Consider the following 55,489-nt stretch of genomic DNA (forward strand, 5'->3'; position numbering starts at 1 on the left):
CCCCTGCAACCCGCCCCTGCTAAAGGCCGCCGCATGACCACCCCGCTCGACCACATCCGCAATTTCTCCATCGTCGCCCATATCGACCATGGCAAATCCACGCTTGCCGACCGGCTGATCCAGTCCACCGGCGGGCTGGAGCTGCGCGACATGAAGGAGCAGGTGCTGGACTCGATGGACATCGAGCGCGAGCGCGGCATCACCATCAAGGCGCAGACGGTGCGGCTGAAATACCGCGCCAACAATGGCGAGGACTATATCCTCAACCTGATCGACACGCCCGGCCATGTCGACTTCGCCTATGAAGTGTCGCGGTCGCTGGCCGCCTGCGAGGGCTCGCTGCTGGTCGTCGACGCCAGCCAGGGCGTCGAGGCGCAGACGCTGGCCAATGTCTACCAGGCCATCGACAACAACCACGAGATCGTCGTGGTGCTGAACAAGGTCGACCTGCCGGCCGCCGAGCCCGAGCGCATCCGCGAGCAGGTCGAGGAAGTGATCGGCATCGACGCCTCCAACGCCGTGCTGATCTCGGCCAAGACGGGCTTGGGCATTCCCGATGTGCTGGAAGCGATCGTCCACCAATTGCCGCCGCCGCGCGAGGGCGATGTCGCCGCCCCCTTGAAGGCGATGCTGGTCGACAGCTGGTACGACGCCTATCTCGGCGTCATCGTGCTGGTGCGCATCATCGACGGCGTGCTGAAGAAGGGCCAGACCATCCGCATGATGGGCACCGGCGCCAAATATCTGGTCGAGCGCACCGGCGTCTTCACCCCTGCCCGCATCAATGTCGACGAGCTCGGCCCCGGCGAGTTCGGCTTCTTCACCGGCTCGATCAAGGAAGTGGCCGACACCCGCGTCGGCGACACCATCACCGAGGACAGGCGCGCCACCGCGCAGGCCCTGCCCGGCTTCAAGCCGGCGCAGCCGGTGGTGTTCTGCGGCCTGTTCCCGGTCGACGCCGCCGATTTCGAGGATCTGCGCGCCGCGGTCGGCAAGCTGCGCCTCAACGACGCCTCCTTCTCCTATGAAATGGAAACCAGTGCCGCGCTCGGCTTCGGCTATCGCTGCGGCTTCCTTGGCCTGCTGCATCTCGAAATCATCCAGGAGCGGCTGGAGCGCGAGTTCAACCTCGACCTCATCGCCACCGCGCCCAGCGTCGTCTACCGCCTGGCTCTCAATGACGGCACGGTCAAGGAACTGCACAATCCGGCCGACATGCCCGATGTGGTGAAAATCTCGGCCATCGAGGAGCCGTGGATACGCGCCACCATTTTGACGCCCGACGACTATCTCGGCGGCATTCTAAAGCTCTGCCAGGACAGGCGCGGCATCCAGGCCGACCTGTCCTATGTCGGCAAGCGCGCCATGCTGACCTATGATCTGCCGCTCAACGAAGTGGTCTTCGATTTTTATGATCGCCTAAAATCGATCTCCAAGGGCTACGCCTCCTTCGACTATCATCTGACCGACTACAAGGAAGGCGACCTGGTGAAGATGTCGATCCTGGTCAACGAGGAGCCGGTCGACGCGCTGTCGATGCTGGTCCACCGCACGGCGGCGGAAAAGCGCGGCCGCCAGATGTGCGAGAAGCTGAAGGAGCTGATCCCGCACCATCTGTTCAAGATCCCGATCCAGGCCGCGATCGGCGGCAAGGTCATCGCCCGCGAGACCATCTCGGCGCTGCGCAAGGATGTCACCGCCAAGTGCTACGGCGGCGACGTCTCGCGCAAGCGCAAGCTGCTCGACAAGCAGAAAGAGGGCAAGAAGCGGATGCGCCAGTTCGGCAAGGTGGATATCCCGCAGGAGGCTTTTATCCAGGCCTTGAAGATGGGGGATTGAGAGCGGTGCACCTATTTAAAGTGCTTCTCATAAAGCTTCAGAGCGAGCTGTTTGTATTGACTCGAATGGTATTGTTTAAATGGGAACTTACCAAGGTCAGTCAGGCGGGCTTTATAGTAGTCAAAATCACCTGTCTTTCCGTTTTCAATAAGAAGTCGTAGACAAATCAGAAGGCTATTTATTGTAGTCGTGTTTAGCATTCGGCCGTCTATCGACTTATCTGTCGTCCACCTGTCCTTTTGGACAGAGGCTTTCGCCGCAGCAAGAAATATATCTATTTGCGAAGTGCAGAAAGTTACATATGCGTTAAGCGTCTCATAGTCATTGTCGGCAACCATATTACCTTTTTTTGGTTGCTTCCACAAAGAGAAAATCGAATCCGTGCCACCGGTCTTGACGAGTGATTTGAGTGCATAGCTTACGATCGAAGTTGTTTTTAGTTTGTCCTTGTCAAAGAAGTACCGCTCAATTTGCGAAGAAAGCGGTCCCCCACTTTGATCAAGGGACTCCAACACCCTAGTTGCAATAGACTCTGCCGAAAAGGGTTCCAGGATAGCCGCAATAGCCTGTCTAAGGCTGGACTTAGCGCTTGTTTGCGTCGAGTTAATCTCAAGAAAGAGCTTGGCCTCGAATTTTTCTCTTTCATCAGCATCAGCGGTTTCCGGATAGATAATTCCAGTCACCAGAAGGTTTGCTTGTTCCGTAGCTTGGCAATTTCTGGATCATCCGCAACCGCTTCATGGTAGGCGTATGTCCGGTGTTGACCGTCTATAATTCCGACTGAGTTAATTCGATCGGGGATCTGGATAATCACAGGTTCGGTTTTGTTTATGATAGTGTGATCAGCAGTCTTACCCTTGGCATCAGTAATATGGCAGTCAGGAGGAAGAGTGACGATTACGTTATTAACAAAAACCCTTTTGTGAGTCTTTAAATACCTTCTTGTCGAGTCAATCTTGGACTTAGAAATCATCCTCTGGTAGAGATTGTACGAACCGCGCCAGCCACCGTTCCTGAGCACTTATGCGCAACGTAGCAATACACGAGGGGCAGCGTAAAATGAGACGACTTTATAACCTTTGCTGAAGTTAGAGCTAGACTCAGGCAAAAGGGAACCAGGGTAACTCTCTGTCTTTTTCCCTCCGCCGACCTTTCCGTCCTGTCCTATGTCCTCCTCGTTCAATCCAAGAAAGTCAAGAAGTTCAGGGGCCGCCGATTTCCTAATGCAATCAGACAGGTTCTTAAAATACCTCAGGTCAGGGTAGTCAAGGTAGATGGGATTGGGGACATTTTGCTTCAGTTGAGGGTCGGGCTCATTGAGCGAGCAGTACACGATTACAACTTTAACCTCAGAGGCATCGTAGTCAGAAAGCAGTTTATCACTCAGATCGGCACTCAAGTCGGAGTAGAAGGCAGCAAATTTTTCATGAGAAGCGTCGATTTTGTCGTAAACGATCTTCTTCGGCTTGAGATGTGCGGAGATGTTCGTCGCAGTCGTGTACTCTAGGCAGACGAGTATGTTCTCCAAAACGTACACGTCGTCGAAGTCAGTTTTTTGGCCTTCATATATAAACTCCTTGTCGGAGAGGTCCGGCACCCGGGCGAAACTGCTTTTGCTAAAGACACTGCGGACCAGCTTCCGATGGTCCGACTTGGTCTTGTTCGCTTTCAGTTCTTCAGGTGTTAGCTTTGGTTTTGCCTTTGGCTTTGCCTTCTTCATCTGCCCCTCCCGGAGAAGTCGTGCGACCCAACCATTCTTTGGGGGGTGTCGCTACCTTCTCGCCCCTTTTTGGCTGTCTCACGGCTTTGCCTGCCGGTCGCAACTCGAGACTGCCGGACTCGTATTTCACGATACGATCTTGAGCGATCTGAACGTATTGTTCGCTCTGCTCAATACCGACCCCCACACGGCCGTGCTTGATCGCGGCGATTACGCTCGTTCCAGCGCCAACGAACGGATCCAGTACCTTATCTCCATGATCCGTCAGTGCCAGCACGCAGCGTTCCGCGAGTTCGCTTGGGAATTGGCAAGGATGAACGGTTTTTTCAGGGTGCTTTGCCTTGACGTTCGGGATATTCCAAACCGGATTTTGCAGGAACGCTTCTTGGGGCGAAAATTCCCAAAAATCTGAGGGATTTTTGCCAAGCGGATTGCCGCTCGGTTGATCAGCCTTGTCTGGGCGCTTGCTCCCGTGCCGTTTACCTGGGTACAGCTGAGGAACTCTGACCGGGTCAAGGTGAAATTTGTATTGATCGGATTTGGAGAACCATAGGAGCGTCTCATAACGCCCGGAGAAACGTTGCGTCGCATGAAGACCAAAATTGAAATGCCAGATTATGCGATTTCGTAATTTAAAACCCTGATCAACGAACATCTTGTAGAAAAAAGATCTAGCGGATAAACTTGTGAGTTGTTTACATAATTGCCAACTTGCCAACAAATACTACCGTCATCCCTGATTTTTTTGCAAAGTTTATTAACAATTGGCTTAAGCCACTCAAGGTATTCTTCAAGGCTTCGGCGCTTATCCCTCTCATACTCTTTACCTATATTGTATGGTGGAGAAGTAACCACTAACTGAAACGAATTGTCGTCCAGGTTATCCAATTCCGCCAGCGCGTCGCCATGAACTACCGATGACAGCCGTTGCGCGTCGCTAAAAGCAAAAATTCTTTGGTTCATTTGTCCTTCCAGCGACGAATCAGTGTCGGCAAATTGACACAAAGCATATCATGTGGCCACTTCCGCTGTTGCGATCAATCTTGTTTATTAACTGGGCCAATGAACGTCGGCTATCGTTTGCTTGCTGTCGGCCCAAAAGGCTCAGATATACGAGCGTAGTCCCGAGCGGACACTCGCCTTTGATTGGGTCCCCACCTTGGCGTATCCTTTCCCCGGCTTGGAGAGACGTCACATGCGCACCATTCTGGACACCGTCGCCGCGATTGGCCTCGCCATCGGCGGCGCTTTCGGCCTGGCCGGCACCTTCGTTTCGAGCGACGCACTCCGCGAAACGCTCTGGACCATCGACGGCGTGGCACTCGTGGTGGCGACCGCGCTGCTGACGATGAAGTACCAGCGGCTGGGCAATGATTGCGTTGCGGCCGGGTTCCTCGCCTTCGTCGCCGGCGAGAGCCTGCTGCTGTCAGGCAATGCGGCGGGGCTCGAGGCCAGCGTTCCCTCCTATGTCGGCGGCATCTCGCTCTGGGCGGCAGCCCTTATCCTGATCAGCGCGCCAAACACCTTTGCCCTGTGGATGCGGCTCACCGGCCTCATTGCCGCCATTCTGTTTGTCGTGTCGGCAAGCATGATCCTCTGGGGCGCGCCGCTGCTGCCCACCTCCGCGCCTTTGCCCGCCGCCGGCTATCCGTTCCTGGTGCTGACCTTCATCGGCTGGATCTGGACGCTGATGAAGCCCGAACGGTGAGCGGGAAAAAATGTCCACGCCGCTCGAACTCCGCAACAGCGTCACCGGCAAAATCTTTCCGGCGATCGGGCCGTTCATCATCGGCGCGATGTTCGGCGTCGGCGCGCTGCAGGGACTGGCGTCGGGCGCCGATGGCGGGCACGTGCTGGTCATCGCGCTGATGGCGGCGGCTTGCCTGGCGCTCGGCGCATCAATCGCGCGCGGCGCCTTCGACACTTCGGTCAAGGTCGTGCTGGACAGTCAAGGTTTCCGCGACCGCCGCGCCGGCGACGTGCTGGTGCCGTGGCACAAGGTGCGCAGCGTGCGCCTCACCTCCGGCAAGGGCTCGGCGATGCTTAATTTCGAGCTCACCGAGGAGCCGCCCGACGCAATCAAATACGCGCCGGCCAATGCGCTGAGCCGGATCCTGCCTTTCGGCAAGACCATCGTGCACATGGAGGTCTCCTCGCTCGATGTCCGTGGCGAGGACATGATCGACGCGATCCGGCGGTTCGCGCCGCATGTGGCGGTGACGCGGTAGGGTGGTGCGCTCTCCCTTCTCCCCTTGTGGGAGAAGGTGGCCGAGCGAAGCTCGGTCGGATGAGGCGTGTTCCGGCTTGGCGTAAATCTTTGTGCAGCCGATGCACGATGACAGCCCGCCAACGCCTCATTTCTTCCAACACCCCTCATCCGTCTCGGCGCTGCGCGCCGATCCACCTTCCCCCACAAGGGGGGAAGGGAAGAACCGTCCCGCCTGTGGCGATTACCCGCCGATCGTGCGAGCTTGCGTCTCCCTCCCCGGAACCCACCATCATGATTCGCCTCACCCTTCTTGCCCTGCTCCTCGCCACCCCGGCGCATGCCGCCGAGATGGCCTTCTTCGTCAAGAACCTGCGTAGCCAAGCGGTGGCGGTCGAGCTGTTCAGCCGCGACCGCGAGACGGTCTGGCCGGGCGGCGACAGCGTGTTCCTGATCCAGCCGGGCTCGCAGAAATCGGTGCCGATCTCCTGCAATTCGGGCGAAAACATCTGCTACGGCGCCTGGGTCAACGGCCAGGACAACATCTCCGCCGGCGTCGGCCCCGACAACGACCAGCTCTGCGACAATTGCTGCTTCATCTGCGTGGAGAAGACGACGGAGACGATTGACCTGGTGCCGTAGCGTAAGCTGCCAATCTCCCCCCTTGTGGGGGAGATGCCCGGCAGGGCAGAGGGGGGCGCTGTCCCGCCAACCTGTCAATCAATACGGCTGCGTCCTGCGGCGATTTTCGGCTGGTTGAACTCAGACGTGGCGATCCTTCGCGCCCCCCTCTGTCCTGCCGGACATCTCCCCCACAAGGGGGGAGATTGGCCGTCATCGCGGCCTTCGCCAAACTCGATCGTCGCAGTAGCCAAATCAGGATTGGATTACCCCAATCCTCGCTTCCTCGCCCCCACATCGCATGCGATGATTCACCCCTCGGCCGTGGGGGCCGATTCTCATTCCAGGGGGTTTTATGTGTTTCGCCTTTCCGCGCCGCATCGTCGTCGCGCTCTCGCTCGCGGCCCTGTTCGCGCCCGCCGCCCATGCCGGCGACGTCACCTTCGAGATCAAGAACAGCCATCCCAACGCCATGCGCCTCGAGCTCTACAGCCAGGACCGCGACTATGTCTGGCCGGGCGATGGCAAGGATTTCTATCTCGACGACGGCGAGACCAAGCAACTGCCGATCTCCTGCGAGGAGGGCGAATCGATCTGCTACGGCGCCTGGGTCGACGGCGACGAGGCGACCTATTGGGGCGTCGGCCCCAACAACAAGGAAAAGTGCGAAGACTGCTGCTACACCTGCAGCGGCGGCGAGACCGAGGAAATCGACCTGGTGGAGTAGGGCGCCAATCTCCGCCTTGAGGGGAGATGGCCGGGCAGGCCAATAATTCGCATAAGAGGGTGGAGTTTGTGGAGTAGACAGCGCTGCGGCCGAGACTGCCGATCTCCCCCCTCGTGGGGGAGATGTCCGGCAGGACAGAGGGGGGCGCCGTAGAGTGCCAACCTCAACAGCCACCGAGCATTGACAATGCCTCACACGCCATTGTCTCCAAGACACCGCGCAAACGCCAGGTCGATGCGCAAGGTCATGACATCAGCCGAATTGAAGCTCTGGAATGAGCTTCGCGCGCATCGGCTGATGGGGCTTGGCTTCCGGAGGCAAGTTCCGATCGCCGGGTACATTGTCGACTTCGCTTGCCCGGAGAAGAAACTCGTCGTCGAAGTTGACGGCTCCCAGCATACGGAGGCCGATGCCGTCGCCAGCGACGAAGTGAGGACAATGCGCTTGGGACAGGATGGCTGGACCGTCCTGCGCTTCTGGAACGACGATGTCATCCGCGACATCGACAATGTCTGTCAGCATATTGTGATTGCGGCTGGGCTCGGTGGAGGGTCTTGAGTGAATCGGCTGGCTGGGCTGCAGTCACCGCAAGGTCGGCGGGACAGCGCCCCCCTCTGGCCTGCCGGCCATCTCCCCCACGAGGGGGGAGATTACGCTTGCTTGGCCCAGCGCTCGCCGCTTTATCGGCCGGGCCGTATCGGCTAAGGGCTTCGCAGCAAGAACCCTCGCTGCCCGGACCGCCACCAGAAATGACCGCCAAGCCAAAACCCCTCCCTCTGTTCCTCGGCATCGATACCGGCGGCACCTACACCGATGCCGTGCTGTGGTCGGAAAGCGGCAGCCCGCGCGGCAAGGTGCTGGCCAAGGCCAAGGCGCTGACGACGCGGCATGACCTCGCGGTTGGCATTTCCGGCGCGGTCGACGCGGTACTGCAGAAGGCCGGCACCAATCCTGCGGCGATAAAACTGGTGTCGATGTCGACGACATTGGCCACCAATGCGCTGGTCGAGGGGCAGGGCGGCCGCGTGGCGCTGGTCATGATCGGCTTCTCCGAGACCGATCTTGCCCGCGACGGGCTGAAGACGGCTTTGGGCACCGACCCCGTGGTGTTCTGCCCCGGCGGCCACGATGTCCATGGCAATGCCGCCAAGCTCGATTTGTCCGGGTTGGAAGCGGCCCTCCCCGAGCTCGGCGGCTCGGTGTCGGGCTTTGCCGTCTGCGCCTACTTTGCCACCCGCAACCCGGCGCATGAGATCGCGGCCCGCGAGCTGATCCGCGAGAAGACCGGCCTGCCGGTCACCGCCAGCCACGAGCTGTCGGCAAAACTCGGCGGCCCGCGCCGGGCGCTGACGACGCTGCTCAACGCAAGGCTGATCTCGATGATCGACCGGCTGGTGGCGGCGACCGAAGGCTTTTTGGAGGCGCGCAAGATCGCGGCACCTTTGATGGTGGTGCGCGGCGATGGCGCGCTGGTCTCGGCGGCGTTCGCCCGCCAGCGGCCGATCGAGACCATTCTGTCCGGCCCGGCCGCCAGCCTTGTCGGCGCCCGCCACATGACCGGGCTCGACGACGCGGTCGTCTCCGACATTGGCGGCACCACCACCGACGTCGCCGTGCTCGATGGCGGCCGCCCCAGGCTCGATCCGGAAGGCGCCACCGTCGGCGGCTTCCGCACCATGGTCGAGGCGGTGGCGATGCGCACCTTCGGCCTCGGCGGCGATTCCGAAGTGGCGCTGGAGGACGGCGCGCTCAACCCAAAGATCCTGCTCGGGCCGCGCCGCCTGGTGCCATTGGCGCTGGCCGGCATGGTGCATGGCGAGGCGGTGACCGTCGAACTGGAACGCCAGCTGCGCGCGTCCAACCCCGGCCGCATGGATGGCCGCTTCGCGGTGCGCACCGGTGTGCCCGAGCGGCTGGCGGCGGGACTGACCGGCGCCGAGGCCAAGCTCTACGAACTGATTGGCGCCACCCCGCTGCCGCTCGACAGACTGCTCACCTCGAACGCCCAGAACGCCACGCTGAACCGGCTGGTGTCACGTGGGCTGGTGCATATTTCGGGCTTCACCCCGTCGGATGCCGCCCATGTGCTGGGCAAACAGGCCAATTGGAACGCCGCCCCGGCCCGTCTCGGTGCCGAGCTGTTCGCCCGCAAGCGCGACGGCAGGGGACAGGCAATCGCCGCCACGCCGGAGGCGATTTCCGAGCGCGTGCTGGTGACGCTGACCCGCTGGTCGGCCGAATACATTCTTGAAACCGCCTTTGCCGAGGATGGGCTGGATGGCGCCGCCACCGTGGCGCATGCGCTGGTGCAGCGCGCCGTCGATTCCCATCCCGGCATCGCCCGCCTCAGCGTCGCGCTCGACCGGCCGGTCATCGGCCTCGGCGCCTCGGCGCCGCTGCATTATGCCGGCCTGCCGCCGCTGGTTGGCAATGGCTGCGTGGTGCCCGACGATACCGACGTCGCCAACGCGCTCGGCGCCGTCGTCGGCCAGGTCCGCGTCTCGGCCGAGGCGCGCGTCAGCCAGCCGGTGGAAGGCCTGTTCCGCCTCGCATCGGGTGAAACCGTGCGCGACTTCACCGACGAGGCTTCCGCCGTGGCGGCGGCCGAGGCCGATGTGCGGTCCATCGCCGCCAAACGGGCGAAAGACGCCGGCACCGACAGCGCCGAAATCGAAGTCGCCACCGAATTCAGCGTCTCCACCGTCGAAAGCCAGCGCATGTTCATCGAAGCGCATGTTGTGGCGGTGGCGTCGGGACGGCCAAGGATTGCGGTGTAGCCCTTCTCCCCGTTCACGGGGAGAAGGTGCCCGAAGGGCGGATGAGGGGCAGCGCTAGCCGACGCAGTTTCACTGTATCGCCAGTCCACGTAACGCCGCGCCGCCCCTCATCTGGCTGCCGCCATCTTCTCCCCGTAAACGGGGAGAAGGACGCTCTCACCGCCGGCTTCGCCAACTTGCCTAAATGTTCCCCTTCATCTTAAGCCGAATTGACCCTTGACCCCCGACATGCCAAAGCCCCCAAGCTGGCCGACAGCCGGCCTAGCCTTTCATCTGGAGACGCCCTGATGACCGATCGCGTTGAGATCGCCGGATTGCGGATTGCCCGCGAGCTGCATGACTTCGTCGTCGACGAAGCGCTGCCCGGCACCGGCGTCGCCGCCGATGCGTTCTGGAACGGCTTTTCCGCCATCGTCCATGATCTCGCACCGAAGAACCGGGCGCTGCTGGCAAAGCGCGACGCCATGCAGGAGCAACTCGATGGCTGGTGCCGCGACAATGGCGCGCCGCTCGATATGGAAGCCTATAAGACTTTCCTGAAGGAGATCGGCTATCTCGTCCCTGAGGGACCCGCCTTCAGCGTCTCCACCGACAATGTCGATCCGGAGATCGCGGTGGTCGCCGGGCCGCAGCTGGTCGTGCCGGTGATGAATGCGCGCTATGCGCTCAACGCCGCCAATGCGCGCTGGGGGTCGCTCTATGATGCGCTCTACGGCACCGATGCCGTCCCCGAAACGGGCGGCGCGGAAAAAGGCAAGGGGTTCAACCCCGTGCGCGGCGCCAAGGTGGTTGCCTGGGCCAAGGACTTCCTCGACCAGTCGGTGCCACTCACCTCCGGCAAATGGGCCGGGGTCAACGGCCTGTCGGTGGCGAATGGCGCGCTGAAGCTCAGCGCCGGCGCCGGCGGCACCACGCTGGCCGATCCGAAACAGTTTGCCGGCTATCGCGGCGATGCCGCCACCCCCGAGGCCGTGCTGCTGGTCAAGAATGGCCTGCACATCGAGATCGCCATCGACCGCGCCAACCAGATCGGCCGCACCGACCCGGCGGGGATCGCCGACATCATCCTGGAATCGGCGCTGACCACCATCCAGGATTGCGAGGATTCGGTCGCGGCGGTGGATGCGGAGGACAAGGTCGTCGTCTACCGCAACTGGCTCGGCCTGATGAAGGGCGACCTCGCCGAAGAGATCAGCAAGGGCGGCAAGAGTTTTGTCCGCAAGCTCAATCCGGATCGCGGCTACACATCGCCGAATGGTGGCCAGCTTGCGCTGCCCGGCCGTTCGCTGATGCTGGTGCGCAATGTCGGCCACCTGATGACCAATCCGGCAATTCTCGACCGCGACGGCAACGAGGCGCCGGAGGGCATCATGGACGCGGCGCTGACGGCGCTGATTGCGCTGCACGATGTCGGGCCGAACGGACGGCGGATGAATTCCCGCGCCGGCTCGATGTATGTCGTGAAGCCCAAGATGCACGGGCCGGAGGAGGTCGCCTTCGCCGTCGAGATTTTCGATCGCGTCGAAGCGTTGCTCGGCATGGCCAGGAACACCATCAAGATGGGCATCATGGACGAGGAGCGGCGCACCACCGTCAACCTCAAGGAGGCGATCCGCACGGCAAAAGAGCGCGTGGTGTTCATCAACACCGGCTTCCTCGACCGCACCGGCGACGAGATCCACACTTCGATGGAAGCCGGCCCGATGATCCGCAAGGGCGACATGAAACAGGCCGCCTGGATCTCCGCCTATGAGGCCTGGAACGTCGACACCGGGCTGGAATGCGGCCTGGCCGGCCACGCCCAGATCGGCAAGGGCATGTGGGCGATGCCGGACCTGATGGCGGCGATGCTGGTCGAGAAGATCGCCCACCCGAAGGCCGGCGCCAACACCGCCTGGGTGCCGTCGCCGGCGGCGGCGACGCTGCACGCCACCCACTACCACAAGGTCGACGTGCACGCCGTCCAGGCGGAGCTGAAGAGCCGACCCAAGGCGAAGCTCGACGACATATTATCGGTGCCGGTGGCGGTGCGTCCGAACTGGACGCCGGACGAGATCCAGCGCGAGCTCGACAACAACGCGCAGGGCATTCTGGGTTATGTCGTGCGCTGGGTCGACCAGGGCGTCGGCTGCTCGAAAGTGCCAGATATCAACGACGTCGGACTGATGGAGGATCGCGCCACGCTGCGCATCTCCTCGCAGCACATGGCCAACTGGCTGCGCCACGATGTCTGCTCGAAGATCCAGGTCATGGATGCCCTGCAGCGCATGGCGGCCATCGTCGACCGGCAGAATGTCGGCGATCCGCTCTACCAGCCGATGGCGCCCGACTTCGACAACTCCATCGCCTTCCAGGCCGCCTGCGACCTGGTCTTCAAGGGCAGTGTCCAGCCCAACGGCTACACCGAGCCGGTGCTGCACGCGCGGCGGCTGGAGCTGAAGGCGCGGGGCTGAGAGCAAAACAAAGGCGGCGGGCCGATCGATCCGCCGTCCGCTGTTCAGGCAGCAGCTGTTCGATCAGTTCAGGCCGCCGCGCAGTTTCGCTGAGCCGCCTTACGCCGCTTGCGCCATCCGCTCCGACATCATGCGGTAGGAAATCGCCTCGGCCAGATGGATGCGGCCGACCGTCTCGCTGGCGTCGAGGTCGGCCAGTGTCCGCGCCACTTTCAGCACGCGGTGGTAGGCGCGCGCGGAAAAGCCGAGTTTTTCGCTGGCGTCCTTGAGTAGCGTCAGGCCGGCAGCATCCGGCACGGCGATCTCCTCGATGATCGATGGCGAGCAATGCGCGTTCGTGGTGGCGCTGGTGACGCGTAGCCGCTCGAAGCGCTCGCGCTGGATGGTGCGGGCGCGCGCCACGCGCAGTGCCACAGCCGCACTCTTCTCCGCCTTGTCGGGCCGGATCAAATCGCCGGCCGAAACCGCCGGCACCTCGATGCGGAGATCGATGCGGTCGAGCAGCGGGCCTGATATCCGCGCCTGGTAGTCGGTGCGGCAGCGCTCGCCGCGCAGGCAGCGATAGCCGGGCTCGCCGGCCATGCCGCAGCGGCACGGGTTCATCGCCGCGACCAGCTGGATGCGCGCCGGATAGGTAACGCGGTGGTTGGCGCGCGCGATCATGCAGTCGCCGGTCTCCAGCGGCTGGCGCAGCGCGTCGAGAGTCTGCGGCGTGAATTCGGGAAACTCGTCGAGGAACAGCACGCCGTGATGGGCAAGCGACACCTCACCGGGCCGCGCCCTCAGGCCGCCGCCCACCATCGCCGCCATCGAGGCCGAATGGTGCGGGGCGCGGAACGGCCGCCGGTCGGTCAGCTTGCCTTCGCCGAGCTCGCCGGCCACCGAGGCGATCATCGAGACTTCGAGCAATTCCTTGGGCGCCAGCGGCGGCAGGATCGACGGCAGCCTTTGCGCCAGCATCGATTTGCCCGAACCTGGCGGTCCGACCATCAAGAGATTGTGCCCGCCGGCCGCCGCCACCTCCAGCGCCCGCTTGGCGCTCTCCTGGCCCTTGATGTCGGCGAGGTCGGGCAGGTCGCGCGCCGAGGCGTGGATGCCGGCTTCCGGCCGCGACAGCACTTGCGTGCCGCGAAGATGATTGGCGATCGCAATCAGGCTGCGCGGTGCCAATATGTCGAAATCCTTGCCGGCCCAGGCCGCTTCCGGCCCGCAGGCGAACGGGCAGATCAGGCCCTTGCCTTCGGCATTGGCGCCGATCGCCGCCGGCAGCGCGCCGGCCACAGCGGCGATGGTGCCGTCGAGCGACAATTCGCCGAGCACCACATAGCCGGCCAGCATGTCGCCCGGAATGGCGCCAAGTGCGGCCATCAGGCCGAGTGCGATGGGGAGGTCGTAATGGCTGCCTTCCTTGGGCAGGTCGGCCGGCGCCAGATTGACCGTCACCTTCTTCGACGGCATTGACAGGCCGGAGGCATGGAGTGCCGCCTGCACCCGTTCGCGGCTTTCAGCCACCGCCTTATCGGCCAGGCCAACAATATGCATGTTGACCTTGCCCGGCGCGATCATCACCTGGACATCGACCGGCACGGCCTCGATGCCCTGGAAAGCAACCGTGCGAACCCGCGCCACCATCTTTTTCAACGCCCCCGGACCTGGCTCGCTCGAAGCCGGTGCAATCAGGCCGTGAGCGAGACCAGGCAAGACAAGCACAGATTTCTGGGTTAAGGCGATTATATATTTGACAGACCCAACGCGATATGCGATAACGAATCCAAGGAGTTATCGCTATGTCCGTTCTGTCCCGCCCCTACTTCCACGACGAAGCCGCCGCATTTGAGCATGTCGAGGGCATGTTGTGGCCGCAGGGTCCGGTTTGCCGTCATTGCGGTTCCATGGAAAATCACTACGCCTTGAAGGGCGGTCGCACGAAGGCTTCCAAGAAGAACCCGAACGGCGTCGAAATCATCGGCCTCTACAAGTGCTCTGACTGCCGCAAGAAGTTCACGGTCCGCATGGGCACGATCTTTGAGGAAAGCCATCTGCCGCTGCACAAGTGGTTGCAGGCTATCCACCTCATGTGCTCGTCAAAGAAGGGTATCAGTGCCCACCAGATGCACCGCGTCTTGGAAGTCACCTACAAGACCGCTTGGTTCCTGTGCCATCGCATTCGCGAAGCCATGCGTTCGGATGACTTCACGCCCGTGGGCGGCGCTGGCAAGTTCGTGGAAGTGGACGAAACTTACATTGGCCGTCTGGCTGGCGTTCCGGTCACTCAGGGTGCGCAGCACAAGAACATGGTCCTTACGCTTGTCGAGCGCGGCGGCATTGCCCGCTCGTTCCATATCGACACCGCCACGGTTGCCCGCGTCCTGCCCATCGTGAACGCCAACATTCACAAGGAAAGCGTCTTCCTGTCGGACGAGGCCCGCGTTTATCAGAACATTGGCCCCGAGTTCGCGGCGCACGGCACCGTCAATCATGGTGACGGCGAATATGGTCGCGGCGTCGTCCACACCAACACGGTTGAAGGCTTCTATTCGATTTTCAAGCGCGGCATGAAGGGCGTCTATCAGCATTGCGCGGAACACCATCTGCACCGCTATCTGGCCGAGTTCGATTTCCGCTATTCGAACCGTTCGGCCATGGGCATTGAGGATAACGTTCGCTCGCTGATCGCCTTGAAGGGTTCCAAAGGCAAGCGCCTCACCTATCGGGGGCCTAGTTTCAGCGAAGTATGAACATTATCGGAAGCCAGTGCAGTTAAAGCTACCGCTATGGAAGTACGAAAAACGAAAAAGGCGGCGGTAAAAGGATCATTTCGGCGCCGGAATGAACAATCAAGTGACACCACCTTGATTCGGTTGACGAACTGAATCATATTGGACATGCGGTTGGCACCCAATGACAAGCGCCCCGGGGCGCTCCTCTAAACAAGGTAGTTGGGAGTGCGGCCGCAATTTTCTTGCTCAATAGTAGTGCGTCTTACCGTGCTTCCATAGGTCGAATTCGTAGGTGATTTTGTCACTAATGAGTTCGTAGGACCGAGTGTCCTTGCCGTCCGATTCCCATTTCCGTTGAATGGCCCAAGTGCAGTAATCGGCTATCTGCAAACATGGATCTGTGTTGGCAGGCCAGAATGCAACACGCCAGCTATCGCTCCGGATTTTCTGCTTCACTACGTCTCTTACAGAGTCCTCGAACGCGATGCGCTTTTTCTTGGTTCCGATAGAGGCAACGGTGATCATGATTTCGTTAGCCGCCTTAAGATAGGCATCGGACGAATTCTGAAAATGGAAATGCCAACCGATCTTGTAAAATCGATCTTCTGTAACCCTCACCTTGGGCATGGCTTTGGACTTTTCCATGATGGTGGCTTGGATGGTGAACTTCTCCTTCGCCAGGACATCAAAGACGGCGTTGCGCACCTCCTGCCGATCGGTCGTGGCGTGAAAGTAGTCGCCTAGCGGCGCACCTTGCCAAGCTAGATCACGCCTCAACTCCTGAAGTTTGATGCCTATGTTGCAATCAGGTAGGATGGCCGTGCAGACGATATAATAGCGGCTGATATTTTGCCCCTTCGAGAAATTGAAACAGCCAGCTTCATCAGCGAACAGAAAGATTCGACTCATGCCAAACAAAGAAGCAGCACAGATCGAAAAGTTCAAGCAAGCCGCGCGCGAACTGAAAACAGACCAGTCCGAAGAGCACTTCGACGCGATGTTGAAAAAGATCGCGCATGCCAAGCATGCACCACATGACGAAGCGGTTGAGCGCGCCGGCAAAGGCGCTGTGGTAAGACCGAAGAAACGCTAGCGCCCGCAAGGCTGGGTGGCGGAAATCTAGGGTCTAGCCATCCTCCACACTGCTGAAGTTCAATTGGAGCGGCGGCGTCTTCGGGCCGAGAGCAGCACGGCGCAACTCGTAGGCCACGCCGCCAGCTTCCAATGCGGCTATTACGGACAGTTCGTCGGTAGATGGTTGTGAATCGACCGTTCTGGAAAATAGAACCAAGCCACTTGCCGGCGGGTTGGTAACCCCCCAAGCCGTTCCAGTATCTACCGTCCAGCGCTGCTGTTTGAAGAATTTGGTCAATTGGGCTTGGACCTTGGCGGTTTCGATGCTGTCCATATCTCTGGAGATTTGTATCTTGCCGGGCGTGCGATTTCTGAGGGCCGTTTCCATTCTGGTAAGCTGATCCAGACTGAACAATCTCGGATCGTGAGTGAGTTCATCGACCCGTCGTTCAAGCTTGGCAATCCTTTGGTGGGCCTCATCTGGCGTTGCACCGTCGAGTTTGCGCTCATATTCGGCAATGCGATCGTCGCGAAGTGCCAAACGGCTTTCAAGGTTTGTGACCACACCGTTTTGCCAGAAGCGACCAAAAAGCAGGCCGCCACCGCCAAATAGGACAATCAGACCCACAAACACCCATGGTGTCTGCGAAATCACAGCCCAGTTATCCTTGATGAACTGAAGCGTATCCCCCATGCGCGATTCATATCAGCGCTCCCCAGATTCGCCAATGGGTCTGTCAAATATACAATCCCCCTGGGTTAATCAAGAACATTACAGGAACATACAGTCGTTGTCGTCTTCCGACGAAATGTCACCGCAGCGCGCAGAACGCCATCGGACTGCCTCCGCCCGAGACAGAATTAACCAACATGGAAAGGCGGTTGGGTTTGTCACCGATCCGACTCGCATACGATGTTATGGTTGGAAGTCGGGGGACATCCGCAGCGCGCCAGGCGCAAAAGCGAGGACGACAGGATGCCGACCTTAAGCAATGGCAGTGAGCTCACCGTATGGGAAGAACCCGAAAATCCCAATCCGAGCCCTGACGCGGTGCTTTTCAGCATCACGGAAACCGACGGCGACGTGATCGGACCGATAGGGGCGAAGGCGGATTTCCCATTTGGTGGGATCGACCTGGCTTCAATCGATGTCTTCGACGGTTTCTTCACCATCACCAGCTTCACCCACGAGGGCAGGACCGAGATCTGGACGACGGTGGAAACGCAGGTCTTCGACAACGAAGGCAATTTCATCCGCACCCTGTCCGACCAGGCGGCCTACCTGTCGGCCCGGATCGTCTCGATCAACGCCGACGGCCCCGACACCATCACGGTGACATGGATCGGTGCGAACGAATATTTCGGCGGCGAAAACACACAGTACGGCCAGCATCAGATCATCCTGGAAGGCGGCGCGATTCAGCCCGACACCTTCGTCAATCATGCGCCCACGGTGGCCAATCTGAATGTGTCGGTTTCGCAGGGGCAATTTCTCGACGACATCAAGTTCAGCGCGGCGGATGCCGACTACGATCTCCTGAACTTTGCCGTCCTGGACGGGCCCGACCACGGCACCCTTGAGTCGAGCACGAGTTTCGACGGCAATTACTATCCGTTTCACCAAGGTCACGTCGGCACCAGCCTGCATTATCATGCGGGCTTTCTGAGCGACAATCTGTTCGAATACACGCCCGAGGCCGGCTTCGTCGGCACCGACAGCTTTACGGTTTACGCCACCGATGGCCAGGGCAACAGCAATGTGGCGACGATTACGATCACGGTCACACCCCCGGCCGAATCCATCACACTGACCGACGCCACGAACATCGGGAGCTATGCAAGCCACGATCATGCCGTGCTCGTCGCTGCACTGGGCGGTGGCGACCGCGTCAGCGGCACTCCGTTCAATGATGCGCTCGACGGCGGCGCCGGCCACGACCAGCTGTTCGGCGGCGAAGGCACCGACACGATCATCGGCGGTGCGGGCAGCGATTGGCTGAAGGGGGGTGCCGGCAATGACGAGATGAGCGGCGGTGCCGGTGCGGACGGCATCCGCGGCGACACGGGCGACGATGCCCTCGACGGCGGTGCCGGCACCGACGACCTGCGAGGCGGCGCTGGCGACGACATCCTCAATGGCGGTGCCGGCCGCGACCGGCTGGCCGGCGACGCGGGCAGGGATGTCTTCGTGTTCGACGCGCTTGGGCCGGCGAACCACGACAGTATCGACGACTTCAATGCGCTCGACGATATGTTCCAGCTGGACAGTTCCGTATTCGACGGGCTGTCTGCCGGCCCGCTTTTCGCCGCGGTCTTCGCGCTCGGCAACAAAGCCACCGATGACAGCGACCACATCCTTTACGACGACGCGACAGGCGCTCTGCTGTTCGATGTGGACGGGGTGGGCGGAGCGGCGGCCGTCCAGTTCGCCACCGTGCGCCCAGGCATCTCGCTCACCCCGGACGACTTCTTCGTGGTCTAGAGCAACGGATTTCCGTCAGGAATTGCGTAAAAGCAAGGAGTTAGAGGATCGCTGGGGCGCAGTTGCGTGGAACTATCGCCTCTTGTCCTCGACGCAATCCCAGAACAGGCCAGCAATATCCGCGCCACCGAAGCGCTGCACCTCGCGCACGCCGGTCGGCGAGGTCACGTTGATCTCGGTCATGTAGTCGCCGATGACGTCGATGCCGACGAGGATGAAGCCGCGTTCCTTCAGCGACGGGCCGATGCGAGCGCAGATCTCGCGCTCGCGCTCGGTTAGCTCGGTCTTCTCGGCGCGGCCGCCGACATGCATGTTGGAACGCGAATCGTGCTCGGCCGGCACCCGGTTGATGGCGCCCACCGGTTCGCCGTCGATCAGGATGATGCGCTTGTCGCCCTTGCGCACGTCCTTCAGATAGCGCTGCACGATATAGGGCTCGCGGAACATCTGGCCGAACATTTCGAGCAGCGAGGCGAGGTTACGGTCGGCCTCGTGCAGATGGAAGATGCCGGCGCCGCCATTGCCGTAGAGCGGCTTGACGATGATGTCGCCGAACTCCTTGCGGAAGGCGGCGACCTCCAGAGGATCCTTGGTGATCAGCGTTTCCGGCATCAGGTCCGGGAATTCGGTGACGAAGATCTTTTCCGGGCTGTTGCGCACCCAGGCCGGGTCGTTGACGACCAACGTCCCGGGGTGGACGCGCTCGAGAATGTGCGTGGTTGTGATGTAGTTCATGTCGAAGGGCGGATCCTGGCGGAGCAGGATGACGTCCATCTCCGACAGGTCGGTGCGCACCTTCTCGCCCAGTGAATAGTGGTTGCCCTTCTCGTCGCGGACCTGCATTTTCTCGATGCGGGCAAACACCTTGCCGTCGCGCATCGACAGCCGGTCGGGCGTGTAGTGGAACAGCTGGTGGCCGCGCCGCTGCGCCTCCAGCGATAGCGCAAACGACGTGTCGCCGGCGATCGACACCGTCGAAACATGGTCCATCTGGACGGCGATTTTCAAGGGCATCTTGGGTCTCCGGCGCGATCCTGTCGCCGATATAAGGAACTCAGCGGCTTCTGCCAATCAGCCAGAGCCTATCGGTCGAAGACCAGGCGGGAATAGCCGAGGAAGGAAAGCGCCATGGCGACCAGCGAGGCGATCGCGAGCGCCGCAAGCGGCGGCATCGCCGGCAGGGCAAACAGGATCACGCAATAAACGACATAGTTGATGATGCTGGTGGCGATGCCGACGCCGCCATAGCGAGCGCCCTCCGTTGCGATGCCACGGCTCGACGGCGAGAAGGTCAGATGGCGGTTGAACTGCCAGGTGACGGTCAGCGCAAAGCCGATCGAAAGAACGCGGGCGACAAGCGGGCCAAGCGGCGTAACGGCCAGCAGCAGCCACAATGCCGCCGCGTCGGCGACGAAACCGACGCCGCCGGCAAGAATGAAGCGGTAGAGACGGCTCACGGTTCTACGCCGCCCGGGGAGTCTTGCCCGGTGAGGGTTTCAGGGCAGTCTGCCCAGCGGCCCGTTCACGCCGTTCGACGCGGCCGGACGGCATCGACAGATAGAAGATGCGCTTTTGTTCGGCGCGGCCGCGCGATACCGAATCGAGGATCAGCCCGGTCACAACCGAAAGCATCGACAGAAGCAGCAGTCCGACGGACAGCACCCAGGTCGGCATGCGCGGCACGAGGCCGGTTTGCGCGAATTCGATCAGCACCGGCGTCATCAGAAACAGGCTCGACCCCAGGAAGAACATGGCAAAGGCGCCGAAGAAGCGCAGTGGCTGCGTCTCCTTCATCAGCATGGCGAACATCCACAGGATCCTGGCGCCGTCGCGATACGTCGACAGTTTCGACGACGAGCCCTCCGGCCGGCGGCCATAATCAAGCGCGATCTCGCTGACCGGCAGCTTGAGCTGCGAGGCATGCACCGACATTTCGGTCTCGATCTCGAAGCCGCCGGAAACAGCGGGGAAGCTCTTGACGAAACGCCGGGTGAAGACGCGGTAGCCGGAGAAGATGTCGGTGAAATCCGAACCGAACAACCGCTTGTACAGGCTGTTGAAGATGCGGTTGCCGAAGGCATGGCCGGAGCGGCCGGCATCGTCGGTGACGCCGCGCCTGGTGCCCACCACCATGTCGCAGCGCTCGGTCAAAAGCGTGTTGATCAGCTGCGGCGCGTCCTCCGGCGCGTAGGTGCCGTCGCCGTCGGCCATCAGATAGATGTCGGCCTCGATGTCGGCGAACATGCGCCGCACGACATTGCCCTTGCCCTGGCGCGGCTCGCGGATGACGGTGGCGCCGGCCGCGCGGGCTCGCAGCGCCGTCAGATCGCGCGAATTGTTGTCGTAGACATAGATCGCGGCCGAAGGCAGCGCCTCGCGAAACCGCCGCACCACCTCGGCGATCGTCGGCTCCTCATTGTAGCAAGGCAGGAGCACGGCAATATCGGGCTCGTGGCGGACTTCATGCGGCATTTTCGTCTCCGGATGCCATCTGAGGCCCTGGCCGCGCGCAAAACGCCGGCCTCGCTCAGGCGGCTTTACTATTTATTGAAGCCGTTAAGGCTAGGTTTAAGCCGCATTCCTTCCGACAAAGGTCATAACGATGAGCTCAGGCAAGGCCGGCGCTTCCTCCTGGAAGTCCGATTTGATGCTGGCGCTGCTTGCCATGCTGGTGGCGCTGGCCGTCAATGTCGGCACCGGCTTTCGCGAATTGACCGATGCCGGCGGCGACAATGACAATCTGCTGCGTCTGGTCGAGGTCCGCGACCTGCTGAGCGGCCAGGGCTGGTTCGACCTGCACCAGTACCGGATGGGACTGGAAGGCGGCTTCGTCATGCATTGGTCGCGGCTGGTCGACACGCCGATCGCCGCCATAATCCTTGTCGTGCAGGCTTTGACCGGCAGCACCGCTCTTGCCGAAGATGTCGCGCAGATTGCCTGGCCGTCGCTGCTGTTCTTTCTGACCGTGTTCTTCACCACTCGCGCGGCACGCAATGTCGCCGGCGAGAGTGCTGTTTTGCCGTCCGTCGTCGTCGGCGCCGCGGCGTATCATTTCATCGGCATCTATTCGACGGGGGCGCTCGATCATCACAACGTCCAGCTGATGCTGACCATGGCAAGCCTCTGCCTGCTGCTGGAGGCGCCGGTGCGGCGGACCGCAGCGCTTTTCTCCGGACTTTGCGCCGCGCTGACGCTCGCCGTCGGCATGGAAACTGTCCCCTATGTCGCCACCATCGGTGTCTCGGTCGCTTTGCTGTTTGCCGTCGACAGGTCGGGCGAGAGCCGGATCGCCCGGGATTTCGGCCTCGGTTTTGCCGGTGTCTCGGCCTTGGTCTTCATTGCCACCATCCCTTTCTCGGCATGGGGCCAGGCGCAATGCGATGCCTTCTCGACCGTGCAGTTTGTCGTGGCGGCACTTGCCGGAACCGGCCTGGCAGTCATCGCCTCGATCGATGCCGCCGGTCGTAGCTGGCAGCGGCGTCTCGTGTCGCTTGCCCTGCTTGCTGCAGTCATAGCCGCGGTCGTGGTGTCGCTGTTCCCGCAATGCCTGGCAGCTCCCTATGCCAATCTCGATCCGCGCCTCAAGGAATTGTGGCTCGATCACATCGACGAGGCCCAGTCGCTGTTCACGCTTCTCGCCCACGCGCCGGCCCGCGTCGCGGCCCGCTACGCCACGCCGCTGGTGGCCATCGTGCTGATGGCGATCAGCTTTAGCCGCGGCAACTGGCGGCGGCAGGAAAGCCTCGTGGCCGCGCTGCTCGTCGTTGCTTTCGTCGTCAGCGCCTGGCAGGTGCGTGGCTCGACATTCTCGATCGGCTTCGCCGTCATCCCGCTCTCGGCCTGGATCGCCAAATGGCGCCAGCGTGCCGAGGTCAGCCCTTCACGCGGCGTTGTGCTGCGCATGGCCGCAGCCTGGCTGGTGTCGGTGAACGCCGTCTGGACCGGTGCCGCGGCGGCAACCTCGGTGGCGCTCGAATCCAAGAACACTGTGGCCGCCGACAGCGAGACCGACAAGCTGTGCTACCGCATGGCGACCTTTGCGCCGCTCGGTCACATGCCTGATACCACTGTGCTGGCGATCTCCAATCTCGGCGCGCCGATCCTGGCCTATTCGGGACATCGCGTGTTCGCCGGGCCCTATCATCGCAACATCGCCGGCAACCTCTTGGCGCTCGATGCCTTCCTGGGGTCTGCCGACGAAGCGCGCAAGATCGTGGCGGATCATCGCGTCGGCCTGGTCGCGCTTTGCCGCGGCAGCGCGGAAAGCGAGCTCCTGACTGAGAAGGCGCCGCAAGGCTTTCTCGCCGGGCTGATGCACGGCAGCGTGCCGGATTGGCTCGAGCTTGTGGCGGAGACCAAGGGAGCCCCGATCGAACTCTATCGTGTCCGGCAAGGCGCCTGAAGGCATCCGCCCCTGAAAAGTCGGACAATTCATACGATCGGCGGCCTTTTTTCAGCCGGCGAAAAAATCGATTTCGCGATACGTTTCCTAAACGGTTTGCTGCCAGTCTGCGCATAAATTCAGAGGTGCAAACAGGAACACCGATGCAAACGACGTTTGGCACCGGGCAGGCAGCCAAGGAAAACACGGATCTGGCCTTCACGGATGCGCTGACCGGGCTTGGCAACCATCGCCGTTTCTTCGACAAGGTCGACCGCCTGATCAGCGATCGATCAGAGGACCCGGCGCCCTTCACCGTCGGCATCCTCGACCTCGACGGCTTCAAGCCGATCAACGATTTGTTCGGCCACAAGGCCGGCGACGACATCCTGATCCAGGTGGCGATGCGGCTGCGCGCGTCGATGGACAGCTACTCCACGGTTTGCCGCATCGGTGCCGACGAGTTCGCCTATCTCTATCCGATGGTGTTCAGCGAAGAGGCGGCGGCGGAGAAGTCGCGCATGCTGATCGAGATCCTTTCGGCGCCCTATGATGTCGGCGAACGCACCGCCAGGCTTTCGGCCTCGGTTGGCTGCTCGCTGTTCTACTCCGGCGACGAGACCACTGAGATCCTCGTCAACAAGGCCGAAACCGCGCTCTACCATGCCAAGCGCTCGGGCCGTGGCCGGGTCGTCGTCTACACCCGCGAGATGGAGGAAGCCGCCAAGCGCGTCACCCGTATCGAGCAGGCGCTGCGCCGTGCCGTTTCGGCCGGCGAGGTGGAGCCGCATTTCCAGCCCATCGTCGATCTCACCACTCGCCGCACCATCGGCTTCGAGACACTGGCGCGCTGGACCGATCGCGACCTCGGCATGGTGCCGCCGAGCGTCTTTATCCCGATCGCCGAGGAACGCGGCATCATCGGCCCGCTGTCGCAGCTGGTGCTGCGCAAGGCCACCGAGGCCGCCCGCAACTGGCCGAGCGATCTGTTCCTGTCCTTCAACCTGTCGCCGTCGCAGCTTGTCGACCAGAACACCGGCCTGCACATATTGGCAATCCTCGACCGCACCGGGTTCGATCCGCGCCGGCTGGAGATCGAGATCACCGAAACCGGCCTGATGAACGATCCGGCCTCGGCCGAGAAGATCGTCGAGGATCTGCGCCGCGTCGGCATCCGCGTTTCGCTCGACGATTTCGGCACCGGCCAGTCCTCGCTCGGACGCCTGCGCGAGTTCCATTTCGACAAGCTCAAGATCGACCGCGCCTTCGTCTCCTCCATCCTCGACGACCGGCCGTCGGAACACATCATCCGCGCCATTCTCGCCATGTGCGAGGGGCTCGGCATGGACGTGGTCGCCGAGGGCATCGAGGAAGAGGCGCAGGCCGACCGCCTCGTCCAGTTCGGCTGCGCCGGCGGGCAGGGCTATCTGTTCGGCAGGCCGGTCGATGCCGACGCCACGCTCGGCTATCTGCGCGATTCCTATCGCGGTGCCTTGCGCGCCAAGGCGATCTGACGGCGTTTGCCGCCAACGCTTTGCCTATCCGGCGGCCCCGGTGAGGGCGCTCCCTCCATTTTGTCAGACATAAGCGCCAAAATCTGTTTTTCGCCCTTGCTCGCCGGAGATCGCTGGCTAGGATGCGCGCCGTCCATAACGGAGAGAAAAAACATGATGCCATCGGCGCGCTTTGCCGACCTTGAAGGCGCCTCGGTGCTGATCACCGGCGGCGGCTCCGGCATCGGTGCCGCGCTGACCGAAGGCTTCTCCCGGCAGGGCGCGAAGGTCGCCTTCATCGATATCGCCGATGGCCCGAGCACGGCACTTGCCGATCGCATCGAAAACGAGCTTGGCCGGCGGCCGCTCTATCTCAAGACCGATCTGCGTGACGTCGAGGCGCTGCGGGCTTCAGTCGCCAAAGCGGCCGCGGCGCATGGCGATGTCACCGTGCTGATCAACAACGCCGCGCTCGACGACCGCCATGCCGTCGAGGACGTCACCGTCGAGTTCTGGGACAACAACCACGCGGTCAATCTGCGCCCGCATTTCTTTACCGCGCAGGCGGTAGCGCCGGGCATGAAGCGGGCCGGCGGCGGCTCGATCATCAACTTCACCTCGACGTCCTATCTGATCAACCACCCGGACATGCCGGCCTATACGGCCGCCAAGGCCGGCATCCTTGGCCTCACCAAGGGGCTCGCCGGCAAGCTCGGCGCCGACCGCATCCGCGTCAACGCGCTGGCGCCCGGCTGGGTGATCACCGAACGGCAGAAGGAACTCTGGGTCACCGAGCAAGGGCTCGCCGCCCATGTCGCCAAGCAGTGCATCAAGGAGGTCATGCAGCCGGACGACATCGTCGGCACGGTGCTGTTCCTGGCATCCGACGCCTCGCGCATGCTGACCGCGCAGATGCTGATCGTCGATGGAGGCTTCCTGTGAGCGCGCTACCGGCGGTCGCGGCCGTCGACTGGGGCACGACCCGCATGCGGGTCTGGCTGATCGATGAAACAGGCAAGGTTCTTGCTGAGCGTCGCGGCGACGACGGGCTGATCACCGCGCAGCAGAAAGGGTTTTCCCCCATCCTCGAAGGGCATCTGGCGGCTCTCGGTGCGCCGGAAGCACTGCCGGTCATCGTCTGCGGCATGGCCGGCTCCCGCCAGGGCTGGCTCGAGGCGCCCTATGTCACCGTGCCGGCGCCGATCGGCGCCATCCTTGCAGGCGCCGCCCAAATTCCCGGCCAGCGGCGGGATATCCGCATCGTGCCCGGCCTCGCGCAGCGCCTCACCGATGCGCCCGATGTCATGCGCGGCGAGGAAACCCAGCTTGCCGGCTCCGGTTTGCCGGCAAAGGGCCGCCATCTCGTCTGCATGCCGGGCACGCATTCGAAATGGGTCCTGGTCGAGGACGGCGCGGTTGCCGGCTTCGGCACCTGGCCGACCGGCGAATTGTTCTCGGTGCTGGCGGCGCATTCGATTCTGCGCCATTCGCTGGGCGAGCAGCCGAAGCCCGTCGCGCCGGACAACTCGTTCTTCCAGGACTGGTGCCGCACGGCGCTGGCCGAAGGCGGCGATGTCACCTCGAAACTGTTTTCGATCCGCGCCGCCGGCCTGCTGCAAGACCTGAAGCCCGACGATGCCGCCGCCTGCCTGTCCGGCCTGCTGATCGGCGGCGAGATCGCCTCGGCAAAGCGCCGCTACGGCGCCGGTACAGCGCCCGTCGTGCTGGTCGCTTCCGGCGCGCTTGCCATGCTCTATGGAGCAGCGCTCGGCCTTGCCGGACTCGCAGTAAGAGCTGTCGACGCCGACGAGGCGGTGCGGGCCGGCCTGGTCGAGGCCGCGCGCGAAAACGGCATGATCGCCAGAAGTGGAGTTGCAGCGTGACCCGGACCGCACCGTTCCCGAAGGTCAAGCGCGGCCTGGTCGCCATTCTGCGCGGGTTGAAGCCCGAAGAGGCGGTGGCCATCGGCACGGCGGTCTTCGAGGCCGGCATCGAGGCGATCGAGGTACCGCTCAATTCGCCGGACCCGTTTTCGTCGATCGCCGGCATCGCCGAGGCGCTTCCGCCTACCGCGCTGGTCGGCGCCGGCACGGTGCTGACACCGGCCGATGTCGACGGCTTGCACAAGGCCGGCGGCAGGCTGCTGGTCAGCCCCAACGTCGACGCCGATGTGATGCGCCGCGCCATGGACCACGGCATGGTGACAATGCCTGGCGTCTTCACGCCGACCGAAGCCTTCCAGGCCATCCGGCTCGGCGCCTCGGCGCTAAAATTCTTCCCGGCCAGCGTGCTCGGTGCGAGCGGCATCTCGGCCGTCCGCGCGGTGCTGCCGGCGGACACGCTGATCGGTGCCGTCGGCGGCGTCTCGGAAAAAGATTTTGCCGGCTATAAAGCTGTTGGCGTCACTGTCTTTGGCCTCGGCTCCAGCCTGTTCAAGCCGGGCATGCGCGTCGACGAGGTGGCGACCCGCGCCCGTGCCGCGGTGGTGGCCTGGGACATGGCTTTCGGGGGCGCATGATGGACACTGTTTCGGTCTTTTGCGACCACATCTGTCAGCTCGGCGAGGGACCGAGCTATGATCCCGGCACCGATGCTCTGTTCTGGTTCGATATCGTCAATGGCCTGCTGTTGGAGAAGGGCGTTACCTCCGGCGCGCTGAAGATCCATGCGCTAGGCCTGATGGCCAGCGCCATCGCCATCATCGACGACCAGCGCCAGCTGATCGCCACCGAAACCGGCCTGCATGTCCGCGATGTCGCGACCGGCAGCCTGACGCTGCACACGCCGATCGAGGCCGACAATCCGCTCGCCCGTTCCAACGATTCCCGCGTCCATCCCTGCGGCGCCTTCTGGGTCGGCACGATGGGCAAGGGTGAAGAGAAAGGCGCAGGCTCGATCTATTGGTTCTTCAAGGGCGAGTTGCGCAAGCTGTATTCCGACATCACCGTATCGAACTCGATCTGCTTTTCCGAGGACGGAACGGTCGCCTATTACACCGACACCGGCACCGGGCTGCTGATGCGCGTCGCCTGTAACCCGGCGACCGGCCTGCCCGTCGGCGAGCCGAAGGTCTTCGTCGACCATCGCTCGTCCAAGGGCTATGTCGACGGCTCCGTCGTCGACCGCGACGGCGTGCTGTGGAACGCCGTCTGGGGCGGCAAGGCGGTCAAGGCCTATGCGCCCGACGGCACGCTGCTGCGCGAGGTATCGATGCCGGTGACGCAGCCCTCTTGCCCTGCTTTTGTCGGCGCGAAGGCCGACAGGCTGGCGGTGACCTCGGCGTGGAAGGGCAAGGACGACAAGCAGCGCAAGCTCGACCCGCAGGCCGGCATGACCTTCCTGATCGATATTCCCGTCAACGGCCGCTTCGAGCCGCGCGTGCTGATCGCCTGAATCTCCTGATCGGCGGACGCTGTCACGCAACCGTCCGGAGCAGTCGGTTTCGCGAAAGCCGTTGGCAGGCGCCATGCGAAGGTGGGCGCATTGCCCGGGAGCGCGTTGATCAATGTCGAGCCGCCAACCAAAACTGATCCTTGTCCACGAGCCGGAAAAGGCCTGTTTCCATCGGCTCGTCGCCGATGGTCATGCGCCGGAACGCGCCGCCGAGATTTCGTCCTATCTGGCGCAGTCGACCGATCTCGTTCGCGAATTCGATGCGCTTGCCGCCGCCTGCCACAAACGCGGCCTCGCCTTCGTGCCGGTGGCGCTCGACGATGCGACAGGTGTGCTCGCGGGAGCCGATCCCGACACCACGCTGGTATGGACGCTGACCGACGGCATTGCCTATTTCCGCGGCGGCGCGGCCCCTGCGCTGGCGCGGCTGAACGGCCTGGGGACGATCGGCGCCGACGACGCGCTGTTCGCGCTCTGCCAGGACAAGTTCCGCTCCGGCGCCGTGCTCGCCGCGCTCGGCCTGCCGGTGCCGCAGGCCGGCCTGGCGCGCGACGGAAGCTGGCTGGTCGAGCCGCCGGCTTCGGCGGACGGCTGGTTCGTCAAGCCGAACCGTCTCGGTGCCAAGATTGGCATCTGGCCGGATTCCCGCTGCCATGATCTCGGCCACGCGCTGGAGCTTAGCGGGCGTGTTTTTACCGCCTATCGCGATGATGTCGTCGTCCAGCCCTATGTCTCCGGCCGCAATGCTCGCGCCAGTTTCCTTGGGCTGAAGCCGGAGACCGGCGTCGAGGCGCTCGGCATCGCCTTTGTCGATTCAGGTGGCGATTTCCAGACCATGGAAGACAGTCTGGCGCTCTATGGCGAGACCGGCGAGGCGGCGAAGGCGACAGGACGCTATGCCGAACCGGTGCTTGTCCCGGTTGGAGCCAGCCAGCCGGGAGCCGACGCAAAAATCCGCCGTATCGCCGAGAGGCTGATCGTTGGACTTGGCCTGCGCGATGTGTTTTCCATCGATTTCAGGATCGAGGCCGACGACCGCGTCCATCTCATCGAGTTCGAGGTCTGTCCCGGCTTGCCCTGCTTCGATTTTCGCGACTATTGCCGCCAGCAATGGGGCTTGAGCCTGGCCGATGCCATGGCCGAGACGGCGGCGCGCCGGTTGCCTGGCCAGACCGTTTAAACGGCACGGACCTACAAACCCGCCGGGCTTGGTAGCGTGCGGCCGGCTGCGCGCCTTGACGCTTTCTGCCTTGTCTCTAGTGTCGGTCGACGAGGCCCAACGAAGAGCGCGCGATGAATACCAAGCCCGTCAGTTCCGAGACGCTCCATCATCATGTCAGGCGCATGGCTGGACGCCATCCGCATGAGGAGCATCGCGTCGCAACCCCGCTCGAACTTCTGTTCGACCTTACTTTCGTAACAGCTTTCGGCCTTGCCTCATCCCAGCTCGCGCATGCGCTGGCTGAGGGCCACTATGCGGCGGCCCTGCTGGGCTTCGGCTTCGCAAGCTTCGCCATCTGCTGGGCCTGGGTCAATTTCTCATGGTTCTCCTCGGCCTACGACACCGACGACTGGATTTTCCGCCTTGTCACCATGGTGCAAATGATCGGCGTGCTGGTGCTGGCAATCGGCCTGCCGCGCATGTTTGCCTCGATCGAGCATGGCGAACATCTCGACAATTCGGTCATGGTGCTTGGCTACGTCATCATGCGCGTCGCCATGGTGTTCCAGTGGCTACGCGCGGCCAGGCAGGACCCTGATCGGCGCCGGGCCTGCCTGACCTACGCCACAGCGATCTCGGTGGCCCAGGTCGGTTGGGTGGTGCAGATCCTCGCCGATTTCTCGGTCGGCGTCAGCCTTATACTCGCCTGCGTCCTCGCATTGGTCGAATTGGCGGGGCCGGTGATCGCCGAACGCAGGGATGGCGGCACGCCCTGGCATGCCCATCACATCGCCGAGCGTCACAGCCTGTTCGCCATCATCGCGCTGGGCGAGGGTGTCGTCGGCACGCTCGCGTCGCTGTCGGCCGTGGTCGAGGAGCAGGGCTGGACCATGGATGCGGCTCTGGTTTGCATCGCCGGCACCGGGCTGACCTTCGGCATGTGGTGGATCTATTACATACTGCCTTCGGCGCGGATCCTTCATGCCCACCGCGATCGCGCATTCGTGTGGGGTTATGGGCAGATGCTGGTCGTGACCGCCATCGTTGCGACCGGCGCCGGGCTCCACGTCGCGGCCTATTTTATCGAGCACAAGGCTCACATCGGCCCGCTTGCGACGCTGCTTACCGCCGCTATTCCCGTGGGTATCTTCCTGGGGCTGATCTATGCGCTCTACTATTACCTTGTTCCGCGCTTCGATCCGTTTCACATCTGGCTGCTGCTCGCGACCGCGGCGGTCGTCGCGCTCGCCGTTTTCGCCGCGCTTGCCGGCGTCGACATGGCGGTCTGCCTCATCATTCTAATGCTCGCACCGGCCGTGACTGTCGTCGGCTACGAAGCGCTCGGACACCGCCACCAGACGGAAGCGCTCGCAAGCGACGAGCACTGAGGCAATTCGGACCTGGACGTCGATTGCTGGATGGGTCGCGCGCCGGCCAGATATTGGTTGTTGTCAAACGGCTCCGGCCGGTTGTCGGCTAAAAAAGTTCGGGATCATGGTCTGGCGCACGATTCCAGCACGATCGTGTCGCCAGCCGCCTTGCCAAGTTCGCGGCAGCCCTGATCCGTGCACAGCGTCCAGCCTTCGCCGGTCGCGCCGGATGCGGCGAGCACGAGGCGCGGCTGTGGCCCGATCCCGGGCGTGTAGGTCCACCAGCCGTCCCGCAAAACCGCGCCCTCGGGCGGCTCCATGCCTGCGCCGGACCCTTTGACGCGTGCTTCGACGACCTGCAGCCCGGATGGCAGCACGGTCCAGTCTTCCTGCCAGCGCGTCCTTTCCACCGAGTGCGTCCAGGACAGGGTGAAGGCGGCGACAGCGAGCTTGACCGTCTTGCCGGCGGCGAGGATGCAGAGGCTCATGCGGCGCTGGATGCCTGGCGCGCGCGCCAGACATGCCAGCCGATCCACAGCAGAGAGAGCGCCCAGCCGGCCTCGTCGGTGAGCGGAAGTGTCGCGACCAGCAGCACGCCGGCGGCAAAGGCGACCAGGCGTTCCCACCAGACCATGCGCCGGACGACGAAGCCGACGGCGGCCGCACCCCAGAGCACAATGCCCATGCAGGCCTTGACGACGACATAGGCGACTTCGACCGGATAGCCGAACTGCGCGGCGAGCGGGCCGGCATCCTGCAGCATCAGCGCCGGAGTGTAGACCGCCATGAACGGCACGACGAAGCCGGCGATGGCTAGCTTGGTCGCCTGGACGCCGATCTTGAGGCCGCTTTCCTTGGCCATGGGTGCGGCGGCAAAGGCGGCCAGCGCCACCGGCGGGGTAAGGTCGGCCATGATGCCGAAGTAGAAGACGAACATGTGACTGACCAGCAGCGGCACGCCGAGCTCCAACAGTGCCGGTCCGGCCAGCGACGAGGTGATGATGTAATTGGGGATGGTCGGGATGCCCATGCCGAGCACCAGGCAGGTGAGCATGGTCAGCACCAGCGACAGGAACAGATTGTTCTCGCCGATCGAGATGATCCAGCCGATGAAAGTCGAGGCAATGCCGGTCAGCGTCAGCGTGCCGATGACGATGCCGACGATGGCGCAGGCGATGCCGACCGGCAGTGCGTTCTTGGCGCCTTCGGCAAGCGAGTCGACGCATATGGCAAGCGTCTCACGACCGCCCTTGAAGGTGACGCAGGCGACGATGAGCGCGGCGATGACGAGGCTGAGGATATTGACGCCGAACTTCATGAAGGACGCTGCAGCAAGCCCCAGCGCCAGCCAGAAAACGATGCGGAAGGCCAGTGGATCGATCAAGGCAGCCAAAGGCGTGCCGAGGATGAGCACGATGGTCAGCGCCAAGCCCATTGTGCCGGCGAAGATTGGCGTGTAGCCGGCAAACAGAAGATAGACCAGCGCGGCGAGCGGCAGCACCAGCGGCCAATGCTGTCTCACCGCGTCCCAGGGATTGGGCAACTCCGCCTTGGCCATGCCGTGCAGATTCGCCTTGCCGGCCTCCAGATGCACCTGCCAGAAGCAGGCGCCGAAGTAGAGCAGGGCCGGGATGATCGCCGCCTTGACCACCTCGGCATAGGGGATGTTCAGCGTCTCGGCCATGATGAAGGCGACCGCGCCCATCACCGGTGGCATGATCTGGCCGCCCATGGAGGAGGTCGCCTCGACGGCGCCGGCGAAGGCCGAGCGGAAGCCGAAGCGCTTCATCAGCGGGATGGTGAACTGGCCGCTGGCCACCACATTGGCGACGCCGGAGCCGGAGATGGTGCCCATCAGCGCCGAGGACAGCACGCAGACCTGCGCCGGTCCGCCGCGCCACGAGCCGACCAGGCCCAGCGCGAAATCGTTGAACAGGGCGATCATGCCGGCGCGTTCGAGAAAGGCCGCGAAGACGACGAAGATGAAGATATAGGCGGCCGAAACATAGACCGGCGTGCCGTAGATGCCTTCGGTGCCGAAGGCGAAGGTGTCGATCAGCTGGGCGAAATCATAGCCGCGATGGATGAAGGGCGGCGGCAAATGATTGCCGACGAAGCAATAGGCGAGGAAGACGAAAGCGATGACGGCAAGCGGCAGCCCCATCAGCCGCCTAGCGGTCTCGAAAACCAGCACCACCAGCAGCGAACCGACGATCAAGTCGGGCGTGGTGAGGAAGCCGGAACGGCGAATCAAGTCGGCATAGAAAACCCAGTTGTAGAGGCCGGTGCCGAAGCCGAGCAGGCCGAGAACCCAGAAAACGGCTTTCGCCGGCAGGCTGCTGGCGCGCAGATTGGCGATCAGGGCGAAGCCGAGCAACAGCAGGAAGCCGACATGCATGGCACGCACCACCTGGCTGGGCAGGCTGCCATAGGCGGCGACATAGATCTGGAAGACGGAAAAGGCGACGGCGATGAGGAAGGCCGCCTTGCCGGCGAGGCCTTCGCCGAAGCCCGCCGGCAGGACTTCGATGGGCTCTTCGACGGCAGGGGAAAGAACGGTCGGGGTTTCGGTCATTGGCGGGTTCCTGGTGGCATCCCTCCCCCTTGAGGGGAGGGTGCGGAGCGAAGCGAGGCGGGTGGGTCGGTCCGGGCAGCGCGCGGCATGAACCCGACCCCACCCGTCATCCGCCTTCGGCGGCTGTCCACCCTCCCCTCGAGGGGGAGGGAAGGCGCTTACTTCACCAACCCCTTTTCCTTGTAGTAGCGCTCCGCACCCGGATGCAGCGGCACCGGCATGCCGTCGAGCGCCTTGGCCGGGTCGATCGCCTTGGCGGCGGCGTGGGCGGCGGCAAGCTGGTCGAGATGCTCGAACATCAGCTTGGTCATCTGATAGGCGGTCTCGTCCGAGACGTCGGCGCGGGTGACGAGGAAATTGCCGACGGCGGCGGTAGCGACATCCTCGGTCTGACCTTCATAGGTGCCCTTGGGGATAACCACCGAAAGATAGGGCGAGCCGATCTTGGCGACGGCATCCGCCGGCACGGCCACGACGTTGATCGGGACAGAGGTGGCGAGGTCGCGGATCGAGGCGACGCCGAGGCCGGCCGATTGCAGCGTGGCGTCGAGCTGGCGGTTCTTGATCAGCTCGACCGATTCGGCAAAGGGCAAATATTCGACGCGGCCGAGGTCTTCATATTTCAGGCCGGCGGCCGCGAAGATGGCGCGGGCGTTGAGCTCGGTGCCGGAGGCCGGCGCGCCGACCGACAGGCTCTTGCCCTTCAAATCGGCGAGCGTCTTGATGCCGGACTCCTTGCTGGCGACGATCTGGATGTAGTTGGGGTAGATGGCGGCGATTCCGCGCAGCTTATCGAGCTTGCCCGGGAAACCGGCTTCGGTGTTGCCCTCGGCGGCGAGCTTGACGGAGTCGCCGAGCGCGAAGGCGATCTCGCCCTTGCCCTGCTGCAGCAGGTTGAGGTTCTCGACCGAGGCTTTCGTCGCCTGCACCTGGGTGCGGGCGCCCTCGATGCCCTTGCCGTAGATCTCCGACAGCGCGACGCCGAGCGGATAATAGACGCCCGAGGTGCCGCCGGTCAGCACGTTGATGAATTCCTGCGCCCCGGCCGGCACCGCGCCAAGGCCAAGCGACAGCGCCATTGCGCCGACAGCAACAAATTTCGTCCTAAAACTGAACATCACATCCTCCCTGAAATAGTGGTCGTCGTACCGTCTCCCGGCACGAACCGGGGCGAGTTTAGACGGCAGGCGACAAATGCCAACCTGCAATTGCATGCCTTCTATTTGACCATGATCCTTTCCAAAAACCGGCTTCCACTTTTTGGGATCATGGTCTGGGACGAACGGTTGAGTGATGCCACGGTGGGCGCCGGCTTGCGCAGGATGCGACGAAGGCCGAAAGATTTTTCCGGAACCTGTCGAAATCGGCCGAGACCGCACGACATAGGGTCGGCCCGCAACGGAGCGGGCCGTTCGAAAAAGCGGGAGAAGACCATGCGATACATGCTTTTGATCTACAATGACGAAGCCGCGACGGCGAATGCGCCGCGCGAGAGGACCGAGCAGATCCTCGCGGCCTATGGCGCCTATACCGAAGCGTTGAAGACATCAGGCGCATGGCTGGCCGGCGACCGGCTGCGCCCGACCCAGGCGGGCGCCTCGGTGCGGATGGCGGACGGCAAGACCAACGTGCTCGATGGCCCCTATGCCGACACCAAGGAGCAACTTGCCGGCTTCTACATGATCGAAGCGACGGACTTCGACACGGCCAAGAAATGGGCTGAACGGTGTCCGGCAGCCAGCACCGGCACGGTCGAGGTGCGCCCGATCTGGGAAATGACCGAGTACCTGTCTGAGAAATGATCGAAACGCCATGACGAAGCCGAAAGGATTTTCGCGGCGCCTATCGAAATCGGCCGATGTCACGCGACATAGGGTCGGCCAGCAACGAAGCGGCCTTCGAGAAAACGGGAGAAGACCATGCGATACATGCTTTTGATCTACGTCAACGAAGCCGCGATGGCGGCCGCGCCGACCGAGAAGACCTACGAGATCAGCGCGGCCTACGGCGCCTATACCGAGGCGTTGAAGAAGTCCGGCGCCTGGCTCGCCGGCGACCGGCTGAAGCCGACCCAGGCCGCCACTTCGGTGCGGATGGCCAACGGCAAGACCAACGTGCTCGACGGTCCCTATGCCGACACCAAGGAGCAGCTCGCCGGCTTCTACATGATCGAGGCCGAGGACGCCGATGCCGCGATCGCCTGGGCGGCGCGCTGCCCCGCCGCCAGCGCCGGCACGGTCGAGCTGCGGCCGATCTGGGAACAGACCATGTGATGGAAAATGGCCTGGAGATCGCGCGGGCGGCGGCGGAAGCGGCCGCCCGGCAGAGCTACGGCAAGCTGGTCGCCTGGCTCGCCGCTCGCACGCGCGATGTCGCCGGCGCCGAGGACGCGCTGGCCGATGCCTTCGCGGCGGCGCTGGAGCGCTGGCCAAAGGCCGGCGTGCCAGACCGGCCGGAAGCCTGGCTGCTTGCGGTGGCACGGCGGCGCCGGGTCGACGCGATCCGGCGGCGGCTGACCGGCGAGGCGGCCCGCGACCATCTCAGGCTGGTCGCCGAGGAAATGGAGGCGAACATGAATGACGACGAGCTGCCCGACGAGCGTCTGCGGCTGATGTTTGCCTGCGCCCATCCGGCGATCGAACCCGGCGTACGCGCGCCGCTGATCCTGCAGACCATCCTCGGCTTCGATGCGGCGACGATCGCCTCGGCATTTCTGGTGTCGCCGGCAACGATGAGCCAGCGCCTGGTGCGCGCCAAGAGCCGCATCCGCGAGACTGGCATACCCTTCCGCGTGCCCGAACGGGCCGAGCTTGGCGAGCGGCTCGACGCGGTATTGGAAGCGATCTATGCGGCCTTCGCGGAAGGCTGGTCCGATCCGGCCGGCACCGAGACGCAGCGGCGCAACCTCGCCACCGAAGGCATCTGGCTCGGCCGGCTGGTGGCCTCGCTGATGCCGGAGGAACCCGAAGCGCTGGGCCTGCTTTCGCTGATGCTGTTCGCCGAGGCCCGCCGCGCGGCGCGGCGCAGCCCCGAAGGCGATTTCGTGCCGCTTGCCGAACAGGACATCGCGCTGTGGGACGACATGCTGATCGACGAGGCGGAAGCGCTGCTCGGGCGCGCCGCGGCCAAGGCGGTGATCGGCCGCTACCAGCTCGAGGCCGCCGTGCAATCGGCGCATACGGCGCGGCGGCGGAACGGCCGCACCGACTGGGCGGCGATCCGCCAGCTCTACGACGCCCTGCTGGCGATTGCCGGCTCGCCAGTGGTGGCGATCAACCGCGCCGTGGCGATTGCCGAGGCCGAGGGCGCTGCAGCGGGATTGGCAGCACTATACGTGCTGGGTGACGACAAGCGGCTTGCCGACTACCAGCCCTATTGGGCGGCGCGTGCGGGCCTGCTGGCCAGGCTCGGCAACACCAGCCAAGCCGTCGAGGCCTACGACCAGGCGATCGGTCTGGAACGCGACCCGGCCGTGCGTCGCTTCCTGCAGCAACGGCGCGCGGAACTCGGCAACGACGCGACGAAGCACTGAGTCTTCAGTGCGGCTCAGGCCGGCCACATGTCATGCGCAGCGTTCAGCTTCCGCATCAACTCATGATCGCGCAACCTGGCCCACAGCCGCTCGATATCAGGCCAGGCGGCGCGAGCTTTCTCGACCTCGGGGTGCCAGGCCACCAGCATGAGATAGATATCGGCCACCGAAAGCCGCTCGCCAACCAGCCAGTCGCGGCCAGCAAGAGCCTTGTCGAGGATAGCAAAGCCGCGATCCATCTCGGCGACCGCTGCCTGCTTCACTGCTTTCACCCCCTCCGCGTCGACCGTGTAGCGATGGGCGTAGTAGAGCCGCAGAATCGCCGGATAGACCGCCGCCGAGATGAAAGCCATCCAGCGCAGGAAGTCGGCGCGGGCGGGCGAACCGGCGGCCGGAGCCAAGCCCGCCTCCGGGTGGCGCTCGGCGAGCAGGATGCAGGTCGCCGCCGATTCGGTGATCGAGCTGCCGTCCGGCAAGGTCAGCACCGGAACCTGGTTCAGAGGGCTGATGTCGGGGAAGGCCGGATCTGGCGGGTCCTTCTTCGGCACGTCGATCTGGTCGAACGGAGCGCCGGCTAGAGCCAGCGCTGCCTCGACGACGAAGCCGCCGCTGCCGGGGCGTGTGTAGAGCTTGTACATGAGGTCCCTCCGCCAGCCCGAATCTGGCCGGCGGCGATTTGAACCGGAAGCAGCGCGCCGCTCAAGCGGTTGGCGGACGCCACGGGTGCTTTTTCAGCGGTCCAGGGCCGACGCGCAACCTTTTGATGCGGCGGGATAGCGCCCCCCTTTCAAAACGGCTTTCATTTCTGCACCGCGGTATTCCTCGGCCGCGGTCACGGCATGGATCCAGGGGCTGCGCTCCGCTTCGCGTTCGCTCCGCCCTGGGATGACGAAGCGTCGGGGAGCTAAGCCCCCAGCCCGTCGAACAAAATGGTCGACAGATAGCGCTCGGCGAAGGAGGGGATGACCACCACCAAATTCTTGCCCTTGTTCTCCGGCCGCGACCCGACGACGATCGCCGCCTGAAGCGCCGCGCCGGATGAAATCCCGACCGGCACGCCTTCGAGGCGGGCGACGAGGCGCGCATTGGCGACCGAATCCTCGTTCGAGACCTTGACGATCTCGTCATAGATCGAGGTATCGAGGATCTTTGGCGCGAAGCCGGCGCCGATGCCCTGGATCTTGTGCGGGCCGGGCTGGCCGCCGGACAATACCGGCGAGGCTTCCGGCTCGACAGCCACGACATGCACCGAGGGCTTGCGCTGCTTCAGCACCTGGCCGACGCCGGTGATGGTGCCGCCGGTGCCGATGCCGGCGACGAAGATATCGACCTCACCCTGGGTGTCGTTCCAGATTTCCTCGGCCGTGGTGCGGCGGTGGATCTCCGGATTGGCCGGGTTCTCGAACTGCTGCGGAATGATGGCGTCGGGCAGAGTCGCGGCCAGCTCGTCGGCCTTGGCGATGGCGCCCTTCATGCCCTTGGGACCTTCGGTCAGCACCAGCTCGGCGCCGAGCAGCGCCAGCATTTTCCTGCGCTCTACAGACATGGTTTCCGGCATGGTCAGGATCAGCTTGTAGCCCTTGGCGGCGGCGGCGAAGGCGAGCGCGATGCCGGTGTTGCCGGAGGTCGGCTCGATCAGCGTCGTCCTGCCGGGGGCGATCCGGCCCGATGCCTCCAGCGCCTCGATCATGGCGACGCCGATGCGGTCCTTGACCGAAGCGATCGGGTTGAAGAATTCGAGCTTGGCCAGGAGATTGGCGACAACGCCCTTCTCCTTGGCGAATTTGTCGAGCCGCACCAGCGGCGTGTCGCCAATCGTCTCGGTGATCGAATTGTAGACGCGGCCGCGGCCGGGCACGCGCGTGGAAGAGACGGGCTTGTTCATTGGTTTCGCTCCCAGAAGTCAGGCAATTGACATGGTCGGACTAACATAGGCGGACAGAATAGGGCTTTCGGTCGCGCAAGATAGGCTGCAGCTTGAAAATATCCGAGTGGGGCGCTTGCTGAAAACTGCCCTGTCCCGGAAACGCATTTTCCGGATAGGCCGATTTGCGGAATGGATTGGCCGAGAGAAGGCTGATCGTGCACCAAGGTGTATTGAGATTCAGGTCAGGCCGAGCCGAAAATGCTGGCTTGCGAGAACCGGAGCGGAGCGTACTTTTGGGTACGTGAGCGCCGGAAGCGCAGCAAGTCAGCGTTTGCAGGCCGGCATCACCTGAATATCAATGCACCTTACTGGCGGGCGGCAATCGCTGCGGCGGCGCCGACCATGAAGCCGGCGGCGGTGCGGTTCAACGCCTTCAGCGCCCTTGGCGACTTGAGGAACCAGCGCGCCTTGGCGGCGAGCGCCAGATAGGGCACCAGCACCACCAGGAGCACGACGACGGTGAGCGCGACGAGAATACCGTAGTCGACCAGCGTGATGGTCTTCAGGTCGACGATGGTCGGCGTGATGGCGAGATAGAAGATCATCGTCTTCGGGTTGCCGATCGTGACGGTGAGGCCGGCGAGGAAGCTCGCCAGCAATCCGCCCTTGCCCCTCGTCGCCTCGACAGTCTCGGGCGTGATGCCGCTGGTCCAGAAACGCCAGCCAAGGAAGGCGAGATAGGCAACGCCCAGCCATTTGATCGCCAGGAAGACCATGCCGAAGGTCTGAGCGACGAAGGCAAGGCCGAGCACGACGGCGGTGAGATAAATGAGGTCGCCGAGCATCAGACCGAACGACATTGCCAGCGACGAGCGGAAACCGGAACCGAGCGCACGCGCCACAAGCGCGGTGACGCCAGGCCCGGGAATGGCAGCGGCGATGCCGAGGGCGGCGCTGTAGGCGATGAATCCGGTGAGGGTCATAAGTCCAGCCTTGAATGAAGGCGCCTTTTCGCACGAAAGCGCCCAGGCTGTGAACCGGATTCGATTGCGCCAGAGGGCGAACGCCTCAGGTCGGGCCGTCGTTGTAAGTGACGCGCCAGATGGTGCCGTTGCCGTCTTCGGTGACGATCAGCGAACCGTCTTTGGCCACCGCAATGCCGACCGGCCGACCCCAGACCGCGTCGTCGGCGATGACGAAGCCGGTCATGAAATCCTCATACTCGCCGGTCGGCTTGCCGTCCTTGAATTTCAGCCGCACCACCTTGTAACCCGTCCTGATGTCGCGGTTCCAGGAGCCGTGCAGGGCGACGAAGGCATCGCCCTGATACTCGGCGGGGAAGCTGTTGCCGGCATAGAAGGCGATGTTGAGCGGCGCCGAATGCGCCTGCATCAGCACGTCGGGCACGGTCACCTTGCCGGCGAGGTCGGGACGCTCGCCCTGGTGGCGCGGATCCTCGTTGTTGCCGATGTAATACCAGGGCCAGCCATAGAAGCCGCCATCCTTGACCGTCGTCGCATATTCGAACGGGACATTGTCGCCGAGTTCGTCGCGCTCGTTGACGACGCACCAGAGCGCGCCTGTGGCTGGCTGAACGGTCATGCCGGAACAGTTGCGCAGCCCGGTGGCGAAGCTGCGTCGGTTCTTGCCGTCGGGATCGAAGGCAAGAACATCGGCGCGGCCTTGCTCGGAGCCCCAGACCGCGCCCAGCGGCTGCGATTTCACCCATGGCTCGAGCCCGCCCTCCGGTTCCTTGCCGATACCCTCGGCAACATTCGAGCCGGAGCCGACCGACAGATAGAGCGTCTTGCCGTCGGGCGAGAAGGCGATGTCGCGGGTCCAGTGGTGGCTGGAGGGGATGTCGGCGACAATGGACTCCGGCTCGCCGGCGGCCTTCAGGTCGCCGTCGCGATAGGCAAAGCGCACGACGCTGTTGCTGTTGGCGACATAGACCCATTGCGGCTTGTCGCCCGGCGGGTAGAAGGCGATGCCGTAGGGCCGGTTGAGGCCTTTGGCAAAGGTGGTTTCCTCGGCAGGCTTGGCGCTGCCCTCGGTGAGACGGTAGACGCGTATCTGGTTTGCCTTGCTGTCGGCGACGAAGAGGTCGCCGTTCGGGGCGACGCGTACGACACGCGGACTGTCGATGCCGGAGGCAATCAGCTCTACCGAAAAGCCCGGCGGCAGAATTGGCTTGGCGTCTTCGGGACGGTCGGCCAGGCCGGCTCCGTTGGACGCGGATTCGGTGAGGTAAGGGGCCAGCATATCATCAGGCCTGATCAATCGACGCACCCCCGGCCTGTCGGCCTTCCAGTCGCCGAAGGCGGCTTTCCCCGTCAGCACCGGCTGGTCCGCCTGCTGCGCGAAGCTGGTGGTGGCGACAAACAGAGCCGCGACAACGACCGCCGGACCGAACAATCGGATCATTGTAGTCTCCGGATCACCTTGACCAGCGAAACGGGCAGACCCGCCTGCTTGTTCCGAGCAGGGCCTCGGCACATAGGGATTTGAAGGATCGCCGGTTCAGGTCCCGGCAGCGTAGAAATCGTCGTCGAGACGCTTTTCCAGTTCAACGAGATCGGCCGGCAGCGGCAGGCCCATGGCGCGCAGCTCCCTCAGCTTTTCGCGCAGCTGCTCCTGTACTTCGTGCTGGTCCTCGGGCTGGTTGACCATTTCCTCGAGCAACAGGCTGATCTGGGCTTTTAGCGATTCCAACGCCATTCTTTTTCTCCTCGGCCGCCTGTTTCTTCCAAGGTGTGTTGAGATTCGGGTCAGCACCGGAGTCGAAGACGGGCGCGAAGCGACCAACATGGTGGTTTTCGACCCGCGTTTGCAGGCCGGCCTCACCTGAATACCAATTCACCTAGCGCAGCATGCGCGAAATAAGCTGCGCCGTATAGTCGACCATCGGCACTATGCGGGCGTAGTTCAGGCGCGTCGGGCCGATGACGCCGAGTGCACCGACGACGCGGGCGTCCTTGTCGCGGTAGGGCGCGACGACCAGCGACGAGCCGGACAGCGAAAACAGCTTGTTTTCCGAGCCGATGAAGATGCGCACGCCCGGTCCTTCCTCGGCAAGGTCGAGCAGCTGGACCAGCCCGTCCTGCGTCTCCAAGTCCTCGAACAGATGGCGCAGCAACTCGATGTCGGCCTGGGCGGTGACGTTTTCCAAGAGATTGGCGCGCCCGCGCACGATAAGACGCGCCGGCAGGCCACTGTCGGCGCCGGCCCACACCGCCAGACCCTTCTCGACCAGGTCCTGCGACAGCGTGTCGAGGGCTGCCCTGGTCTCTTCCTTGATGCGGGCGATCTCGATGCGCGCCTCGGCCAGCGTGCGGCCACGGATATGGGCGTTGAGGAAGTTCGAGGCCTCGTGCAATTGCGAGACGGTGATGCCGGCGGGCAGGTCGACGACGCGGTTCTCGACATCGCCGTTCTGCGACACCAGCACGGCCAGCGCCTTGGTCGGCTCGAGCTGGATGAATTCGATGTGCTTGAGCGCTACCTCGTTCTTGGCGGCGAGCACCAGGCCAGCGCCGCGCGACATGCCCGACAGCATCTGGCTGGCCTCGGTCAGCATTTGCTCCAGCGTCGCGCCCGAGCCGGAGGCGCGCACCTGCGCCTCGATGATGCGGCGCTCCTCGTCGGAAAGGTCGCCAAGCTCCATGAAGGCGTCGACGAAGAAGCGCAGGCCGGTCTGGGTCGGCAAGCGGCCAGCCGAGATATGCGGCGCATAGATCAGGCCGAGATGTTCGAGGTCGCTCATCACGTTGCGGATGGTGGCCGGCGACAGCGACGACGGCAGGATGCGCGACAGGCTGCGCGAACCGACCGGCTCGCCATCCCTCAGATAGGAATCGACGATGCGCCGAAAAATGTCGCGCGAACGCATATCCAGTGACTGGAGCACCGGCGACTGCGACGCGGGATCGACTGCCTTGGTCATTCGGGCCAAAAACCTCCGGTTCAAATATAGACTTAGGCCGTGCCCGCGCAACCCGGTCCATTTTCCTTTGCGCCATGGGCCGCATGCGTCTACAAGCCGCCCACGATTCCGGAAAACCAGAAGAAAGAGGCCTGAATGCGCCCCTCCAAACGCCAAGCCGACGAAATGCGCGCCATCTCCTTCGAGCGCGGCGTCTCCAAACATGCCGAAGGCTCGTGCCTGGTGAAGTTCGGCGATACGCACGTCCTGTGCACGGCGAGCCTGGAGGAAAAGGTGCCGGCCTGGATGCGCAATTCCGGCAAGGGCTGGGTGACGGCGGAATACGGCATGCTGCCGCGTTCCACCGGCGAGCGTATGCGCCGCGAGGCTTCCGCCGGCAAGCAAGGCGGCCGCACGCTGGAAATCCAGCGGCTGATCGGCCGTTCCTTGCGCGCCGTGGTCGACCTGCAGGCGCTGGGCGAGCAGCAGATCACCGTCGACTGCGACGTCATCCAGGCCGATGGCGGCACCCGCACCGCCTCGATCACCGGCGGCTGGGTGGCGCTTTACGATTGCCTGCGCTGGATGGAAGCGCGGCAGATGGCCAGCGTCGCCAAGGTGCTGAAGGACCATGTCGCGGCGATTTCCTGCGGCATCCATGACGGCCAGCCGGTCATCGACCTCGACTATATCGAGGATTCTTCCGCCGGCACCGACGCCAATTTCGTCATGACCGGCAAGGGCGGCATCGTCGAGATCCAGGGCACGGCCGAGGGCGAACCCTTCTCGGAAGACCAGTTCGCCGCGCTGATGGGCCTGGCCAAGAAGGGCATCCAGCGCCTGGTCAGCCTGCAGCAGATGGCGGTCGTATAGGTTTTCCATGAGACCTTCCGCCATCCTCGAATCGGCCCTCTACGTCACCGATCTGGCTGCCGCGGAAGCATTTTACGCCGACGTGCTCGGGCTCGAGGTGCTCGGCAAAGTCGAGGGCAGGCATGTGTTCTTCCGCTGCGGCGATGGCGTGCTGCTGCTCTTCAACGCCGAGGCGACCAAGGTGCCGCCCGCGCCCGATGCGAGACTAAAAGTGCCGCCGCATGGCACGGTCGGCGATGGCCATCTCTGCTTTGCCGCGAGCACGGACGAAATCGCCGACTGGCGACAACATCTCCAGTCGAAAAATATCGCCATCGAAAGCGAGTTCGAATGGCCGCAAGGCGGGCGTTCGATCTACATACGCGACCCCTCCGGCAATTCGATCGAATTCGCCGAGCCAAGGATCTGGGGCCTCTGATGCATCAACCAACTTTTCATTCCCTTGAGGGACAAAAGATCGTCGTCGCCAGCCACAATGAAGGCAAGCTGCGCGAATTCTCCGACCTGATGGCGCCGTTCGGCTTCGAGGCGAAGTCGGCCAAGGAGTATGGCCTGCCGGAACCGGACGAGACCGGCACCACCTTCGAGGAGAACGCCTACATCAAGGCCTTTGCCGCCGCCAAGTCGACCGGACTGCCGGCGCTGTCGGACGATTCGGGCCTCTGCGTCGATGCGCTCGACGGCGCGCCTGGTGTCTACACCGCCAACTGGGCCGAAACCCCGGACGGTTCGCGCGATTTCGGCATGGCTATGCAGCGCACGGAAGTGGCGCTGCAGGAAGTCGGCGCGGTCGATCCAGCACAGCGCAAAGGCCGATTCGTCGCCGTCATCTGCCTGGCCTTTCCCGACGGCGATGCCGAATATTTTCGCGGCGAGGCCGAAGGCACGCTGGTGTGGCCGCCGCGCGGCACGCTCGGCTTCGGCTACGACCCGGTGTTTTTGCCAAACGGTTTCGAAAAGACCTTTGGCGAGATGACGGCGCAAGAAAAACATGGCTGGAAGCCCGGCCAGCCGACGGCGCTGTCGCACCGCGCCCGCGCCTTCCAGAAGTTTGCGCGCGCCAGGCTTGGTTCGGAATGATGGGCGCGGCATGATTGGGCACGGCACGACCATGCAGCTCGACCGCAGCCCCGGCTTCGGTGTCTACATCCATTGGCCGTTCTGCGCGGCGAAGTGCCCCTATTGCGACTTCAACAGCCATGTCCGCCACCAGCCGGTCGACCAGGAGCGTTTTGCGCGCGCCTTCGAGACCGAGCTGGCGACGATGCGTGCCCGCACCGGGCCGCGCGAGGTGACCAGCATTTTTCTCGGCGGCGGCACACCGTCGCTGATGAAGCCGGAAACCGTGGCGACGGTGCTCAACGCGGTGGCAAAGAACTGGACGGTGCCTGAAGGCATCGAGGTGACGCTGGAAGCCAATCCATCATCGGTCGAGGCGGAGCGCTTTCGCGGCTATCGCGCGGCCGGTGTCAACCGGGTGTCGCTCGGCGTGCAGGCGCTGAACGACAAGGATTTGCGTTTCCTTGGCCGGTTGCACAATGTCGACGAGGCGCTGCACGCCATCGGGCTCGCGCGGGAAATATTTCCCCGCCTCTCGTTCGACCTGATCTATGCGCGGCCGGACCAAACGCCGGACGCGTGGCAGGCGGAGCTTGAACAGGCAATCGGCCATGCCGCCGACCATCTGTCGCTCTACCAGCTGACCATCGAGGAAGGCACGCCCTTCCATGCGCTGCATGCGGCGAAGAAATTCGCCATTCCGGACAACGACCACGCCGCCGACCTGTACGCGCTGACGCAGGAGGTGACATTGGCGCATGGCTTGCCGGCCTACGAGATTTCCAACCACGCCAGGCCAGGCGCCGAAAGCCGGCACAACCTGACCTACTGGCGCTATGGCGAATATGTCGGCGTCGGCCCCGGCGCGCATGGCCGCTTCGTCGAGCACGGCCACCGCGTGGTGACGATCACCGAGCGGATGCCGGAGACCTGGGCCAATCTGGTCGAAGCCAAGGGCCATGGCGTTACCGGCGGTGAGATCCTGACGCGCTCGGAAGAGGCCGACGAGTTCCTGCTGATGGGGCTGCGGCTGGCCGAGGGCATCGACCTTTTCCGCTACGAGGCATTCTCCGGGCGTGGCCTGTCGAGCGCGCGGTTGTCGGTGCTGCAGGGCGAAGGACTGGTGGCGCCGATCGGCAATGCCCGCCTGCGCGCCACGCCAGCTGGCATGATCGTGCTCGATGCGGTGGTGGCGGACCTGGCGCGGTAGAGCATGATCCTGAAAAGTGGGTGCCGGTTTTCGGATAAGATCATGCTCGAACAATGCACTTGAAGAACGTCCTCTTCGTCTGCAGCCAGAACCGCTTGCGCAGCCCGACGGCGGAGCAGGTGTTTTCCAGGCGCGGGGACATTGAGGTTGCCTCGGCCGGCACCAATCATGATGCCGACACGCCGCTGACGCATGAACTGGTGGCGTGGGCCGACATCATCTTCGTCATGGAAAAGGCGCACCGCACCAAACTGCAGAAGAAGTTCAAGGCGAGCCTGAAGAAGGCCCGGGTCATCTGCCTCGATATACCTGACAACTATGAATTCATGGATCTGGAGCTGACTGACCTTCTGAAGGCACGCGTTTCGCGCTATCTCGGTTGAGACCGCCGCTCGCGAGGCCACCCCAATGAACCTGACCGTATCTTCCTGGCAATTCTGGGCGCTGCTGTCGGCGGCGTTCGCGGCGCTGACGGCGATCTTCGCCAAGGTCGGCATCGAGAACATCAATTCCGACTTCGCGACCTTCATCCGGACGGTCATTATTCTGGTCGTGCTCGCGGCCATTCTCGCCGCCAGCGGCCAGTTCCAGCCGCTGGGCTCGATCTCCGGAAAGACCTGGCTTTTCCTCGGCCTATCCGGCCTGGCCACCGGCGCGTCGTGGCTGTGCTACTTCCGCGCCCTGAAACTCGGCAATGCGGCGCAGGTGGCGCCGATCGACAAGCTAAGCGTCGTGCTTGTGGCGGTGTTTGGCGCGGTCTTTCTCGGCGAGCGCCTCTCCGGAGCGAACTGGCTTGGCGTCGCTCTTATCGCGGCGGGCGCGGTGCTGGTCGCCTATCGGGTGTGATGGGACGCCTTCTCTGGCGCTTTTCGTTTCAAGACGGGTGATGAAGATATCGAAGCGATTGGGCATCGTCCGGTCAGTGCTCCGTCGTGCTGTCGGTTTCGGTCTCGATCTTGGTTCTAGGCTCGGCCAGCAGGCGGCGCAAAAGCCGCTGCCTGACCTCCGCGCTATCGGCATCGTTTTGAGCTTCGACCGGCTGGCTTTTGTCGCGCCGCGCGGCAAAGCGCTTGCGCCCGGCATAATAGGGCTCGAAAACGTCCTGTATCTTCAGGCTGTCCATCCTGTCCTCCTCCCGAGACTCAGGGTAATTCGCCGAGCTTGGTTTCGTTCCGCACTGTGGCAAAGGCATGGCGGCCGCATTACATCGTCGTCACGTTTTGCAACCGGGCGTGCGCCGTGCCAAACAGGACCAAATACACGCAAGAGGGCACCGGTGACCGGCGAAAAACGCAGCTATGTGATCGGGCAGACCGAGATACCGGCGCGGCCGCTCGAGCCGGCGCTCTATCTCGTGGCGACACCGATCGGCAATCTGGCCGACATCACGCTGCGCGCGCTGGAAACGCTGGCCGCCGCCGACATCGTCGCCTGCGAGGACACGCGGGTGTCGCGCGTGCTGCTCGACCGCTACGGCATCCGCCGCCGCACCACCGCCTATCACGAGCACAATGCCGGCGAAGCCGGACCGAAGCTGATCGCGGCGCTCGAAGCCGGGCAGAGCGTGGCGCTGATCTCGGACGCCGGCACGCCGCTGATCTCCGACCCTGGCTACCGGCTGGTCGGCGAGGCACTGGACCACGGCCTTCGCGTCGTGCCGATCCCCGGGCCGTCGGCCGCACTCGCCGCGCTGACGGCGTCCGGCCTGCCTTCCGACGCCTTCCTGTTCGCAGGCTTCTTGCCGGTGAAGACCGGGCAACGGCTGACGCGGCTGGAGGCGCTGAAAGCCGTTCCGGCGACGCTGATCTTCTTCGAATCGCCGCGCCGGCTGGCCGAGACGCTGGGCGCCATGGTCGAGGCCTTGGGCGGCGCCCGCAAGACGGCGATCGGCCGCGAACTGACCAAGACTTTCGAGGAGATGCGGACCGGCACGCTGCAGGTTCTCGCCGACCACTACGCGGCGGCCGACACGCCGAAGGGCGAAATCGTCATCTGCGTCGGCCCCGCTGAGGCCAGGGCCGACCAGCCTGAAGACATCGACCGGCTGCTGCTGTCCCTCGCCGCCGAAATGCCGGCCTCGAAGGCGGCCGCGGAAGCGGCAAAGATGACCGGCGGCCAGAAGCAGGCGCTTTACCGGCGGCTGCTCGAGCTCAGGGATGCCGGTGGAGGCGAGGGTGGCGACTAAGCGTCAGGCCCTTCACCGCCGACAGGCCTATCGACGCGGCCATCGCAGCGAATGGCTGGCGGCGCTGGCACTGATGCTGAAAGGCTACCGGATCCTCGCGCGGCGCCATCGCACCAAACTCGGCGAGATCGACCTGATCGCCAGGCGCGGCGACCTGGTGCTGTTCGTCGAGGTCAAGGCGCGCCGCACGCTGATGGAAGCGATGGAGGCGATCGCACGCGGTTCGGAACGCCGCATCGAGGGCGCCGCCGATCTCTGGCTGTCGCGGCAGCCCGACTATGGCAAACTGTCGGTGCGCTTCGACATGGTGGCGGTGCTGCCCTGGCGCTGGCCGGTGCATGTCGAGAACGCGTTTTACGGGCGGAATTGAGGGTAAGCCCGGCCCTTCGCATGGCTCCGGGCGTTCGTCGCTCGGAAAGCCAAGCAATTGGCTTCCCGTCCGCTTCGCGGACCGCTCCTCACCCCCAGATCATCAGCGCCACCAGCCCGACGCCGCCGATCACCAGCCGCCACCAGCCGAACAGCGAATAGCCGTTGCGCGAGACGTAACCGAGCAGGAAGCGGACGACGAGCAGCGCGGTGATGAAGGCGGCGATGAAGCCGAAGGCGATGATCGGCAGGTCGGCGCTGCTCAGCACATTGCGGTTCTTGAACAGGTCGAAGGCGAAGGCGCCGACCATGGTCGGGATGGCGAGGAAGAAGGAGAATTCCGCCGCCGCCCGCTTGTCGACGCCCAAAAGCAGGGCGCCGACGATGGTGGAGCCCGAGCGCGAGGTGCCGGGAATCAGCGACAGGCACTGGAACAGGCCGATCTGCAGATAGAGCCGGGTCGGAAAGCGCTCGACGTCACGGTAGACGGGCTTGAGGTTCATCCGGTCGACCGTCAGCAACACGACGCCGCCGATGATCAGCATGATGCAGATCAGCCGTGGCGATTCGAACAGGATGGTCTTGATGAAATCATGCGCCAGCGCGCCGAGGATCGCCGCCGGCAGGAAGGCGATGAGGATGCCGATGACGAAATGCCGCGTCAGCCGGTCATGCGGCAGGTCGAGCAGCATTTGCCACAGACGGCGGAAATAGACGCTGAGGATCGCCAGGATGGCACCGAGCTGGATCAGGATCTCGAAGGCCTTGCCGGTCGAGTGGAAGCCGAGAAAATGGCCGGCGAGCAGGATATGGCCGGTCGAGGAGACCGGTATGAACTCGGTCAGGCCCTCCAGAAGACCGAGCAGCAGGGCTTCGACGATGGTCTGGCTTTCCATGGCAACCTCGGGATTCACGTGCGGGCTTGGGAGAAGGGCTTGCTTGTCATGGCGCGGAAGTCCCCCTATAGGTCGCAGCACCCTGACGGTCCGCTTTGCGGGCGGCCAAGACTTACCGGCGCGGCCGGCGATTCGCCAGTGCGCCTTATCATCGCGGGACCATGCTGACGCTCTTCCACCATCCGATGTTCGCCGCCTGCCGGTTCGTGCGCCTCGCCTTCGGCGAATATGGCGAGGAGCTGGCGCTGATCGAGGAAAAGCCGTGGACGCGGCGCAAGGAGTTTCTGGCGCTGAACCCGGCCGGCACCTTGCCGATCCTGCTTGCCGAAGGCGACGTGCCGATCGTCGGCGCGATGGTGATTGCCGAATATCTCGACGAGACGCGCGGCGTCTTGAAACGCGACAAGAGGCTGTTCGCCGAAGACCCGATGGAGCGGGCCGAAATCCGCCGGCTGACCGACTGGTATCTCAGCAAGGCCGAGGGCGAGGTCACGCGGCACCTGGTGCGCGAGCGCGTGCTGAAGCCGATCATGCCGGAGACGGCGGGCGGCGGCTCGCCTGATTCGGGCGCGATCCGGGCGGCGCGCGCCAACATCCGCCAGCACATGAAATACACCAACTGGCTGGCCGGCACCCGCCACTGGCTGGCCGGCAACAAGGTGACCTATGCCGACCTCGCGGCGGCGGCTGCGCTGTCGGTGCTCGATTATCTCGGCGAGATCGACTGGCGCGAACACGCCGCGGCGCGCGAATGGTATACGCGGGTGAAATCGCGGCCGTCGTTCCGGCCGCTTCTGTCCGACCGGGTGCGCGGCCTGTCACCGGTGTCGCATTATGCGGACCTCGACTTCTGACGCCGCAAAACTGCGCGCGCTGATCGACCGCGAGGCGCAGCGCGCCGGTTTCGATGCCGTCGCGGTCACCACGCCCGACGCGATCCCTCTGGCGCCGGCCCGGCTCGCCGAATTCGTCGCCGACGGTTTTCACGGTTCGATGGGCTGGATCGCCGAGACGCTGGAGCGCCGGAGCGAACCGGCGGCGCTGTGGCCCGAGGTCCGCTCGATCGTCGTGCTGGCGATGAATTACGGCCCGGAGCACGATCCGCGCATGCTGCAGGCAAGGCGCGACCGTGGCGCCATTTCGGTCTATGCGCGGAACCGCGACTATCACGAGGTGATGAAGGGCCGGCTGAAGGAGATCGCCGGCAAGATCGTCGCGCGCGCGGGTGGCGACGTGAAAGTGTTCGTCGACACCGCGCCGGTGATGGAAAAGCCGCTGGCGGAGGCCGCCGGGCTCGGCTGGCAAGGCAAGCACACCAATCTGGTCAGCCGCGAACACGGCTCCTGGCTGTTTCTCGGCACCATCTTCACCACCGCCGCGCTTGTGCCCGACAAGGCGGAGGACGATCATTGCGGCTCCTGCCGCGCCTGTCTGGATGCCTGCCCGACCGATGCCTTCCCGGCACCCTACCGGCTCGATGCGCGGCGCTGCATTTCTTATCTCACCATCGAGAACAAGGGGCCGATCCCGCATGAATTCCGCGAAAAGATCGGCAACCGCATCTATGGCTGCGACGACTGCCTGGCCGCCTGCCCGTGGAACAAGTTCGCGCAAGCAGCGTCCGAGGCGAAGCTTGTCGCCCGCGCGGATCTGCGCGAGCCGTCGCTTGCGGAGCTCTTGCTGCTCGACGACACCGCTTTTCGCTCGTTCTTTACAGGTTCGCCCATAAAACGCATCGGCCGCGACCGCTTTGTCCGCAACGTGCTGATCGCCGCCGGCAATTCGGGTGATTTTTCGCTGGCCGGTCCGGTACGCGAACTGCTTGGCGATGCCTCGCCGCTGGTGCGGGGCGCGGCTATCTGGGCGCTGTCACGGCTTGTGCCCGAGATCGAGTTCGCCGAACGTGCCGCAGCCGCGGCGCAAACCGAACGCAACGAGTCTGTGCGCCACGAATGGCTTCTGGCGCAATCAAATCCAATCGAGATGCATGCATGACCGAAAAGCATATCCTCATCTTCGGCGCCGGCTATTCCGGCAAGGCTTTTGCCCGCGCCAGCAAGGATGCAGCCTCGACGATTTTTGGCACGACGCGCTCGCCGGAGAAGTTCGAAGCGCTGCGGCAGGCCGGCATCACGCCATTGCGCTTCGACGGCGCGCTGACCCCAGAGATCGGTGAGGCCTTGAGGACAACCACCCACCTGATCGTCTCGGTGGCGCCGGAAGAGGTCGGCGATCCGGTGCTGAATGCCGCGCGCGATGCGATCCTGACGGATATGCCGGCGCTCGAATGGATAGGTTATCTCTCCACCGTCGGTGTCTATGGCGACCATGGCGGCGGCTGGGTGGATGAGACCGCCGAATGCCGGCCCGTCTCCAAACGTTCGGTGATGCGGGTCTCCGCCGAGCAGGATTGGCTGGAACTGGGCCGGGAGATCGGCCGGCCGGTGGCGATCCTGCGGCTCTCCGGAATCTACGGGCCCGGCCGCAACGCGCTGGTCAACCTGGCCGACGGCACCGCGCGGCGGCTGGTCAAGCCGGGCCAGGTGTTCAACCGCATCCATTGCGACGACATTGCCGGCGCGCTCTGGCATCTGGCCGATGCCAATCGCGGCGGCATCTTCAACGTCACCGACGATCTGCCGGCGCCGCCGCAGGACGTCGTTGCCTACGCCGCCTCGCTGATGGGCGTCACCCCGCCGCCGGAAATTCCGTTCGAGACCGCCCAACTTTCGCCTATGGCGCGCTCCTTCTATGGCGAGAACAAGCGCGTCGCCAACGCGTCGATCAAGGCGGCGGGCTACAGCTTCCGGTTTCCCGATTACCGGGTGGCGCTCGACCATATGTGGGCCAACGGCAACTGGCGCGAGGGCGAGGCGCGCAGCCCGATGAAGCGGTCATGATCGAAGCGCAGCACTGGTCGTGGTATGATTCGCCACGGTTCGCGGCCTGTTGCGGAGGGGATCCGGTTTCATGACGATGTCGATGCGATCATTGCCCGGCAGAAGGCCGTTCCTGACGGCGATGATGTCCATCCTTGCACTCACCGGGCTTGTCGCGGGCGCGCTGACGGCCGAGCCGCGGGCAAAAGACCTGTTCGGCGCCAAGAAGCTGCCGGCGGTGGCAGCGGCGCAATCCTTCGGCTTCTATTCCAAGGGCTGCTTTGCCGGCGGCGTCGCCATCCCCATGGACGGGCCGACCTGGGAAGTGATGCGGCCGTCGCGCAACCGGCGCTGGGGCCATCCGGCGATGATCGCGCTGGTCGAGAAGCTCGCACGTGACGCTCACGCCGACGGCTGGCCGGGGCTTCTGATCGGCGATATTTCGCAGCCGCGCGGCGGACCGATGCTGACCGGCCATGCCTCGCACCAGATCGGCCTCGACGCCGACATCTGGCTGACGCCGATGCCCAGTCGCCCGCTTTCGACCCGCCAGCGCGAAGAAATGAGCGCCACCCTGATGGTCGATGAGAAGACCCACCTGGTGAAGGACGGGCTGTGGAAGCCGATGCATACGCGGCTTCTCAAGCGCGCGGCCAGCTACCCGGAGGTCGAGCGCATCCTGGTCAATCCCGGCATCAAGAAGAAGCTCTGCGACACCGTCACCGGCGACCGCTCCTGGCTGCGCAAGGTCCGGCCGTTCTGGGGCCATGACTATCATTTCCATATGCGCATCGGCTGCCAGCCGGGTTCGCCCAACTGCAAGGGGCAGGAAGCGACCCCGGCTGATGACGGCTGCGGCAAGCCGCTGGCCTGGTGGTTCACCGAGGAGCCGTGGCGGCCCAACAAGAACTCGGATGCGCCGAAGGCGCGCGACCTGATGACGATGGCGAACCTGCCCAGGCAATGCCAGACCGTACTCGACGCCCCGGCTCCGGCCTCGGCGGAAACCGCCACCTATCACGGCGGCGGCGTGCCGATCGCTGTCGCCGCCGAGCCGGCGGTGGCGCTGCCGACGGCACCGGAAGTGCCAAGTGGCGCGGCGGCGCTGCCGGCCTCGGCAAGCGCGTTCGCGCCGACACCCGAGATCGGCATCCCGCTGCCGCGACCGCGACCGGGAAACTGACGCGGAAGCGGCTTTCCCTTTCCGAAGTCATGCGCTAGTCACGAGAAACAGCGGCAGACTGCCGGAATAGGGACGACCAAGAGCCATGCAAGGTGACGACGAGACAGCGCTGCGGTTTCCGGTCCTGATCGGCGACATCGGCGGCACCAATGCGCGCTTTTCGATCGTGCTCGACGCGAATTCGGAAGCGACCGAGCCGCAGATCGTCCAGACGGCCAATTTCAACACGATCGACGAGGCGATCCAGGCGGCGGTGCTCGACCGCTCCTCGATCCGGCCCAATTCGGCGGTGCTGGCGGTGGCCGGTCCGGTCGACGGCGACGAGATCGAGCTGACCAACTGCCCGTGGGTGGTCAAGCCAAGGAAAATGTTCGCCAATCTTGGCCTCAGCGACATCGTCGTGCTCAACGATTTCGAGGCGCAGGCGCTGGCCGTGGTCGCGCTCGGCGAAGAGCATATGGAAAAGATCGGCGGCGGCACGCCGGAAGCCAATGCCGGCCGCGTCGTGCTCGGTCCCGGCACCGGGCTTGGCGTCGCCGGGCTGATCCATGCGCTCAACCACTGGATCCCGGTGCCGGGCGAAGGCGGCCACATGGACATTGGGCCGCGCTCAGCCCGCGATTTCCAGGTTTTCCCCCATATCGAGAGGCTGGAAGGCCGCATTTCAGGCGAGCAGATCCTGTGCGGGCGCGGCCTGGTCAACCTCTATCGCGCCGTGGCCAAGGCCGACGGCAAGCCGGTGCCCTTCACCACGCCGGCCGAAATCACCGCCGCGGCCCTGGCGAAGACGGATCCGGTGGCCGAAGAAGCGCTGTCGATGTTCGTCACCTGCCTCGGGCGCACCGCCGGCGATCTGGCGCTGGTGTTCATGAGCCGCGGCGGCGTGTTCCTCACCGGCGGCATCGCGCAAAAGATCGTGCCGGCGCTGAAAGCCGGCAATTTCCGCGCCGCCTTCGAGGACAAGGCGCCGCACAGCGAGCTGATGCGCGCCATGCCGGTCTATGTCATTACGCACCCGCTGGCGGCGCTTCTCGGCCTTGCCGCCTATGCCCGAAACCCCTCGCTGTTCGGCGTCCAGACGGCGGGACGGCGCTGGCGCGCATAAGGATCGCGCCGCCCCGCGACGAAGTTTCGCCATAGGCAAGCCGCAGACAGGGCGCTAAGAGGGGTGCCGAATTCCAGCCCTTGCGGCATGACCAGACGACGGACCCACGGAACGCCAGCGACTTGAACCAATCATCCCAACACCATGCGAGAGCTCGGCCGGGCGAGGTCGTGGCGGTCATTCGCCGCATTCTCGAAGAGAACGGCCGCGACTATCGGTGGTCGTACGTATTCACGATCCTGTGCCTGCTGACCGTGTCGGCAACGACGGCCCTCTCTGCCTGGATCATGAGTCCGGTCGTCAATCAGATCTTCTATGAACGGCGCGGCGACCTGATCCCGTGGATCTGCGCCGCACTGCTCGGGGCCTTCATCCTGCGCGGGCTTGCCGGCTACGGCCAGGCGGTGACGATGGCCAGGATCGGCAACAATCTGGTGGCGCGCTACCAGCAGCGCATCTTCAACCATCTGATGAAGCTCGGCGTCAGCTTCTTCAACGACACCCGTTCCGGCCGGCTGGCGGCGCAGGTCAACGAGAATGTCAACGGCATTCGCGATCTGCTGTCGATGACGATAACCTCGACCGCGCGCGACGCTGTCTCGCTGGTCGCCCTGGTCGGCGTTATGATCTACCAGGATCCGGTGCTTTCGCTCAGCTCCCTGCTGATCGGACCGCCGCTGATCTACACCGTGACCTATCTGATGCGGCGGGTTCGGCGCATCACCCGTGAATCGGTGCAGATCAATTCGCGGCTGATCGGCGCCATGCAGGAAGCCACGCAAGGTATCGCCATCGTCAAGGCCTTCACCATGGAGGACGAGCTGTCGCGTCGCATCGGCAAGCTCGCCGACGATGCGGAACAGCGGTCAAACAAGATCGCGCGCGTTTCGGAGCGGCTCACGCCGATCTCCGAACTGCTGGCAGGTTTGGCCTTTGCCAGCGTCATCGCCTATTCCGGCTACCGGGCTACCGTTCTCGGCCAGCCGCCGGGCGCGGTCTTTTCCTTCATCACGGCCCTGACGCTCGCCTATGATCCGGCGCGGCGGCTGGCGCGCATGCAGGTCGGCATGGAACGCGCTCTGGTCAATGCGCGCATGATCTATGAGCTTCTCGACCTCCAGCCGCAGCAGGGCGATACGTCGGGCGCGGCCGAAGCGAGGATCACCACTGGCGAGGTGCACTTCAACAACGTCACGTTCGGCTATGTGCCCGAAACGCCGGTGCTGCAGGAGCTGAGCTTCGTCGCCCAGGCCGGCAAGATGACGGCCATCGTCGGCGCTTCGGGCGCCGGCAAGTCGACGCTGGTGGCGCTCTTGCAGCGCTTTTACGATGTCGACCACGGCAGCATCACGATCGACGGCCAGGACATCTCAAAGGTGACCAAGAAATCGCTGCGCGGCTCGATCGCCTATGTCT

The 55,489-nt window shown here is 63.8% G+C and carries 57 protein-coding genes (1 of these 57 cut by a window edge); 36 read left to right on the forward strand and 21 right to left on the reverse strand.

Features of this window, described 5'->3' with window-relative positions:
- The first annotated feature begins 33 nt into the window (after positions 1–33).
- Entirely contained in the window at positions 34–1,839 is a 1,806-nt protein-coding gene (gene lepA, locus AC04SI_RS26470) for a translation elongation factor 4 (protein ID WP_192179409.1), read from the forward strand.
- Between the two features lie 11 nt (positions 1,840–1,850).
- Here lepA and AC04SI_RS26475 read toward each other — a convergent pair whose 3' ends face one another.
- From AC04SI_RS26475 to AC04SI_RS26490, 4 genes are all read right to left on the reverse strand, one after another.
- Positions 1,851–2,522, reverse strand: coding sequence for a ParB N-terminal domain-containing protein (locus AC04SI_RS26475; RefSeq protein ID WP_488475209.1), 672 nt, complete (start codon positions 2,520–2,522; stop codon positions 1,851–1,853).
- 338 nt (positions 2,523–2,860) lie between these two features.
- Positions 2,861–3,559 (reverse strand): hypothetical protein, encoded by a 699-nt coding sequence (locus AC04SI_RS26480; RefSeq protein ID WP_488475210.1) that lies wholly within the window; start codon positions 3,557–3,559, stop codon positions 2,861–2,863.
- Positions 3,516–4,214, reverse strand: a complete 699-nt coding sequence (locus AC04SI_RS26485; RefSeq protein WP_488475211.1) for a DNA-methyltransferase — start codon at positions 4,212–4,214, stop codon at positions 3,516–3,518. The genes AC04SI_RS26480 and AC04SI_RS26485 overlap by 44 nt, the downstream gene beginning before the upstream one ends.
- The gene (locus AC04SI_RS26490) at positions 4,175–4,522 is read right to left on the reverse strand and encodes a DNA methyltransferase (RefSeq protein WP_488475212.1); all 348 of its coding nucleotides are present in this window, start codon (positions 4,520–4,522) and stop codon (positions 4,175–4,177) included. Before AC04SI_RS26490 ends, AC04SI_RS26485 begins: the two co-directional genes overlap by 40 nt.
- A gap of 232 nt (positions 4,523–4,754) precedes the next feature.
- Between AC04SI_RS26490 and AC04SI_RS26495 the strand changes: the two genes are divergently transcribed.
- The 7 genes from AC04SI_RS26495 to AC04SI_RS26525 all read left to right on the forward strand — a co-directional run bounded on the left by AC04SI_RS26495 (position 4,755) and on the right by AC04SI_RS26525 (position 12,343).
- Entirely contained in the window at positions 4,755–5,267 is a 513-nt protein-coding gene (locus AC04SI_RS26495) for a hypothetical protein (protein ID WP_404282047.1), read from the forward strand.
- Between the two features lie 10 nt (positions 5,268–5,277).
- Positions 5,278–5,787, forward strand: coding sequence for a hypothetical protein (locus AC04SI_RS26500; protein ID WP_404282049.1), 510 nt, complete (start codon positions 5,278–5,280; stop codon positions 5,785–5,787).
- 272 nt (positions 5,788–6,059) lie between these two features.
- A complete protein-coding gene (locus AC04SI_RS26505) occupies positions 6,060–6,407 on the forward strand; it encodes a hypothetical protein (protein ID WP_404282050.1) in 348 nt (115 codons plus the stop codon).
- A gap of 334 nt (positions 6,408–6,741) precedes the next feature.
- Entirely contained in the window at positions 6,742–7,113 is a 372-nt protein-coding gene (locus AC04SI_RS26510; RefSeq protein ID WP_404282052.1) for a hypothetical protein, read from the forward strand.
- Between the two features lie 186 nt (positions 7,114–7,299).
- Positions 7,300–7,671, forward strand: coding sequence for an endonuclease domain-containing protein (locus tag AC04SI_RS26515; RefSeq protein WP_488475213.1), 372 nt, complete (start codon positions 7,300–7,302; stop codon positions 7,669–7,671).
- Positions 7,672–7,862: 191 nt separating this feature from the next.
- The gene (locus AC04SI_RS26520; protein WP_404282056.1) at positions 7,863–9,890 is read left to right on the forward strand and encodes a hydantoinase/oxoprolinase N-terminal domain-containing protein; all 2,028 of its coding nucleotides are present in this window, start codon (positions 7,863–7,865) and stop codon (positions 9,888–9,890) included.
- 287 nt (positions 9,891–10,177) lie between these two features.
- Positions 10,178–12,343 carry a malate synthase G gene (locus AC04SI_RS26525; RefSeq protein WP_404282057.1) on the forward strand — a complete coding sequence of 722 codons (2,166 nt, stop codon included), beginning with the start codon at positions 10,178–10,180 and terminating at the stop codon, positions 12,341–12,343.
- A gap of 99 nt (positions 12,344–12,442) precedes the next feature.
- Here the strand turns inward: AC04SI_RS26525 and AC04SI_RS26530 are convergent, their stop codons facing one another.
- The gene (locus AC04SI_RS26530; RefSeq protein WP_488475214.1) at positions 12,443–13,975 is read right to left on the reverse strand and encodes a YifB family Mg chelatase-like AAA ATPase; all 1,533 of its coding nucleotides are present in this window, start codon (positions 13,973–13,975) and stop codon (positions 12,443–12,445) included.
- Between the two features lie 155 nt (positions 13,976–14,130).
- Here AC04SI_RS26530 and AC04SI_RS26535 point away from each other — a divergent pair, with 155 nt between their 5' ends.
- On the forward strand, positions 14,131–15,081 hold the full coding sequence (locus tag AC04SI_RS26535) for an IS1595 family transposase (protein WP_488475215.1): 951 nt from the start codon (positions 14,131–14,133) through the stop codon (positions 15,079–15,081).
- Positions 15,082–15,309: 228 nt separating this feature from the next.
- Here the strand turns inward: AC04SI_RS26535 and AC04SI_RS26540 are convergent, their stop codons facing one another.
- Positions 15,310–15,972 carry a DUF3800 domain-containing protein gene (locus tag AC04SI_RS26540; RefSeq protein ID WP_488475216.1) on the reverse strand — a complete coding sequence of 221 codons (663 nt, stop codon included), beginning with the start codon at positions 15,970–15,972 and terminating at the stop codon, positions 15,310–15,312.
- Between AC04SI_RS26540 and AC04SI_RS26545 the strand changes: the two genes are divergently transcribed.
- Positions 15,971–16,156: a hypothetical protein gene (locus AC04SI_RS26545; RefSeq protein ID WP_488475217.1), complete on the forward strand. Its 186-nt coding sequence runs from the start codon at positions 15,971–15,973 to the stop codon at positions 16,154–16,156. The two genes, AC04SI_RS26540 and AC04SI_RS26545, sit on opposite strands and share 2 nt — an antisense overlap.
- Positions 16,157–16,189: 33 nt before the next feature.
- Here AC04SI_RS26545 and AC04SI_RS26550 read toward each other — a convergent pair whose 3' ends face one another.
- Complete coding sequence (locus AC04SI_RS26550) at positions 16,190–16,831, reverse strand: hypothetical protein (protein WP_488475218.1); 642 nt, start codon at positions 16,829–16,831, stop codon at positions 16,190–16,192.
- A gap of 282 nt (positions 16,832–17,113) precedes the next feature.
- Between AC04SI_RS26550 and AC04SI_RS26555 the strand changes: the two genes are divergently transcribed.
- Positions 17,114–18,619, forward strand: coding sequence for an Ig-like domain-containing protein (locus tag AC04SI_RS26555; RefSeq protein ID WP_404282083.1), 1,506 nt, complete (start codon positions 17,114–17,116; stop codon positions 18,617–18,619).
- Between the two features lie 72 nt (positions 18,620–18,691).
- Here AC04SI_RS26555 and gshB read toward each other — a convergent pair whose 3' ends face one another.
- The 3 genes from gshB to AC04SI_RS26570 form a co-directional block, all read right to left on the reverse strand.
- The gene (gene gshB, locus AC04SI_RS26560; protein ID WP_404282085.1) at positions 18,692–19,633 is read right to left on the reverse strand and encodes a glutathione synthase; all 942 of its coding nucleotides are present in this window, start codon (positions 19,631–19,633) and stop codon (positions 18,692–18,694) included.
- 68 nt (positions 19,634–19,701) lie between these two features.
- Positions 19,702–20,076 carry a GtrA family protein gene (locus AC04SI_RS26565; RefSeq protein WP_404282087.1) on the reverse strand — a complete coding sequence of 125 codons (375 nt, stop codon included), beginning with the start codon at positions 20,074–20,076 and terminating at the stop codon, positions 19,702–19,704.
- A 4-nt stretch (positions 20,077–20,080) separates the two neighbouring features.
- Complete coding sequence (locus tag AC04SI_RS26570) at positions 20,081–21,091, reverse strand: glycosyltransferase (RefSeq protein ID WP_404282089.1); 1,011 nt, start codon at positions 21,089–21,091, stop codon at positions 20,081–20,083.
- A gap of 130 nt (positions 21,092–21,221) precedes the next feature.
- Between AC04SI_RS26570 and AC04SI_RS26575 the strand changes: the two genes are divergently transcribed.
- The 8 genes from AC04SI_RS26575 to AC04SI_RS26610 all read left to right on the forward strand — a co-directional run bounded on the left by AC04SI_RS26575 (position 21,222) and on the right by AC04SI_RS26610 (position 30,436).
- Positions 21,222–23,021: a GtrA family protein gene (locus AC04SI_RS26575; RefSeq protein WP_404282091.1), complete on the forward strand. Its 1,800-nt coding sequence runs from the start codon at positions 21,222–21,224 to the stop codon at positions 23,019–23,021.
- A 143-nt stretch (positions 23,022–23,164) separates the two neighbouring features.
- Complete coding sequence (locus tag AC04SI_RS26580; RefSeq protein ID WP_404282093.1) at positions 23,165–24,514, forward strand: putative bifunctional diguanylate cyclase/phosphodiesterase; 1,350 nt, start codon at positions 23,165–23,167, stop codon at positions 24,512–24,514.
- Positions 24,515–24,667: 153 nt separating this feature from the next.
- Complete coding sequence (locus AC04SI_RS26585; RefSeq protein ID WP_404282095.1) at positions 24,668–25,435, forward strand: SDR family NAD(P)-dependent oxidoreductase; 768 nt, start codon at positions 24,668–24,670, stop codon at positions 25,433–25,435.
- Positions 25,432–26,376, forward strand: a complete 945-nt coding sequence (locus AC04SI_RS26590; RefSeq protein ID WP_404282097.1) for a 2-dehydro-3-deoxygalactonokinase — start codon at positions 25,432–25,434, stop codon at positions 26,374–26,376. Before AC04SI_RS26585 ends, AC04SI_RS26590 begins: the two co-directional genes overlap by 4 nt.
- A complete protein-coding gene (locus AC04SI_RS26595) occupies positions 26,373–27,011 on the forward strand; it encodes a 2-dehydro-3-deoxy-6-phosphogalactonate aldolase (RefSeq protein WP_404282099.1) in 639 nt (212 codons plus the stop codon). Before AC04SI_RS26590 ends, AC04SI_RS26595 begins: the two co-directional genes overlap by 4 nt.
- Entirely contained in the window at positions 27,011–27,886 is an 876-nt protein-coding gene (locus AC04SI_RS26600; RefSeq protein ID WP_404282101.1) for an SMP-30/gluconolactonase/LRE family protein, read from the forward strand. Before AC04SI_RS26595 ends, AC04SI_RS26600 begins: the two co-directional genes overlap by 1 nt.
- A 112-nt stretch (positions 27,887–27,998) precedes the next feature.
- Complete coding sequence (locus AC04SI_RS26605) at positions 27,999–29,066, forward strand: D-alanine--D-alanine ligase family protein (RefSeq protein ID WP_404282103.1); 1,068 nt, start codon at positions 27,999–28,001, stop codon at positions 29,064–29,066.
- Between the two features lie 113 nt (positions 29,067–29,179).
- On the forward strand, positions 29,180–30,436 hold the full coding sequence (locus AC04SI_RS26610) for a low temperature requirement protein A (RefSeq protein WP_404282105.1): 1,257 nt from the start codon (positions 29,180–29,182) through the stop codon (positions 30,434–30,436).
- A gap of 104 nt (positions 30,437–30,540) precedes the next feature.
- Here the strand turns inward: AC04SI_RS26610 and AC04SI_RS26615 are convergent, their stop codons facing one another.
- The 3 genes from AC04SI_RS26615 to AC04SI_RS26625 form a co-directional block, all read right to left on the reverse strand.
- Complete coding sequence (locus AC04SI_RS26615; RefSeq protein ID WP_404282107.1) at positions 30,541–30,906, reverse strand: DUF1850 domain-containing protein; 366 nt, start codon at positions 30,904–30,906, stop codon at positions 30,541–30,543.
- The gene (locus AC04SI_RS26620) at positions 30,903–32,993 is read right to left on the reverse strand and encodes a TRAP transporter permease (RefSeq protein WP_404282109.1); all 2,091 of its coding nucleotides are present in this window, start codon (positions 32,991–32,993) and stop codon (positions 30,903–30,905) included. Before AC04SI_RS26620 ends, AC04SI_RS26615 begins: the two co-directional genes overlap by 4 nt.
- 158 nt (positions 32,994–33,151) lie before the next feature.
- Positions 33,152–34,111 carry a TAXI family TRAP transporter solute-binding subunit gene (locus AC04SI_RS26625; protein WP_404282110.1) on the reverse strand — a complete coding sequence of 320 codons (960 nt, stop codon included), beginning with the start codon at positions 34,109–34,111 and terminating at the stop codon, positions 33,152–33,154.
- A 315-nt stretch (positions 34,112–34,426) separates the two neighbouring features.
- Between AC04SI_RS26625 and AC04SI_RS26630 the strand changes: the two genes are divergently transcribed.
- The 3 genes from AC04SI_RS26630 to AC04SI_RS26640 all read left to right on the forward strand — a co-directional run bounded on the left by AC04SI_RS26630 (position 34,427) and on the right by AC04SI_RS26640 (position 36,525).
- Complete coding sequence (locus tag AC04SI_RS26630; protein ID WP_404282112.1) at positions 34,427–34,795, forward strand: YciI family protein; 369 nt, start codon at positions 34,427–34,429, stop codon at positions 34,793–34,795.
- Positions 34,796–34,912: 117 nt separating this feature from the next.
- Positions 34,913–35,266: a YciI family protein gene (locus AC04SI_RS26635; protein ID WP_404282113.1), complete on the forward strand. Its 354-nt coding sequence runs from the start codon at positions 34,913–34,915 to the stop codon at positions 35,264–35,266.
- Positions 35,266–36,525, forward strand: a complete 1,260-nt coding sequence (locus AC04SI_RS26640; protein ID WP_404282115.1) for an RNA polymerase sigma factor — start codon at positions 35,266–35,268, stop codon at positions 36,523–36,525. The genes AC04SI_RS26635 and AC04SI_RS26640 overlap by 1 nt, the downstream gene beginning before the upstream one ends.
- A 14-nt stretch (positions 36,526–36,539) precedes the next feature.
- Here AC04SI_RS26640 and AC04SI_RS26645 read toward each other — a convergent pair whose 3' ends face one another.
- From AC04SI_RS26645 to hrcA, 6 genes are all read right to left on the reverse strand, one after another.
- Positions 36,540–37,163, reverse strand: a complete 624-nt coding sequence (locus AC04SI_RS26645; protein ID WP_488475219.1) for a glutathione S-transferase family protein — start codon at positions 37,161–37,163, stop codon at positions 36,540–36,542.
- Positions 37,164–37,429: 266 nt separating this feature from the next.
- Positions 37,430–38,410: a cysteine synthase A gene (gene cysK, locus AC04SI_RS26650; RefSeq protein WP_006205370.1), complete on the reverse strand. Its 981-nt coding sequence runs from the start codon at positions 38,408–38,410 to the stop codon at positions 37,430–37,432.
- Positions 38,411–38,757: 347 nt separating this feature from the next.
- Positions 38,758–39,375: a LysE family translocator gene (locus tag AC04SI_RS26655; protein WP_404282117.1), complete on the reverse strand. Its 618-nt coding sequence runs from the start codon at positions 39,373–39,375 to the stop codon at positions 38,758–38,760.
- A gap of 85 nt (positions 39,376–39,460) precedes the next feature.
- The gene (locus AC04SI_RS26660; protein ID WP_404282119.1) at positions 39,461–40,816 is read right to left on the reverse strand and encodes a PQQ-dependent sugar dehydrogenase; all 1,356 of its coding nucleotides are present in this window, start codon (positions 40,814–40,816) and stop codon (positions 39,461–39,463) included.
- A gap of 96 nt (positions 40,817–40,912) precedes the next feature.
- Positions 40,913–41,110, reverse strand: a complete 198-nt coding sequence (locus tag AC04SI_RS26665) for a hypothetical protein (protein WP_192179437.1) — start codon at positions 41,108–41,110, stop codon at positions 40,913–40,915.
- Positions 41,111–41,252: 142 nt separating this feature from the next.
- Positions 41,253–42,335, reverse strand: coding sequence for a heat-inducible transcriptional repressor HrcA (hrcA, locus tag AC04SI_RS26670; RefSeq protein ID WP_404282121.1), 1,083 nt, complete (start codon positions 42,333–42,335; stop codon positions 41,253–41,255).
- Between the two features lie 135 nt (positions 42,336–42,470).
- Here hrcA and rph point away from each other — a divergent pair, with 135 nt between their 5' ends.
- From rph to AC04SI_RS26700, 6 genes are read left to right on the forward strand one after another with little or no spacing between them, the layout of a single operon-like run.
- On the forward strand, positions 42,471–43,187 hold the full coding sequence (rph, locus tag AC04SI_RS26675) for a ribonuclease PH (RefSeq protein WP_192179438.1): 717 nt from the start codon (positions 42,471–42,473) through the stop codon (positions 43,185–43,187).
- Positions 43,188–43,194: 7 nt separating this feature from the next.
- Entirely contained in the window at positions 43,195–43,605 is a 411-nt protein-coding gene (locus tag AC04SI_RS26680; RefSeq protein WP_404282123.1) for a VOC family protein, read from the forward strand.
- A complete protein-coding gene (rdgB, locus tag AC04SI_RS26685; RefSeq protein ID WP_404282125.1) occupies positions 43,605–44,267 on the forward strand; it encodes an RdgB/HAM1 family non-canonical purine NTP pyrophosphatase in 663 nt (220 codons plus the stop codon). Before AC04SI_RS26680 ends, rdgB begins: the two co-directional genes overlap by 1 nt.
- A 10-nt stretch (positions 44,268–44,277) precedes the next feature.
- Positions 44,278–45,456: a radical SAM family heme chaperone HemW gene (gene hemW / locus AC04SI_RS26690; RefSeq protein WP_404282127.1), complete on the forward strand. Its 1,179-nt coding sequence runs from the start codon at positions 44,278–44,280 to the stop codon at positions 45,454–45,456.
- A gap of 59 nt (positions 45,457–45,515) precedes the next feature.
- Positions 45,516–45,839, forward strand: coding sequence for a low molecular weight protein tyrosine phosphatase family protein (locus tag AC04SI_RS26695; protein WP_404282128.1), 324 nt, complete (start codon positions 45,516–45,518; stop codon positions 45,837–45,839).
- A 25-nt stretch (positions 45,840–45,864) separates the two neighbouring features.
- On the forward strand, positions 45,865–46,302 hold the full coding sequence (locus AC04SI_RS26700) for an EamA family transporter (RefSeq protein WP_192179443.1): 438 nt from the start codon (positions 45,865–45,867) through the stop codon (positions 46,300–46,302).
- Positions 46,303–46,375: 73 nt separating this feature from the next.
- On the opposite strand, the gene AC04SI_RS26705 is transcribed toward AC04SI_RS26700, so the two are convergent.
- Positions 46,376–46,579 carry a hypothetical protein gene (locus AC04SI_RS26705; protein ID WP_404282130.1) on the reverse strand — a complete coding sequence of 68 codons (204 nt, stop codon included), beginning with the start codon at positions 46,577–46,579 and terminating at the stop codon, positions 46,376–46,378.
- 153 nt (positions 46,580–46,732) lie between these two features.
- Between AC04SI_RS26705 and rsmI the strand changes: the two genes are divergently transcribed.
- Positions 46,733–47,641: a 16S rRNA (cytidine(1402)-2'-O)-methyltransferase gene (rsmI, locus tag AC04SI_RS26710; RefSeq protein ID WP_404282132.1), complete on the forward strand. Its 909-nt coding sequence runs from the start codon at positions 46,733–46,735 to the stop codon at positions 47,639–47,641.
- On the forward strand, positions 47,613–48,011 hold the full coding sequence (locus AC04SI_RS26715) for a YraN family protein (protein WP_404282134.1): 399 nt from the start codon (positions 47,613–47,615) through the stop codon (positions 48,009–48,011). The genes rsmI and AC04SI_RS26715 overlap by 29 nt, the downstream gene beginning before the upstream one ends.
- Positions 48,012–48,099: 88 nt before the next feature.
- On the opposite strand, the gene AC04SI_RS26720 is transcribed toward AC04SI_RS26715, so the two are convergent.
- Positions 48,100–48,906, reverse strand: coding sequence for an undecaprenyl-diphosphate phosphatase (locus tag AC04SI_RS26720; protein ID WP_192179447.1), 807 nt, complete (start codon positions 48,904–48,906; stop codon positions 48,100–48,102).
- A gap of 161 nt (positions 48,907–49,067) precedes the next feature.
- Here AC04SI_RS26720 and AC04SI_RS26725 point away from each other — a divergent pair, with 161 nt between their 5' ends.
- From AC04SI_RS26725 to AC04SI_RS26750, 6 genes are all read left to right on the forward strand, one after another.
- Positions 49,068–49,760 (forward strand): glutathione S-transferase family protein, encoded by a 693-nt coding sequence (locus AC04SI_RS26725; protein WP_404282136.1) that lies wholly within the window; start codon positions 49,068–49,070, stop codon positions 49,758–49,760.
- Complete coding sequence (gene queG, locus AC04SI_RS26730) at positions 49,741–50,901, forward strand: tRNA epoxyqueuosine(34) reductase QueG (RefSeq protein ID WP_488475220.1); 1,161 nt, start codon at positions 49,741–49,743, stop codon at positions 50,899–50,901. Before AC04SI_RS26725 ends, queG begins: the two co-directional genes overlap by 20 nt.
- On the forward strand, positions 50,898–51,806 hold the full coding sequence (locus AC04SI_RS26735) for an SDR family oxidoreductase (RefSeq protein ID WP_404282140.1): 909 nt from the start codon (positions 50,898–50,900) through the stop codon (positions 51,804–51,806). The genes queG and AC04SI_RS26735 overlap by 4 nt, the downstream gene beginning before the upstream one ends.
- 70 nt (positions 51,807–51,876) lie before the next feature.
- The gene (gene mepA, locus AC04SI_RS26740) at positions 51,877–52,968 is read left to right on the forward strand and encodes a penicillin-insensitive murein endopeptidase (RefSeq protein WP_404282142.1); all 1,092 of its coding nucleotides are present in this window, start codon (positions 51,877–51,879) and stop codon (positions 52,966–52,968) included.
- Positions 52,969–53,053: 85 nt separating this feature from the next.
- Positions 53,054–54,073 (forward strand): glucokinase, encoded by a 1,020-nt coding sequence (locus AC04SI_RS26745; protein WP_404282144.1) that lies wholly within the window; start codon positions 53,054–53,056, stop codon positions 54,071–54,073.
- A 170-nt stretch (positions 54,074–54,243) separates the two neighbouring features.
- On the forward strand, positions 54,244–55,489 hold the 5' portion of the coding sequence (locus AC04SI_RS26750) for an ABC transporter ATP-binding protein (protein ID WP_488475221.1). 566 nt of this gene lie beyond the right edge of the window; 1,246 of the gene's 1,812 nt are visible here — the first part of the coding sequence; it begins with the start codon at positions 54,244–54,246; the stop codon falls past the right edge of the window.

The sequence above is a fragment of the Mesorhizobium sp. CNPSo 4689 genome (assembly GCF_057784325.1).

Excerpts from the sequence above, each read along its gene's own strand:
- lepA (WP_192179409.1), top strand. The coding sequence starts at position 34 with ATGACCACCCCGCTCGACCACATCCGCAATTTCTCCATCGTCGCCCAT.
- AC04SI_RS26480 (WP_488475210.1), bottom strand. The coding sequence starts at position 3,559 with ATGAAGAAGGCAAAGCCAAAGGCAAAACCAAAGCTAACACCTGAAGAA.
- AC04SI_RS26485 (WP_488475211.1), bottom strand. The coding sequence starts at position 4,214 with ATGTTCGTTGATCAGGGTTTTAAATTACGAAATCGCATAATCTGGCAT.
- AC04SI_RS26490 (WP_488475212.1), bottom strand. The coding sequence starts at position 4,522 with ATGAACCAAAGAATTTTTGCTTTTAGCGACGCGCAACGGCTGTCATCG.
- AC04SI_RS26495 (WP_404282047.1), top strand. The coding sequence starts at position 4,755 with ATGCGCACCATTCTGGACACCGTCGCCGCGATTGGCCTCGCCATCGGC.
- AC04SI_RS26500 (WP_404282049.1), top strand. The coding sequence starts at position 5,278 with ATGTCCACGCCGCTCGAACTCCGCAACAGCGTCACCGGCAAAATCTTT.
- AC04SI_RS26505 (WP_404282050.1), top strand. The coding sequence starts at position 6,060 with ATGATTCGCCTCACCCTTCTTGCCCTGCTCCTCGCCACCCCGGCGCAT.
- AC04SI_RS26510 (WP_404282052.1), top strand. The coding sequence starts at position 6,742 with ATGTGTTTCGCCTTTCCGCGCCGCATCGTCGTCGCGCTCTCGCTCGCG.
- AC04SI_RS26515 (WP_488475213.1), top strand. The coding sequence starts at position 7,300 with ATGCCTCACACGCCATTGTCTCCAAGACACCGCGCAAACGCCAGGTCG.
- AC04SI_RS26520 (WP_404282056.1), top strand. The coding sequence starts at position 7,863 with ATGACCGCCAAGCCAAAACCCCTCCCTCTGTTCCTCGGCATCGATACC.
- AC04SI_RS26525 (WP_404282057.1), top strand. The coding sequence starts at position 10,178 with ATGACCGATCGCGTTGAGATCGCCGGATTGCGGATTGCCCGCGAGCTG.
- AC04SI_RS26530 (WP_488475214.1), bottom strand. The coding sequence starts at position 13,975 with ATGGTGGCGCGGGTTCGCACGGTTGCTTTCCAGGGCATCGAGGCCGTG.
- AC04SI_RS26535 (WP_488475215.1), top strand. The coding sequence starts at position 14,131 with ATGTCCGTTCTGTCCCGCCCCTACTTCCACGACGAAGCCGCCGCATTT.
- AC04SI_RS26545 (WP_488475217.1), top strand. The coding sequence starts at position 15,971 with ATGCCAAACAAAGAAGCAGCACAGATCGAAAAGTTCAAGCAAGCCGCG.
- AC04SI_RS26540 (WP_488475216.1), bottom strand. The coding sequence starts at position 15,972 with ATGAGTCGAATCTTTCTGTTCGCTGATGAAGCTGGCTGTTTCAATTTC.
- AC04SI_RS26550 (WP_488475218.1), bottom strand. The coding sequence starts at position 16,831 with ATGGGGGATACGCTTCAGTTCATCAAGGATAACTGGGCTGTGATTTCG.
- AC04SI_RS26555 (WP_404282083.1), top strand. The coding sequence starts at position 17,114 with ATGCCGACCTTAAGCAATGGCAGTGAGCTCACCGTATGGGAAGAACCC.
- gshB (WP_404282085.1), bottom strand. The coding sequence starts at position 19,633 with ATGCCCTTGAAAATCGCCGTCCAGATGGACCATGTTTCGACGGTGTCG.
- AC04SI_RS26570 (WP_404282089.1), bottom strand. The coding sequence starts at position 21,091 with ATGCCGCATGAAGTCCGCCACGAGCCCGATATTGCCGTGCTCCTGCCT.
- AC04SI_RS26575 (WP_404282091.1), top strand. The coding sequence starts at position 21,222 with ATGAGCTCAGGCAAGGCCGGCGCTTCCTCCTGGAAGTCCGATTTGATG.
- AC04SI_RS26580 (WP_404282093.1), top strand. The coding sequence starts at position 23,165 with ATGCAAACGACGTTTGGCACCGGGCAGGCAGCCAAGGAAAACACGGAT.
- AC04SI_RS26585 (WP_404282095.1), top strand. The coding sequence starts at position 24,668 with ATGATGCCATCGGCGCGCTTTGCCGACCTTGAAGGCGCCTCGGTGCTG.
- AC04SI_RS26600 (WP_404282101.1), top strand. The coding sequence starts at position 27,011 with ATGGACACTGTTTCGGTCTTTTGCGACCACATCTGTCAGCTCGGCGAG.
- AC04SI_RS26605 (WP_404282103.1), top strand. The coding sequence starts at position 27,999 with ATGTCGAGCCGCCAACCAAAACTGATCCTTGTCCACGAGCCGGAAAAG.
- AC04SI_RS26610 (WP_404282105.1), top strand. The coding sequence starts at position 29,180 with ATGAATACCAAGCCCGTCAGTTCCGAGACGCTCCATCATCATGTCAGG.
- AC04SI_RS26615 (WP_404282107.1), bottom strand. The coding sequence starts at position 30,906 with ATGAGCCTCTGCATCCTCGCCGCCGGCAAGACGGTCAAGCTCGCTGTC.
- AC04SI_RS26620 (WP_404282109.1), bottom strand. The coding sequence starts at position 32,993 with ATGACCGAAACCCCGACCGTTCTTTCCCCTGCCGTCGAAGAGCCCATC.
- AC04SI_RS26625 (WP_404282110.1), bottom strand. The coding sequence starts at position 34,111 with ATGTTCAGTTTTAGGACGAAATTTGTTGCTGTCGGCGCAATGGCGCTG.
- AC04SI_RS26630 (WP_404282112.1), top strand. The coding sequence starts at position 34,427 with ATGCGATACATGCTTTTGATCTACAATGACGAAGCCGCGACGGCGAAT.
- AC04SI_RS26635 (WP_404282113.1), top strand. The coding sequence starts at position 34,913 with ATGCGATACATGCTTTTGATCTACGTCAACGAAGCCGCGATGGCGGCC.
- AC04SI_RS26640 (WP_404282115.1), top strand. The coding sequence starts at position 35,266 with ATGGAAAATGGCCTGGAGATCGCGCGGGCGGCGGCGGAAGCGGCCGCC.
- AC04SI_RS26645 (WP_488475219.1), bottom strand. The coding sequence starts at position 37,163 with ATGTACAAGCTCTACACACGCCCCGGCAGCGGCGGCTTCGTCGTCGAG.
- cysK (WP_006205370.1), bottom strand. The coding sequence starts at position 38,410 with ATGAACAAGCCCGTCTCTTCCACGCGCGTGCCCGGCCGCGGCCGCGTC.
- AC04SI_RS26655 (WP_404282117.1), bottom strand. The coding sequence starts at position 39,375 with ATGACCCTCACCGGATTCATCGCCTACAGCGCCGCCCTCGGCATCGCC.
- AC04SI_RS26660 (WP_404282119.1), bottom strand. The coding sequence starts at position 40,816 with ATGATCCGATTGTTCGGTCCGGCGGTCGTTGTCGCGGCTCTGTTTGTC.
- AC04SI_RS26665 (WP_192179437.1), bottom strand. The coding sequence starts at position 41,110 with ATGGCGTTGGAATCGCTAAAAGCCCAGATCAGCCTGTTGCTCGAGGAA.
- hrcA (WP_404282121.1), bottom strand. The coding sequence starts at position 42,335 with ATGACCAAGGCAGTCGATCCCGCGTCGCAGTCGCCGGTGCTCCAGTCA.
- rph (WP_192179438.1), top strand. The coding sequence starts at position 42,471 with ATGCGCCCCTCCAAACGCCAAGCCGACGAAATGCGCGCCATCTCCTTC.
- AC04SI_RS26680 (WP_404282123.1), top strand. The coding sequence starts at position 43,195 with ATGAGACCTTCCGCCATCCTCGAATCGGCCCTCTACGTCACCGATCTG.
- rdgB (WP_404282125.1), top strand. The coding sequence starts at position 43,605 with ATGCATCAACCAACTTTTCATTCCCTTGAGGGACAAAAGATCGTCGTC.
- hemW (WP_404282127.1), top strand. The coding sequence starts at position 44,278 with ATGATTGGGCACGGCACGACCATGCAGCTCGACCGCAGCCCCGGCTTC.
- AC04SI_RS26700 (WP_192179443.1), top strand. The coding sequence starts at position 45,865 with ATGAACCTGACCGTATCTTCCTGGCAATTCTGGGCGCTGCTGTCGGCG.
- AC04SI_RS26705 (WP_404282130.1), bottom strand. The coding sequence starts at position 46,579 with ATGGACAGCCTGAAGATACAGGACGTTTTCGAGCCCTATTATGCCGGG.
- AC04SI_RS26715 (WP_404282134.1), top strand. The coding sequence starts at position 47,613 with ATGCCGGTGGAGGCGAGGGTGGCGACTAAGCGTCAGGCCCTTCACCGC.
- AC04SI_RS26720 (WP_192179447.1), bottom strand. The coding sequence starts at position 48,906 with ATGGAAAGCCAGACCATCGTCGAAGCCCTGCTGCTCGGTCTTCTGGAG.
- AC04SI_RS26725 (WP_404282136.1), top strand. The coding sequence starts at position 49,068 with ATGCTGACGCTCTTCCACCATCCGATGTTCGCCGCCTGCCGGTTCGTG.
- queG (WP_488475220.1), top strand. The coding sequence starts at position 49,741 with ATGCGGACCTCGACTTCTGACGCCGCAAAACTGCGCGCGCTGATCGAC.
- AC04SI_RS26735 (WP_404282140.1), top strand. The coding sequence starts at position 50,898 with ATGACCGAAAAGCATATCCTCATCTTCGGCGCCGGCTATTCCGGCAAG.
- mepA (WP_404282142.1), top strand. The coding sequence starts at position 51,877 with ATGACGATGTCGATGCGATCATTGCCCGGCAGAAGGCCGTTCCTGACG.
- AC04SI_RS26745 (WP_404282144.1), top strand. The coding sequence starts at position 53,054 with ATGCAAGGTGACGACGAGACAGCGCTGCGGTTTCCGGTCCTGATCGGC.